The sequence below is a fragment of the Pseudomonas sp. GW822-FHT06B12 genome, assembly GCF_058799675.1.
Genome location: NZ_JBXALR010000018.1, coordinates 54728 through 110026 on the forward strand (window position 1 = coordinate 54728; position 55299 = coordinate 110026).

Annotated in this window: 51 protein-coding genes, 2 pseudogenes and 1 riboswitch (1 of these 54 running past the window's edge); of the genes and pseudogenes, 26 read left to right on the forward strand and 27 right to left on the reverse strand. The window is 58.8% G+C overall.

The window, feature by feature from the left end; translation table 11 throughout:
- The 7 genes from AC1RKH_RS27090 to gshB form a co-directional block, all read right to left on the reverse strand.
- A protein-coding gene (locus AC1RKH_RS27090) for a dihydroorotase (protein ID WP_493064370.1) crosses the window boundary here: on the reverse strand, positions 1-301 show its beginning. 971 nt of this gene lie to the left of the window's left edge; only the first 301 of its 1272 coding nucleotides appear in the window; the start codon lies at positions 299-301; its stop codon lies beyond the left edge, outside the window.
- Positions 298-1302 (reverse strand): aspartate carbamoyltransferase catalytic subunit, encoded by a 1005-nt coding sequence (locus tag AC1RKH_RS27095; RefSeq protein ID WP_071552973.1) that lies wholly within the window; start codon positions 1300-1302, stop codon positions 298-300. Before AC1RKH_RS27095 ends, AC1RKH_RS27090 begins: the two co-directional genes overlap by 4 nt.
- Positions 1303-1328: 26 nt before the next feature.
- The gene (pyrR, locus tag AC1RKH_RS27100; protein WP_493064369.1) at positions 1329-1835 is read right to left on the reverse strand and encodes a bifunctional pyr operon transcriptional regulator/uracil phosphoribosyltransferase PyrR; all 507 of its coding nucleotides are present in this window, start codon (positions 1833-1835) and stop codon (positions 1329-1331) included.
- A gap of 80 nt (positions 1836-1915) precedes the next feature.
- Positions 1916-2353 (reverse strand): Holliday junction resolvase RuvX, encoded by a 438-nt coding sequence (ruvX, locus tag AC1RKH_RS27105; RefSeq protein ID WP_007897947.1) that lies wholly within the window; start codon positions 2351-2353, stop codon positions 1916-1918.
- Positions 2353-2922 (reverse strand): YqgE/AlgH family protein, encoded by a 570-nt coding sequence (locus AC1RKH_RS27110; protein WP_123426442.1) that lies wholly within the window; start codon positions 2920-2922, stop codon positions 2353-2355. Before AC1RKH_RS27110 ends, ruvX begins: the two co-directional genes overlap by 1 nt.
- 179 nt (positions 2923-3101) lie before the next feature.
- The gene (locus AC1RKH_RS27115; protein WP_123426443.1) at positions 3102-4001 is read right to left on the reverse strand and encodes an energy transducer TonB; all 900 of its coding nucleotides are present in this window, start codon (positions 3999-4001) and stop codon (positions 3102-3104) included.
- Between the two features lie 97 nt (positions 4002-4098).
- Positions 4099-5070 carry a glutathione synthase gene (gene gshB / locus AC1RKH_RS27120; protein WP_493064368.1) on the reverse strand — a complete coding sequence of 324 codons (972 nt, stop codon included), beginning with the start codon at positions 5068-5070 and terminating at the stop codon, positions 4099-4101.
- Between the two features lie 235 nt (positions 5071-5305).
- On the opposite strand from gshB, the gene pilG reads away from it, so the two are divergent.
- The 9 genes from pilG (at position 5306) to trhA (ending at position 17167) form a co-directional block, all read left to right on the forward strand.
- The gene (gene pilG / locus AC1RKH_RS27125) at positions 5306-5710 is read left to right on the forward strand and encodes a twitching motility response regulator PilG (protein ID WP_019694068.1); all 405 of its coding nucleotides are present in this window, start codon (positions 5306-5308) and stop codon (positions 5708-5710) included.
- 56 nt (positions 5711-5766) lie between these two features.
- Positions 5767-6132 (forward strand): twitching motility response regulator PilH, encoded by a 366-nt coding sequence (gene pilH, locus AC1RKH_RS27130; protein ID WP_007929961.1) that lies wholly within the window; start codon positions 5767-5769, stop codon positions 6130-6132.
- 10 nt (positions 6133-6142) lie between these two features.
- Complete coding sequence (locus AC1RKH_RS27135) at positions 6143-6682, forward strand: chemotaxis protein CheW (RefSeq protein WP_493064367.1); 540 nt, start codon at positions 6143-6145, stop codon at positions 6680-6682.
- Positions 6683-6838: 156 nt separating this feature from the next.
- The gene (locus AC1RKH_RS27140; RefSeq protein ID WP_493064366.1) at positions 6839-8899 is read left to right on the forward strand and encodes a methyl-accepting chemotaxis protein; all 2061 of its coding nucleotides are present in this window, start codon (positions 6839-6841) and stop codon (positions 8897-8899) included.
- A gap of 38 nt (positions 8900-8937) precedes the next feature.
- Complete coding sequence (locus AC1RKH_RS27145) at positions 8938-14862, forward strand: hybrid sensor histidine kinase/response regulator (RefSeq protein ID WP_493064365.1); 5925 nt, start codon at positions 8938-8940, stop codon at positions 14860-14862.
- The gene (locus tag AC1RKH_RS27150) at positions 14855-15328 is read left to right on the forward strand and encodes a chemotaxis protein CheW (RefSeq protein ID WP_493064364.1); all 474 of its coding nucleotides are present in this window, start codon (positions 14855-14857) and stop codon (positions 15326-15328) included. Before AC1RKH_RS27145 ends, AC1RKH_RS27150 begins: the two co-directional genes overlap by 8 nt.
- Before the next feature lie 54 nt (positions 15329-15382).
- The gene (locus AC1RKH_RS27155; RefSeq protein ID WP_493064363.1) at positions 15383-15997 is read left to right on the forward strand and encodes a nucleotidyltransferase domain-containing protein; all 615 of its coding nucleotides are present in this window, start codon (positions 15383-15385) and stop codon (positions 15995-15997) included.
- Positions 15975-16382, forward strand: a complete 408-nt coding sequence (locus AC1RKH_RS27160; RefSeq protein ID WP_493064362.1) for a hypothetical protein — start codon at positions 15975-15977, stop codon at positions 16380-16382. The genes AC1RKH_RS27155 and AC1RKH_RS27160 overlap by 23 nt, the downstream gene beginning before the upstream one ends.
- Positions 16383-16549: 167 nt before the next feature.
- Complete coding sequence (gene trhA, locus AC1RKH_RS27165) at positions 16550-17167, forward strand: PAQR family membrane homeostasis protein TrhA (protein WP_054594446.1); 618 nt, start codon at positions 16550-16552, stop codon at positions 17165-17167.
- Between the two features lie 70 nt (positions 17168-17237).
- Here the strand turns inward: trhA and AC1RKH_RS27170 are convergent, their stop codons facing one another.
- Positions 17238-18152, reverse strand: a complete 915-nt coding sequence (locus AC1RKH_RS27170; RefSeq protein ID WP_493064361.1) for a LysR family transcriptional regulator — start codon at positions 18150-18152, stop codon at positions 17238-17240.
- A gap of 62 nt (positions 18153-18214) precedes the next feature.
- Here AC1RKH_RS27170 and AC1RKH_RS27175 point away from each other — a divergent pair, with 62 nt between their 5' ends.
- Genes AC1RKH_RS27175 through AC1RKH_RS27185 form a run of 3 tightly spaced genes read left to right on the forward strand, consistent with a single transcriptional unit; the run spans position 18215 to position 20811 of the window.
- Positions 18215-19501, forward strand: coding sequence for a D-amino acid dehydrogenase (locus tag AC1RKH_RS27175; protein ID WP_493064409.1), 1287 nt, complete (start codon positions 18215-18217; stop codon positions 19499-19501).
- 27 nt (positions 19502-19528) lie between these two features.
- Positions 19529-19879 carry a RidA family protein gene (locus AC1RKH_RS27180; protein WP_493064360.1) on the forward strand — a complete coding sequence of 117 codons (351 nt, stop codon included), beginning with the start codon at positions 19529-19531 and terminating at the stop codon, positions 19877-19879.
- 29 nt (positions 19880-19908) lie between these two features.
- Complete coding sequence (locus AC1RKH_RS27185) at positions 19909-20811, forward strand: transporter substrate-binding domain-containing protein (protein WP_401120293.1); 903 nt, start codon at positions 19909-19911, stop codon at positions 20809-20811.
- Between the two features lie 99 nt (positions 20812-20910).
- On the opposite strand, the gene AC1RKH_RS27190 is transcribed toward AC1RKH_RS27185, so the two are convergent.
- Together AC1RKH_RS27190 and AC1RKH_RS27195 are read right to left on the reverse strand one after the other, a co-directional pair.
- Complete coding sequence (locus AC1RKH_RS27190) at positions 20911-21630, reverse strand: 16S rRNA (uracil(1498)-N(3))-methyltransferase (protein WP_493064359.1); 720 nt, start codon at positions 21628-21630, stop codon at positions 20911-20913.
- A gap of 189 nt (positions 21631-21819) precedes the next feature.
- Positions 21820-23226: an adenosylmethionine--8-amino-7-oxononanoate transaminase gene (locus AC1RKH_RS27195; RefSeq protein WP_493064358.1), complete on the reverse strand. Its 1407-nt coding sequence runs from the start codon at positions 23224-23226 to the stop codon at positions 21820-21822.
- A gap of 322 nt (positions 23227-23548) precedes the next feature.
- Here AC1RKH_RS27195 and AC1RKH_RS27200 point away from each other — a divergent pair, with 322 nt between their 5' ends.
- Together AC1RKH_RS27200 and AC1RKH_RS27205 are read left to right on the forward strand one after the other, a co-directional pair.
- Positions 23549-24100 carry a cytochrome b gene (locus AC1RKH_RS27200; RefSeq protein ID WP_493064357.1) on the forward strand — a complete coding sequence of 184 codons (552 nt, stop codon included), beginning with the start codon at positions 23549-23551 and terminating at the stop codon, positions 24098-24100.
- A 31-nt stretch (positions 24101-24131) separates the two neighbouring features.
- Positions 24132-24710, forward strand: a complete 579-nt coding sequence (locus AC1RKH_RS27205; protein WP_493064356.1) for a YceI family protein — start codon at positions 24132-24134, stop codon at positions 24708-24710.
- Positions 24711-24919: 209 nt separating this feature from the next.
- On the opposite strand, the gene rhlE2 is transcribed toward AC1RKH_RS27205, so the two are convergent.
- The 4 genes from rhlE2 to ahcY form a co-directional block, all read right to left on the reverse strand.
- A complete protein-coding gene (rhlE2, locus tag AC1RKH_RS27210) occupies positions 24920-26782 on the reverse strand; it encodes an RNA helicase RhlE2 (protein WP_493064355.1) in 1863 nt (620 codons plus the stop codon).
- A gap of 224 nt (positions 26783-27006) precedes the next feature.
- Entirely contained in the window at positions 27007-27822 is an 816-nt protein-coding gene (locus AC1RKH_RS27215) for a substrate-binding periplasmic protein (RefSeq protein WP_493064354.1), read from the reverse strand.
- Between the two features lie 184 nt (positions 27823-28006).
- Entirely contained in the window at positions 28007-28852 is an 846-nt protein-coding gene (metF, locus tag AC1RKH_RS27220; protein WP_493064353.1) for a methylenetetrahydrofolate reductase [NAD(P)H], read from the reverse strand.
- A 131-nt stretch (positions 28853-28983) separates the two neighbouring features.
- Positions 28984-30393: an adenosylhomocysteinase gene (ahcY, locus tag AC1RKH_RS27225; protein ID WP_123426458.1), complete on the reverse strand. Its 1410-nt coding sequence runs from the start codon at positions 30391-30393 to the stop codon at positions 28984-28986.
- 22 nt (positions 30394-30415) lie between these two features.
- Positions 30416-30518: riboswitch (S-adenosyl-L-homocysteine riboswitch) on the reverse strand.
- Positions 30519-30723: 205 nt separating this feature from the next.
- On the opposite strand from ahcY, the gene AC1RKH_RS27230 reads away from it, so the two are divergent.
- Together AC1RKH_RS27230 and AC1RKH_RS27235 are read left to right on the forward strand one after the other, a co-directional pair.
- Positions 30724-31128 carry an acyl-CoA thioesterase gene (locus AC1RKH_RS27230; protein WP_493064352.1) on the forward strand — a complete coding sequence of 135 codons (405 nt, stop codon included), beginning with the start codon at positions 30724-30726 and terminating at the stop codon, positions 31126-31128.
- A gap of 93 nt (positions 31129-31221) precedes the next feature.
- Positions 31222-31581, forward strand: a pseudogene (locus tag AC1RKH_RS27235) (formate/nitrite transporter family protein); the annotation flags it as partial.
- 29 nt (positions 31582-31610) lie between these two features.
- Here the strand turns inward: AC1RKH_RS27235 and AC1RKH_RS27240 are convergent.
- From AC1RKH_RS27240 to AC1RKH_RS27260, 5 genes are all read right to left on the reverse strand, one after another.
- Positions 31611-32522, reverse strand: a complete 912-nt coding sequence (locus tag AC1RKH_RS27240; RefSeq protein ID WP_493064351.1) for a DMT family transporter — start codon at positions 32520-32522, stop codon at positions 31611-31613.
- Positions 32519-32962, reverse strand: a complete 444-nt coding sequence (locus AC1RKH_RS27245; protein ID WP_493064350.1) for a fatty acid desaturase — start codon at positions 32960-32962, stop codon at positions 32519-32521. The genes AC1RKH_RS27240 and AC1RKH_RS27245 overlap by 4 nt, the downstream gene beginning before the upstream one ends.
- 316 nt (positions 32963-33278) lie before the next feature.
- Positions 33279-34466, reverse strand: coding sequence for an ATP-grasp domain-containing protein (locus AC1RKH_RS27250; protein WP_493064349.1), 1188 nt, complete (start codon positions 34464-34466; stop codon positions 33279-33281).
- 46 nt (positions 34467-34512) lie between these two features.
- On the reverse strand, positions 34513-35736 hold the full coding sequence (locus AC1RKH_RS27255; protein ID WP_493064348.1) for an ATP-grasp domain-containing protein: 1224 nt from the start codon (positions 35734-35736) through the stop codon (positions 34513-34515).
- A 21-nt stretch (positions 35737-35757) separates the two neighbouring features.
- A complete protein-coding gene (locus AC1RKH_RS27260; RefSeq protein ID WP_493064347.1) occupies positions 35758-36441 on the reverse strand; it encodes a hypothetical protein in 684 nt (227 codons plus the stop codon).
- Between the two features lie 394 nt (positions 36442-36835).
- Here AC1RKH_RS27260 and AC1RKH_RS27265 point away from each other — a divergent pair, with 394 nt between their 5' ends.
- Entirely contained in the window at positions 36836-37843 is a 1008-nt protein-coding gene (locus AC1RKH_RS27265) for a LysR family transcriptional regulator (RefSeq protein WP_493064346.1), read from the forward strand.
- A 30-nt stretch (positions 37844-37873) separates the two neighbouring features.
- Here the strand turns inward: AC1RKH_RS27265 and AC1RKH_RS27270 are convergent, their stop codons facing one another.
- On the reverse strand, positions 37874-39043 hold the full coding sequence (locus AC1RKH_RS27270; protein ID WP_493064345.1) for an MFS transporter: 1170 nt from the start codon (positions 39041-39043) through the stop codon (positions 37874-37876).
- A 298-nt stretch (positions 39044-39341) separates the two neighbouring features.
- Between AC1RKH_RS27270 and AC1RKH_RS27275 the strand changes: the two genes are divergently transcribed.
- Together AC1RKH_RS27275 and AC1RKH_RS27280 are read left to right on the forward strand one after the other, a co-directional pair.
- Positions 39342-40175, forward strand: a complete 834-nt coding sequence (locus AC1RKH_RS27275; RefSeq protein WP_493064344.1) for an EamA family transporter — start codon at positions 39342-39344, stop codon at positions 40173-40175.
- Between the two features lie 35 nt (positions 40176-40210).
- Positions 40211-40594, forward strand: coding sequence for an MAPEG family protein (locus AC1RKH_RS27280; RefSeq protein WP_123426462.1), 384 nt, complete (start codon positions 40211-40213; stop codon positions 40592-40594).
- 124 nt (positions 40595-40718) lie between these two features.
- Here AC1RKH_RS27280 and mltA read toward each other — a convergent pair whose 3' ends face one another.
- Complete coding sequence (gene mltA / locus AC1RKH_RS27285; protein ID WP_493064343.1) at positions 40719-41903, reverse strand: murein transglycosylase A; 1185 nt, start codon at positions 41901-41903, stop codon at positions 40719-40721.
- Positions 41904-42031: 128 nt separating this feature from the next.
- On the opposite strand from mltA, the gene AC1RKH_RS27290 reads away from it, so the two are divergent.
- Entirely contained in the window at positions 42032-42481 is a 450-nt protein-coding gene (locus tag AC1RKH_RS27290) for a c-type cytochrome (protein ID WP_123426464.1), read from the forward strand.
- 58 nt (positions 42482-42539) lie between these two features.
- Here the strand turns inward: AC1RKH_RS27290 and AC1RKH_RS27295 are convergent, their stop codons facing one another.
- From AC1RKH_RS27295 to AC1RKH_RS27310, 4 genes are all read right to left on the reverse strand, one after another.
- Positions 42540-42935, reverse strand: a complete 396-nt coding sequence (locus AC1RKH_RS27295; RefSeq protein ID WP_493064342.1) for a DUF1090 domain-containing protein — start codon at positions 42933-42935, stop codon at positions 42540-42542.
- Between the two features lie 97 nt (positions 42936-43032).
- Entirely contained in the window at positions 43033-44715 is a 1683-nt protein-coding gene (ligB, locus tag AC1RKH_RS27300; protein ID WP_493064341.1) for an NAD-dependent DNA ligase LigB, read from the reverse strand.
- Between the two features lie 206 nt (positions 44716-44921).
- Positions 44922-46112 (reverse strand): methionine adenosyltransferase, encoded by a 1191-nt coding sequence (gene metK / locus AC1RKH_RS27305; RefSeq protein ID WP_493064340.1) that lies wholly within the window; start codon positions 46110-46112, stop codon positions 44922-44924.
- Between the two features lie 18 nt (positions 46113-46130).
- Entirely contained in the window at positions 46131-47126 is a 996-nt protein-coding gene (locus AC1RKH_RS27310; RefSeq protein WP_493064339.1) for an ArsR/SmtB family transcription factor, read from the reverse strand.
- 273 nt (positions 47127-47399) lie between these two features.
- On the opposite strand from AC1RKH_RS27310, the gene tkt reads away from it, so the two are divergent.
- From tkt to fba, 6 genes are all read left to right on the forward strand, one after another.
- The gene (gene tkt, locus AC1RKH_RS27315) at positions 47400-49397 is read left to right on the forward strand and encodes a transketolase (RefSeq protein WP_123426468.1); all 1998 of its coding nucleotides are present in this window, start codon (positions 47400-47402) and stop codon (positions 49395-49397) included.
- 151 nt (positions 49398-49548) lie between these two features.
- Positions 49549-50634 (forward strand): erythrose-4-phosphate dehydrogenase, encoded by a 1086-nt coding sequence (epd, locus tag AC1RKH_RS27320; RefSeq protein ID WP_493064338.1) that lies wholly within the window; start codon positions 49549-49551, stop codon positions 50632-50634.
- Between the two features lie 25 nt (positions 50635-50659).
- Positions 50660-51823 carry a phosphoglycerate kinase gene (locus AC1RKH_RS27325; RefSeq protein WP_123426470.1) on the forward strand — a complete coding sequence of 388 codons (1164 nt, stop codon included), beginning with the start codon at positions 50660-50662 and terminating at the stop codon, positions 51821-51823.
- 34 nt (positions 51824-51857) lie between these two features.
- Complete coding sequence (locus AC1RKH_RS27330) at positions 51858-52079, forward strand: hypothetical protein (protein WP_493064337.1); 222 nt, start codon at positions 51858-51860, stop codon at positions 52077-52079.
- A 59-nt stretch (positions 52080-52138) separates the two neighbouring features.
- Positions 52139-52471, forward strand: a complete 333-nt coding sequence (locus AC1RKH_RS27335; protein WP_493064336.1) for an MliC family protein — start codon at positions 52139-52141, stop codon at positions 52469-52471.
- Positions 52472-52751: 280 nt separating this feature from the next.
- Positions 52752-53816, forward strand: coding sequence for a class II fructose-bisphosphate aldolase (gene fba, locus AC1RKH_RS27340; protein ID WP_123426473.1), 1065 nt, complete (start codon positions 52752-52754; stop codon positions 53814-53816).
- A gap of 98 nt (positions 53817-53914) precedes the next feature.
- Here the strand turns inward: fba and AC1RKH_RS27345 are convergent, their stop codons facing one another.
- Both AC1RKH_RS27345 and AC1RKH_RS27350 read right to left on the reverse strand, forming a co-directional pair.
- On the reverse strand, positions 53915-54739 hold the full coding sequence (locus AC1RKH_RS27345; protein ID WP_493064335.1) for an aspartyl/asparaginyl beta-hydroxylase domain-containing protein: 825 nt from the start codon (positions 54737-54739) through the stop codon (positions 53915-53917).
- A gap of 179 nt (positions 54740-54918) precedes the next feature.
- A pseudogene (locus AC1RKH_RS27350) lies at positions 54919-55128 on the reverse strand (fructose-bisphosphate aldolase); the annotation flags it as partial.
- Positions 55129-55299 lie beyond the last annotated feature (171 nt).

Below are 55299 nucleotides of genomic sequence, written 5' to 3' on the forward strand. Positions count from 1 at the left end.
CCAGCACCGGTTTGGTCCGTGGCGGGCAGCACAGGCTGGTGACGCCACCCGCCGCAGCGGCGCGGGTTTCGCTGGCAATTGTGCCTTTGCGGCTGTAACCCGGTTCGCGCAGAGCGACGTTCAGGTCGACGAGGCCGGGAGCGACCACCAGGCCTTTGGCTTCGATGGTCTCAACGGCGACGAAACCGGCTGGAGCGGCGCCAATGGCGACGATCTTGCAGGCTTCAATGTGAATATCGGTGACTTGATCCAGGCCGCTGCTTGGATCGATGACGCGGGCGCCGAGAATGCTGAGCTTCACTGGGCGTTCTCCTGCTCGAATTGGCGCTGGGCAGTCTGCCCGCTCATGGCCATCGACAACACGGCCATACGAATGGCGATCCCGTAGGTCACCTGATTGAGAATCACCGAGTGCGGACCGTCGGCCACCGCCGATTCGATCTCCACGCCACGGTTGATCGGGCCGGGGTGCATGACGATGGCATCCGGCTTGGCGCCGGCCAGGCGTGCGGTGGTCAGGCCGAACAGGCGATAGAACTCGCCTTCGCTCGGCAGCAGGCCGCCGGTCATGCGCTCACGCTGCAAGCGCAGCATAATCACCACGTCGACGTCTTTCAGACCTTCGGTCATGTCGGTGTAGACCTTCACGCCGTACTGCTCGATGCCGATCGGCAGCAGGGTTTTCGGCGCGATCACGCGGATGTCCGGGCAACCGAGGGTTTTCAGCGCGAGCATGTTCGAGCGTGCAACCCGCGAGTGCAGGATATCGCCGACGATGGCCACTGAAAGGTTTTCAAAGCTGCCTTTGTGCCGACGGATGGTGAGCATGTCGAGCATGCCTTGCGTCGGGTGGGCGTGACGGCCGTCACCGCCGTTGATGATCGCCACTTGTGGGCAAACATGCTCGGCGATGAAGTGCGCGGCGCCGGAGTCACCGTGGCGCACGACGAACATGTCGGCGGCCATGGCTTCAAGGTTGCGCAGGGTATCGAGCAGGGTTTCGCCCTTGCTCGCCGAGGACGTCGACACGTTCAGGGTGATGACGTCCGCCGATAGCCGTTGGGCCGCGAGTTCGAAAGTGGTGCGAGTACGGGTGGAGTTCTCGAAGAACACGTTGCACACGGTCTTGCCGCGCAGCAGCGGGACTTTCTTTACCGCCCGCGCGCCGACTTCAAGGAAGGAGTCGGCGGTGTCGAGGATTTCCGTCAACAGCTCGCGGCGCAAACCGTCGAGCGAGAGGAAGTGGCGCAGCTGGCCCTGATCATTGAGCTGCAGCGGGCGCTTGGTGTCTAAAGGCGTCATCGCAATGGACTCTTTAAAAGGGCGAATTAAAGGGCGAGGTCTTGAAGTTCGAGTTGCAGCGGGTCGGGGCCGGTCAACTTGACCCGTTCGTGGGCCGCCAGCGACAGAGTGGCGCCGACCACGTTCGGACGGATCGGCAGCTCGCCGGCGTCCAGATCGAGCAGGCACACCAGAGTGACGCTGGCCGGGCGGCCGTAATCAAAAAGTTCGTTCATGGCGGCGCGGATGGTCCGACCGCTCATCAGTACGTCGTCGATCAGCACCAGGTGCTGACCTTCGATTTCGAACGGCAACGCTGAAGGGCGCACCTGGGGGTGCAGGCCGCTCTGGCTGAAGTCGTCGCGGTAGAAGGAAACATCCAGCGTACCCAGTGGCGAGTCGCTGCCAAGCTCTTCGAGCAAGGCTTGAGCGACCCACACGCCACCGGTGCGAATGCCGATGTAGCGCGGTTCGCTGATGGCACGGTGTTCAAGATGGGCCTTGAGACGGGTCGCCATCTGGCTGATCAGTTCGGCGGGATTGGGCAGGCTCATGGTTGCTCCTTCATGGGCCCGAGCACGATGCGTGCACAGTGCGGCTCGGGTTGTAGCTAAGAGAGACGCCGGGCGCCTCTTCAGGATTCGAACAATGCAGTGTTTTCATCAAGCCAGCCTTGCAGCAGCAGGGCGGCGGCGATGGCGTCGACCGGGTTGTCGCGGTAACTGCCTTTCTGCCCGCCACGGACCAGGCGCTCGCCTTTGGCTTCGAAGGTGGTCAGGCGTTCATCGTGGGTATAGAAGGGCAGGTTGTAGCGGCCATTCAGGCGCCGGGCGAACTTCTCGGCCCGCAAGCACATGTCACTGGGCGTGCCGTCCATGTTCAGCGGCAGGCCGACCACCACGGCGTCGGGTTTCCATTCCTTGATCAGGGCTTCGACCTGATTCCAGTCAGGAATACCGTTTTGCGCCTTCAAGGTGCAGAGTTCGCGGGCCTGGCCGGTAATCACCTGGCCGACCGCAACGCCGATCTGTTTGGTGCCGTAGTCGAAACCCAAAATCAGACGCAAGGCCATCAGGCGTGTCCCGCCTGGCTGGTCAGCAGGCTGAGGTTGATGCCCAGGCGCTTGGCGGCCGCTTCCAGGCGCAGTTCGCTACTGGTGTTGAACAGGATGTCGGCATCGAACGGGCAGGTCAGCCAGGCATTGTCGGCCAGCTCGGCCTCCAGTTGCCCGGCTTCCCAGCCAGCGTAACCCAAGGCGATCAGGCTTTTGGCCGGGCCAACGCCATCGGCGATGGCAAACAGCACGTCCTGGGAAGTGGACAGCGCCAGGCCATCCAGTTCAACCGTTGCCTGATACGTCGAGCCGGTGGGGTGCAGGACAAAACCGCGATCGGTCTGTACTGGGCCGCCAGTGAAGATCGGCACGTGCTGGCACAGTGGTGGCGGCTCTATATCGGGGCGTAGCTGTTCGAGAATGTCCGCCAGGCTCAGGTCCTGTGGGCGGTTGATGATCAACCCCATGGCACCATTGGCCGTGTGCTCGACGATGTAGGTCAAGGTGTGCGCAAAGTTCGGGTCGGCCATGTGAGGCATGGCGATCAGGAAGTGATGCTTGAGGTAGCTGGGGCTGACGTTCTTCATAGGCGCTAGTGTGGCGTTGGAGGGGCAAACTGACAAGCTGGGGATACTGCAATTTGGCAGGCGACAGCGATCAAATGTGGGAGCGAGCCTGCTCGCGATGACGGCGGTAGATTCAAAGTTGAAGTGTCAGACAGACCGCTATCGCGAGCAGGCTCGCTCCCACAGGGGATTTGTGGCGGTCAATTGCTTGAGAGCTTGTCTCCGCGTGCAAACTTCCACGTACGAATGATTTCCAGCCGGTCGATATCCGACAGGTCGCCGGTAAACGGTGCAAACGGTGCCGCCAGTCGAACGATGCGCTGCGCGGCCTGATCCAGCAGCGGCTGGCCGGAGGATTCCAGCACCAGCACTTCATACAGCGAACCGTCGCGGTTGATCGAGACCATCAGTCGCAAGTTGCCGTAGATCTGCTTGCGCCGGGCTTCTTCGGGGTAGTTCAAATTGCCGATACGCTCGACCTTCTTGCGCCATTCGTCCTTATACCAGGCGCCCTTGTCGCGCATGGTCGAGGCGGCGCTCAGGCGGTGGATACGCGGGCGCTTGGCGTACAGCTGTTGTTCGTTGGCCAGTTCCGCTTCCAGGCTGGCGATGTCGCTGGACAGCTGCGAGCTGTCGAACGTCGGTGTCGCGGCCTTGGGTGTCGGCTCGGCCTTGACCTCTTGTTTCTTGGTCGCGGCTTTTTTTGGCGCTGGCGCGATGGTGGTCACGGCGGCTTTCGGCGCTGCTTCCTCTACCTGAGGTTTGACCGAAGGAGGGGGCGAGACTTTTTGCACCTTGTTGTCCTGGAACGGCGCGATCTCGGTGGTCTTGGGGATCGCCTTTTTATCCAGGGTGCCGCTGCCTTGCTGGTTTTCCTGAGCGAGGAAATCGGCTTTTGCAGGCTTCTTTTCGCTTTTGAAGGTGGCGAGGGTGATTTCCAGGGTTCTGCTGATCTGCTTGGGTTCGACAAAGGCGAACCCTACGCCCAGCAACAGGGCCAGGTGAATCAGCGCCGCGAGAAACAGGGTAAAACCGAGGCGATCGGCCGGGCGCACGCCACGGTGGGCGAGTTCGGGAGGCAGATCGGACGGAAGTGTCATAACAAGAAAACCAACATCGCGTTTTTCACAGGCCGCGCATGATAACGCAATGTTGGTTTTTTGAGCTTCAAGCTTCAAGCTTCAAGCGACAAGCGCTTCAAACTTGCAGCTTGTGGCTTGCAGCTTGCAACTGCCGTTCTATGGCAGCCATCAACATTTCGCCGATGTTCGTGCCAAAAGCGTTATCAATCTCGCGGATGCAGGTCGGGCTGGTGACGTTGATTTCGGTCAGGTGCTCGCCGATCACGTCGAGGCCGACGAACAGCAAACCCTTTTCACGCAGGGTCGGGCCGACCTGTGCGGCGATCCAGCGATCCTTGTCGGTCAGCGGGCGTGCTTCGCCACGGCCACCGGCGGCCAGGTTGCCACGGGTTTCGCCAGCCGCCGGAATCCGCGCCAGGCAGTAATCCACGGGCTCGCCGTCGATCATCAGGATGCGCTTGTCGCCGTCCTTGATCGCCGGCAGGTAACCCTGCGCCATGATCTGCTGCTTGCCGTGCTGGGTCAGGGTTTCGAGGATCACCGAAAGGTTCGGATGGCCTTTGGTGTGACGGAAGATCGAAGCGCCGCCCATGCCGTCCAGCGGCTTGAGAATGACATCGCCGTGATGATCGGCGAACTCGCGCAGCACATCGGGACGACGGCTGACCACGGTCGGCGGCGTGCACTGCGGGAACAGCGTGGCGAACAGTTTTTCATTGCAGTCGCGCAGGCTCTGCGGTTTGTTGACTACCAGTACGCCAGCGCGCTCGGCTTGCTCCAGCAGGTAGGTGGAGTAGACGAATTCCATGTCGAACGGCGGATCCTTGCGCATCAGGATCACGTCCAGATCGCTCAGCAGCGCGTCGGTTTCGGCTTCCAGTTCGAACCATTTTTCCGGGTTGGCGAAAACTTTCAAAGGACGCATGCGCGCCCGGGCTTCACCTTCGGCCTGGTAAAGATCGCGCTGTTCCATATAGAACAGCGTCCAGCCGCGAGCCTGGGCGGCCAGCAGCATGGCCAGCGAGCTATCCTTTTTATAGGAAATGCTGGCGATAGGGTCCATGACAATCCCGACGCGAACGCTCATGGGTTTTTCCTCGAAATTTGGGTGGTCAAAGCGACATGAAAAAGTGGCGTCAGAGTGGCGCCCAGTGTGTTCCCGGTCAAGGAAAAACCACCTCGTCGGTCGTCCGATAGATTGGATTTGGAGACTGTGCTAAAAAGGCTTCCATGTCGTGCTGGCCCTTGAGCATCAAGGGTTTCGAGCCCTCGGTATGCCGGAAACGGACAAATTGATTCGCAAAGGCGACGGTAGAGCAACTATGGAACAGCATTCCAGCGCCTTGAAGGTCATGGTGATCGACGATTCGAAGACAATTCGTCGTACCGCCGAAACACTGTTGAAGAACGTGGGCTGTGAGGTGATCACCGCCATCGATGGTTTCGATGCCCTGGCCAAGATTGCCGACAACCACCCCGGCATCATCTTTGTCGACATCATGATGCCGCGTCTGGATGGCTATCAGACCTGCGCGCTGATCAAGAACAACAGTGCGTTCAAGTCCACGCCAGTGATTATGCTGTCGTCCAAGGACGGGCTGTTCGACAAGGCCAAGGGGCGCATCGTCGGCTCTGACCAGTTTTTGACCAAACCTTTCAGCAAGGAAGAACTGCTGAACGCGATCCAGGCCCATGTACCGGGCTTTGCCGTTGTTTCGCCGCAGTAGGACACGCACAGTGACGCTCGGCCAACGGGCCCGGCGTCTATAAAATGGGGAAGACCATGGCACGTATTCTGATCGTCGATGATTCGCCGACTGAAATGTACAAACTGACCGGCATGCTGGAAAAGCACGGTCACGAAGTGTTGAAAGCCGAAAACGGCGCAGACGGTGTGGCGCTGGCCCGTCAGGAAAAACCCGATGCGGTGCTGATGGACATCGTCATGCCCGGCCTCAACGGTTTCCAGGCTACCCGCCAGCTGACCAAAGACGCTGAAACCAGCCACATTCCGGTGATCATCATCACCACCAAGGATCAGGAAACCGACAAGGTCTGGGGCACCCGCCAGGGCGCCAAGGATTACCTCACCAAGCCGGTGGACGAAGACACCCTGATCAAGACCCTGAACTCCGTTCTGGCTGGTTGACGGCCGACCCATGGCCGAGTCGCTGACTGCCTTCGAACTGCTGCTGCAGATCGATCAACGCTGCCGTTTGCTGGCGGCGGATCTGCCTTCGCAGCAAACCCGCAATCACGGCTGGAGCGGGATCGGCTTTCGTCTCGGCGAGCACTGGTACGTGGCGCCGATGGGCGAGGTCAGCGAAGTCCTGCACGAGCCGCGTTGTACTCAGCTGCCGGGGGTCAAGTCGTGGGTCAAGGGCGTGGCCAACCTGCGCGGGCGGTTGCTGCCGATCATGGACCTGTGCGGTTTCTTTGGCACCGAGCTGTCTGCGCTACGCAAGCAGCGGCGCGTACTGGTGGTTGAGTATAAAGAGCTGTTTGTCGGGTTGATGGTCGATGAGGTGTTCGGCATGCAGCACTTTGACCAGGCCAGTTTCGAGCCGGCGTCACTGGGCGCGCAGGACGGCCCGGCGGGTGCTTTCATCAAGGGACAGTTCGAGCGCGAGCAGCGTTGGCAGGTCTTCAGCCCGTTTGCTCTGGCGCAGTCACCACGGTTTATGGATGTGGCCCTTTGACGAAAGGCGACGCGGACCCTTGTGGGAGCGAGCTTGCTCGCGATGAACGATAACGCGGTAAGCCTGCAACACCGCAGCGCCTGAATCGCGAGCAAGCTCGCTCCCACAGGTTCTTCGGCCAGTCCTGGCAGAGCATTGGTTAACAGGCGAGGATCGATGATAAAAGCAAAAACAGGCAAGGCTACGGAAGGGTCGCGCAGTCGCTCGCAGATCATTGTGCTGTTCATGGCGCTGATCGTGTTCATCGTGTTGCTGTTTGCCAACTTCGCTTACCTCAACACCCAGGCCTCCTACGACAAGCAGTACATCGGCCACGCTGGCGAGCTGCGCGTGTTGTCCCAACGTATCGCCAAAAACGCCACTGAAGCGGCGGCTGGCAAAGCGGCGGCGTTCAAGCTGCTGAGTGACGCCCGTAACGACTTCGCCCAGCGCTGGGGCTACTTGAAAAAGGGTGATCCGACCACCGGCCTGCCGCCAGCACCGGCGGCGGTACGCCCGGAAATGCACGCGGTGCAACTGGACTGGGAGCGCTTGCTGAAGAATACCGACGCGATCCTGTCCAGCGAACAGACCGTGCTGTCGCTGCATCAGGTCGCCGCGACCCTGGCCGAGACCGTGCCGCAGTTGCAGGTCGAGTACGAAAAAGTCGTCGAAATCCTGCTCCAGCGCGGCGCACCGGCCACTCAGGTGGCGATGGCTCAGCGCCAGTCGTTGCTGGCCGAGCGAATCCTTGGCGCGGTCAACACCGTGCTTGCCGGCGACGAAAACGCCCAGCAGGCTGCCGACGCCTTTGGCCGTGATGCAGCGCGTTTTGGCCAGGTGCTCAACGGCATGCTGCAGGGCAATCCGTTGATGAAAATCAGCGAGGTCGAAGACCACGACGCCCGCGCCCGTCTGACCGAGATTGCCGAGCTGTTCCAATTTGTTTCGGGTTCGGTCGACGAAATCCTCGAAACCTCACCTGAACTGTTCAAGGTCCGCGAGTCGGCGGGCAACATTTTCAACCTGTCGCAGACCTTGCTCGATGAGGCTTCTCATCTGGCCAATGGTTTTGAAAATATGGTGGGCGGGCGCTCTACCGATACCATCGGTGGCTACGTACTGGGTTTGCTGGCACTGACCTCGATTATCCTGATCGGCCTGGTGATGGTCCGCGAAACCAATCGCCAATTGCGCGAAACCGCCGAGAAGAACGAGCGTAACCAGAACGCGATCATGCGCTTGCTCGACGAGATCGAAGACCTCGCCGACGGTGACCTGACAGTCACGGCGTCAGTGACCGAAGACTTCACCGGGACCATCGCCGACTCGATCAATTACTCGGTCGATCAACTGCGCGATCTGGTCGCGACCATCAACCTGACGGCCGGTCAGGTGGCCGCTGCCGTACAGGAAACCCAGGCGACCGCGATGCACCTGGCCCAGGCCTCGGAGCATCAGGCACAGCAGATTTCCGAAGCCTCGACCGCGATCAACGAAATGGCTCAGTCCATCGATCAGGTGTCGGCAAATGCCGCCGAGTCCTCGGCGGTTGCCGAGCGCTCGGTGGAAATCGCCAACAAGGGCAACGAGGTGGTGCACAACACCATTCACGGTATGGACAATATCCGTGAACAGATTCAGGACACGGCCAAGCGGATCAAGCGTTTGGGCGAGTCTTCCCAGGAAATTGGCGACATCGTGAGCCTGATCGACGACATTGCCGACCAGACCAACATCCTCGCGCTGAACGCGGCGATCCAGGCCTCCATGGCCGGTGACGCCGGGCGCGGTTTTGCGGTGGTTGCCGATGAAGTCCAGCGGCTGGCGGAGCGCTCGTCGGCGGCCACCCGGCAGATTGAAACCCTGGTCCGGGCGATTCAGACCGACACCAATGAAGCCGTGATTTCCATGGAGCAAACCACCACGGAAGTGGTGCGCGGCGCGCGACTGGCGCAGGATGCCGGTGTGGCCCTGGAAGAAATCGAAGGCGTATCGAAAACCCTCGCGGCGTTGATCCAGAGTATCTCCAACGCGGCGCAGCAACAGACGTCTTCGGCGGGTCAGATTTCCTTGACGATGAACGTGATCCAGCAGATCACCACGCAGACCTCGTCGGGCTCTACGGCCACCGCCGAGAGCATCGGCAACCTGGCGAAGATGGCCAGTCAGCTGCGGCGTTCGGTGTCTGGCTTCACCTTGCCGGCCGTCGCTGAGCGCAGCGTCGACAAGGCCTGAACGATGCCTGCCGGGAAAGCATTTTGATTGGAGTGGTTATGGGTGATCGGCACGACTATGTGGCCCTCGAATGGGTCAAGGGCGAAATTGCCGAAACGCTGAAGCAGGCGTTTATTGCCCTTGAAAGCATGGCCCTCGACAACCGGGTCGAAGAGCCGCAGACGGCGCACGCGATCGACGAGTGCCTGGCGGGGATTCATCAGGTCCACGGCAGTTTGCAGATGGTCGAATTCTACGGCGCGGCGTTGCTCGCCGAAGAGATGGAGCAGCTCGCGGCGGCGTTGCAGCAAAACCGCGTCAGCCATCTCGATGAAGCCATTCGCCTGTTGCAACAATCCCTCGGCCAGTTACCGATTTACCTCGACCGCGTGCACAGCGCCCGCCGCGACTTGCCGCTGGTGGTGTTGCCGCTGATCAACGACCTGCGCAGTGCTCGCGGCGAAAGCCTGTTGTCGGAAACCAGTCTGTTCAGCCCGCAGTGGCAGGATCTGTCGCCGCTGGACGAAGACACCCTGGCAATGCTTGAACCGGCCGAACTGCCGAATGTACTGCGCAAATTGCGGCTAATGTTGCAGATGGGGCTGGTGGGTTTGCTTCGCGAACAGGATGACAACACCAATCTCGGCTATTTGGCCAAGGTCTTCGCCCGCCTCGAAGCGCTGTGCGGTGACGCGCCATTGGGGGCGTTGTGGCAAGTCGCTTCGGCACTGGTCGAAGGCATGCTCAGTGCCAGCATCGCCAACAGCCCGGCGCTGCGCAGCCTGTTCAAGGACACCGACAAGGAACTCAAGCGTTTGCTTGAGCAAGGCATGACTGGAGTCAATCAGCCGGCACCACCAGAGCTGCTCAAAAGCCTGTTGTTCTACATCGCCAAGGCACAACATCTCACTGCGCGGATGCAAATCATGAAAGATCGCTACGCGCTGGACGACGCATTGCCCGACAGCGCGATGGTCGATGAAGAACGCGCCCGTCTGGCCGGCCCGGACCGTGACGCCATGCGCTCGGTGCTGGCCGCGCTCTGCGAAGAACTGGTACGGGTCAAGGAGCGCCTCGACCTGTTCGTACGCAGCGACCGTCAACATGTCTCGGATCTCGACAGCCTGCTGGCGCCGCTGCGGCAAATCGCCGACACCCTGGCGGTGCTCGGTTTCGGTCAACCGCGCAAGGTGATCATCGATCAACTGGCGGTGGTCCTGAGCCTGGCCCAAGGTCAGCGAGAACCGAACGATGCAATCCTGATGGATGTCGCCGGTGCCTTGCTTTACGTCGAGGCGACACTGGCCGGAATGGTCGGCACCGTTGAGGAAAGCCGCGAAGAGAGCCGGTTGCCGACCACCGACCTGACCCAGATCCACCAGATCGTCATCAAGGAAGCGCGAATCTGCCTGCAACAGGCCAAGGACATGATCGTCGACTACATCGACAGCGATTGGGATCGTCAGGCCTTGCAGCCTCTACCGGCCGTGTTGACCCAAGTGCGTGGCGCATTGGCGATGATCCCGTTGAGCCGTGCGGCGAGCCTGCTGGAAGCCTGCAACAACTTCATTCGCGAGCATCTGCTGGTGGATCAGACGCGGCCCGACTGGCAGCAACTCGACAACCTGGCCGACGCCATTACCAGCATCGAGTATTACCTGGAGCGCTTGAGCGAAGACCCTGAGGCGCTTGGCGAACAGCTTCTGGATGTCGCCGAGCAAAGCCTGGCGGCACTGGGTTATTTACCCAGTGAAGTGCATGTGCCGCTGCTCGAAGAAGTGCTGAGCGCCGGTGCAGCATTAGTGATGCAGGAATCGCAGGCGCGGGATAATTCGCTGATCGCCCAGTCGCTGGCAGAGGTATTGGCCAGCCCGACCTCCGCCGTTAACCCGCCCGCGCTAACCACCCCGGACAGTCTGCTGCCGCCGCCGGCCGATGAAGAACCGGTGGATGATGAGCTGCGCGAGGTCTTTCTCGAGGAGACCGACGAGGTCCTTGAAATCCTCCGCGAATACTTGCCGCGCTGGTCGGCCAGCCCCGACAGCGCATCCGTTCTGAGTGAATTGCGCCGCGCTTTCCACACCTTGAAAGGCAGTGGGCGAATGGTTCGCGCATTGGTGCTGGGCGAGTTGGCCTGGGCGCTGGAAAACCTGCTCAACCGGGTGCTTGAGCGCAGCGTCGAGCCGGGGCCGCAGGTCTATCAACTGCTGGATGAAGTGCTGCAACTGCTGCCTGAACTGATCGCCGAGTTCGCCGCCAACCGCCAGCGCCAGCGCGAAGATGTCGACCGCCTGGCCGCTCGCGCCCATGCGTTGGCCAAGGGCGCTGAAAGCCTGTCGGATGCGGCGCCGCAGGATGGTGCGGCGCTTGATCCGCAGTTGCTGGAGATTTTCCGCAACGAAGCCGAAACCCATCTCAACAGCCTCGACCGTTTCCTCGATCAGGCCGCTGAACACGTGCCGTTGCAGGCCAGTGATGAACTGCAGCGGGCGCTGCACACGCTCAAGGGCAGCGCCTCGATGGCGGGTGTGTTGCCGATTGCCGAGCTGGCGGCGCCGCTTGATCATCTGGCCCGCGAGTACAAGGCGCACCAGATTGCACTGGACCTCGATGAAGTCGAACTGCTGCTCGAAGCCTGTGGTTTGCTGCGTCGCGGCTTGAAGCAATTGAACCGTGATCCGCTGACACCCATCAGCGGTGCCGAAAGCCTGATCGAACGGACTCAGTCGCTGCTCGCCGAACGTCTGGAGGCCATCCTCAACGCCCCAAACACCGGACTGCGGATCAAGCGTGATCCGCAATTAATCAACAACTTCCTCGCCCAGGGCATGGACATCCTGCTGGACGCCGAAAGCCTGTTGCAGCGCTGGCAGCAGCATCCCGGCGAGCGGCAGGAACTCAGCGCGCTGCTGGATGAATTGACCACCCTGGGTGAAAACGCGCACCTGGCCGATCTGCACCCGGTGGATGAGCTGTGTGAAGCGTTGCTCGACCTCTATGGCGCGGTGGAAGAAAGCAGCCTGGCGGTCAGCGAAAGGTTCTTCCACGAGGCAAAAAATGCCCACGAAGCGCTGATCAACATGCTCGACGAACTGGCCGCCGGTCAGGAAGTCGGCTCGCAGCCGGCGCGGGTGCGAGCCTTGCGTGATCTGCTTCATGAGGGCCTTGATCCATCGGCCACGGGGCTGATCCGCAGCGATGGCAGCCGCACGCTGAGCATTACCGAACTGGGCAGCGCCACCAGCGAATTAGCGCAGACGCAGGCGCTGGCGATTGACGATGAAATCGTCTCGATCTTTCTCGAGGAGGCGGTGGATATCCTTGAAAGCGCCGGGCAGGCCTTGCAGCGCTGGCTCAATGATCCGGAGAACGCTGCACCGCTGTCGTCGTTGCAACGCGATTTACACACCCTCAAGGGCGGAGCGCGGATGGCCGAGATCGGGCCGGTCGGTGATCTGGCCCATGAGCTGGAAAGCCTTTATGAAGGTCTGGTGGACCGGCGTTTCAGCCACTCGCAAGCGTTGGGGACGCTACTGCAACAGAGCCACGACCGCCTTGCGGTGTTGCTCGAACAGCTGCAAAACCATCAGCCACTGGGCGATCCGGGTGCGCTGATCGAGGCGATCCAGCAGTTCCGGCAAAGTACTGGCAGCACGGCCGATGTGGTCGAAGCGGCGGCCGCGAATGACTCGGCGAGCAACGATCCAGAACTGCTGGAGATTTTCCTTGAGGAAGGTTTCGACATCATCGACAGCTCTGGTGCGGCATTATTGCGCTGGCAGGCGGATCCGCAAAACCGTCAGGAAATGGAAACCCTGCTGCGCGACTTGCACACCCTCAAGGGCGGCGCACGGATGGTCGAAATCGCCCCGATTGGCGACCTGGCCCATGAGCTGGAATTTCTTTATGAAGGGCTGTCGACTGGCTTGCTGCATGCCACGCCGGCGCTGTTCGAATTGTTGCAACGCAGCCATGACCGGCTGGCGCAGATGCTCGATGCAACTCGCGCCGGCCAGCCCGTGCTGCCGGCCGACGGGCTGATCGACGCGATCAAGGCCTTCACTCACCCCATCGCTGACAAGACCCCGGCTCCAGTGATCGAAGTCGCACCGGTGGGCAAGCCTGAGACACCAGCGCTGCAACCTGATATCGGCGCCGATATGGTCAAGGTGTCGGCCGAGTTGCTCGACGATCTGGTCAATCTGGCCGGGGAAACCTCGATCTTTCGTGGTCGCATCGAGCAGCAAGTCAACGATGCGCGGGTCGCCCTGAGCGAGATGGAAACCACCATCGAGCGCATACGCGATCAACTGCGCAGGCTCGACACCGAAACCCAGGGACGGATTCTCAGTCGTCAGCAGGTTGAGGCCGAACGTCTGGGCTATGAAGAGTTCGATCCGCTGGAGATGGACCGTCACTCGCAGTTGCAACAGTTGTCGCGGGCGTTGTTCGAGTCGGCGTCCGACTTGCTCGACCTCAAGGAAACCCTCGATCAACGCAACCACGACGCAGAGAACCTGCTGCAACAACAAGGCCGGATCAACACCGAGCTGCAAGAAGGCCTGATGCGCACACGCATGGTGCCATTCGAGCGGATGCTGCCGCGCTTGAAACGCATCGTCCGTCAGGTTTCCAGCGAGTTGGGCAAGGACGTCGAGTTCATTGTCGGGAACGCCGAAGGCGAGATGGACCGTAATGTCCTGGAGCGCATGGCGGCGCCGCTCGAACACATGCTGCGCAATGCCGTCGACCATGGTCTGGAGTCTGCCGAAGCACGCCGTGCGGCCGGTAAACCCGAGCAGGGCCGAATCACTCTGGACCTGTCCCGAGAGGGCGGCGACATCATTTTCGACATTCGCGACGACGGCGCCGGCGTGCCGCTGGACGCGGTGCGGCGTAAGGCGATCAAGCGCGGTTTGCTCGACCCCAACAGCGACATGAGCGACCGCGAGGTGTTGCAGTTCATTCTGCAGCCGGGGTTTTCCACTGCCGAGAAAATCACCCAGATTTCCGGTCGTGGCGTCGGCATGGACGTGGTCCACGAAGAAGTGCGGCAACTCGGTGGCTCGATGGTCATCGACTCTGTACCTGGGCAGGGCGTGCACTTCCGCATTCGACTGCCGTTCACCGTGTCGGTCAACCGGGCGTTGATGGTGCAGTGTGCCGAGGATCAGTACGCGATTCCGCTGAACACCATCGAAGGCATCGTGCGCGTGCTGCCCTTTGAACTGGAGGGTTACTACCAGCTCGATCCGCCGTCATACCAGTACGCCGGGCAACGCTACGAATTGTGCTACCTCGGTGAGCTGCTGAAGACCAGCGTGCGCCCGAAACTGTCGGGCCAGAGCCTGCCATTGCCGGTGTTGCTGGTGCAGTGCCACGAAAGGCGCATCGCGGTGCAGGTCGACGCGATGGCCGGCACTCGGGAAATCGTGGTGAAAAGTCTCGGTCCGCAGTTCGCCGCGGTGCAGGGGCTGTCCGGCGCGACCATTCTTGGCGATGGCCGGGTGGTGCTGATCCTCGACCTGCTGGCGCATATCCGCGCGATGCAAATCCATTTGCCGCCGCAGCGGGTCATACAAGAGCCCGCCGCAGAGACCGAGCCGCAGCGTTCGATGCTGGTATTGGTGGTCGACGATTCGGTCACCGTGCGCAAGGTCACCAGTCGCCTGCTCGAGCGCCACGGCATGAACGTGCTGACGGCCAAGGACGGTGTCGACGCCATGCTGTTGCTCGAAGAGCACATGCCCGATCTGATGCTGCTGGACATCGAAATGCCGCGCATGGACGGTTTCGAAGTGGCCATGCAGGTACGCAACGATCCACGTTTGCAGCACCTGCCGATCATCATGATCACCTCGCGCACCGGCCAGAAACACCGCGACCGGGCGATGGCCATCGGCGTCAACGACTACCTCGGCAAACCGTACCAGGAGTCGGTATTGCTCGAAAGCATCGCTTTATGGAGCAAAACCCATGCTTGAGCACCGCACCAGCAACCTCACCGGGCTGCTGCTGCCCTTGGCCGATCGCAACCTGATTCTGCCCAACGTCGCCGTCGCCGAGCTGATCGACTACCAGCCCGGAGCCTTCGACCTCGATTCGCCGCCCTGGTACCTGGGCCTGGTGACCTGGCGTGACCGGCAAATCCCGCTGCTGAGCTTCGAATCGGCCTGCGGCAACAAAACCGTGATCGGCGACCGCGCGCGTATCGTCGTCCTCAACGCCCTCGGCGGGCGCCCGCACCTGAAATTCATCGCCTTGCTGGTACAAGGGATTCCACGCTCCTACAAACTCGACAGCCAGTTGAGCTACGTCGACGTGCCGCTGTGCTCGCTGGAGCACGCGGCGGTACAGGTCGCCGAACAGGTGGCGAAAGTCCCGGATTTGCTGGCGCTGGAAGAGTTACTGGTGGGGGCGGGGTTGGTTCTGGAGGGTGGGTTGTCTTGATAAGTCCCAAAAAGGGACCTATCGTTCCCTTTTTGGGACTTATCGGTCGTTGCCGTGCAAACACTGTCATTAAGTAATGCCTTGTTTACCGTGACTCAGCAAAAAGTGCTGGGTTTGCTCTTTGGCAAACCGGATCAAAGCTTTTACGCCAATGAAATCGCTCGTTGGGCTCGGGTTGGCAAAGGAAGCTTGATGCGCGAGCTGGAGCGTTTGCAATTGGCGGGGGTACTGAGCATGACCTATCAAGGTAATCAGACCCACTATCAAGCCAATCCCGATTGCCCGATCTATCAAGAGCTGCTGGGTATTGTTCGTAAAACCTTCGGAATTGCCGAACCTTTGCGTCTCGCCTTGGCGCCGTTTGCCGATCAATTGACCTGGGCATTCGTCTATGGATCCGTTGCCAAGGATCAGGCGAACGCATCCAGTGACATAGATCTCATGCTGATAGGCGAGGGCCTGCACTACAGTGAAGTGATGGAACGGCTGATGCCAATGGAAGAGCAACTTGGCCGTCCTCTCAATCCGACGCTCTACACCCCTGAAGACTGGGCCGGGAAACTGGCTGCCGGTAACAGCTTCGTGCAACGGGTAGCGCAGCAGGAGAAGATCAACTTGATAGGTGAAAACCCTTTGGAGTCCAAGGATGGGCAGCAACGAGAGTCTTGAGAACCTTCTACGTAGTGGTGGACTGAAAAGCGAACCGCCTGATCGCAAGGAATGTGAAGGGTTAATGCGTTCAGCGACAGATCGCTTGAAGGATGCGGGAAGCGCGCAACTCTCGTTCGCCAGCCGGTTTGACTTGGCCTACAACGCCGCCCATGCCATTGCGCTGACCGCGTTGCGTTTGCACGGCTATCGATCTGACAAACGCTATCTGGTCTTTCAATGCCTGATTCACACAGCCGGGTTGAGCAAACTTCAGGTTCGATTGTTTGCCTTGTGTCACGAACGCCGGAATCTGGCGGAATACGAGGGGTACATGGATGAAGACGAGTCGCTGCTCACGCAATTGCTGACCAGCACTCAAGAGATGTTGGTCAGCGTCGAGTGAGCCATGGCGGGCTGACGTCGACGTAATTGACTGGTTGATCTTCTGCACCGCTTCAAGGGGCTATGCCCTTGTTTGCGACGCACATCATCTTTTAGAAACATTGCGCTTTCAGGCTACAAGCCTGAGCCTTGCGCGATGTTGCAGTGATTTTTTGAGGTTGGAGAAACATGTATCACGGAGAAAAATTCAACGCCTGGAGCCATTTGTTCGGGGCGGTTGCGGCGTGTGTCGGGGCGGTCTGGTTGCTGGTGATTGCCAGTCTGGACGGCAGCCCCTGGAAGATTGTCAGCGTAGCGATTTACGGGTTTACCTTGCTGGTGCTGTACAGCGTTTCGACGGTTTACCACAGCGTGCGCGGGCGGGCGAAGGTGATCATGCAGAAGGTCGATCACCTGTCGATCTACCTGCTGATCGCTGGCAGTTACACGCCGTTTTGTCTGGTCACCCTGCGCGGACCGTGGGGCTGGACGTTGTTCGGGATTGTCTGGGGACTCGCGGTGATCGGCATGCTGCAAGAGATCAAACCGCGCTCCGAGGCGCGGATCCTGTCGATCGTGATCTATGCGGTGATGGGCTGGATCGTGCTGGTGGCGGTCAAGCCGCTGTTGGCGGCATTGGGCACCGTTGGTTTTGCCTGGCTGGCGGCGGGTGGGGTGTTTTATACCGTCGGCATCATCTTCTTCGCCCTCGACAGCCGACTGCGTCACGCCCACGGCATCTGGCACCTGTTCGTCATCGCCGGCAGTTTGCTGCACTTCGTGGCGATTCTGTTTTATGTCTTGTGAAGCAAAAGATCGCAGCCTGCGGCAGCTCCTACAAATCCCGTAGGCTGCGATCTTTTGGCTGGCGCTGCAATCAACCCCGATCCACCAACCGATCCAGCTGCTCCTGCGCACGCGTGCTGAAGATCATCAGCAAATCGCTCAAGGTGTGCGGCGGCGGTTCGTCAGCGCGGGTCACGGCGTACAAAGTGATTGGCAACGGCGGCGCCAATGGCCGAATGGCCGTAGCACTCGGTGAGGCACCAAGGGCCGTGAACGGGTCGACTACCGCCAGCCCGGCGCCGGATTCGACCATGGCCCGCGCCAATGAATAGGTCTGCACAGCGATGCTGACCCGTGGCGGCGGCTCGACGGCTTTCAGGTAGCTGTCGAGCCTGGCGGACAACGGGTCGGCGCTGGATAGACCAATCAATGGCGCATCGGCCAAGGCCATCAGTGGCAGCGGCTTGCCTTGGTCTGCCTCAGGCCAGTAACCGCTCGGCGCCAACGCTACCAACACTCCGCAGGCCAACGCCTGGGTCTTGAGCCCTGGGTGATCGGGTTGTTGCAGGGTCAGCGCGACATCGATTTCGCGCATCAGCAGGTTTTGCACCAGCTCACGGCTATGGGCGCTGGATAGCTCGCAGACAATGTCCGGGTAACGCCGGGTCCACTCGTTGATCGCCGGCGGCAGCAGCGACAGCGCCAGCGCTGGCGTCGCGCCGATCCGCAGGCTGTGGCCCGGCTCGCGGCGCAGGCTTTGGGCCAAACGTCGCACCCCTTGCAGGCTTTCCGTGACCTTGTCGACCTCGCGTTCCAGTTCCAGCGCTTCCGGCGTGGCCTGCAATTTACCGCGCACCCGCAAAAACAGCGGGAAGCCCAATTGTTGCTCGGCGTGCTGCAACACCTTGGTCACGGCGGGCTGCGAAACGTGCAGCAACTGCGCGGCACCGCTGACCGAACCGGTCTGGCGAATGGCCTGGAAAATCTCGATGTGTCGAAGGCGCATGGCAAGTCCATAACCTTTGTTTATGGGTCAGGCATCTTTATTCATTGTTCGGCGCCTGTCACCTGGCTCTAACCTCGGTCTCGTCTCAACAACGGCTAAGGACTGACATGGCTCAGCGAGTTTGCATCATCGGTGGTGGGGTCATTGGCCTGGCAACGGCTTACGCGCTGGTCCGTGATGGCGTTGAGGTGACGGTGGTCGAGGCCCGTGACTCGCTCGGCAGCGAAACCAGTTTTGCCAATGGCGGCCAGCTGTCCTATCGCTACGTCGCACCGCTGGCCGATGCCGGCGTGCCGTTACAGGCCATCGGCTGGATGCTGCGCGGGGATTCGCCGTTGAAGCTGCGCATGCGTTTCGACCCGGCGCAATGGCGCTGGATGGCATCCTTTCTGGGGGCTTGCCGGACTTCCGTAAACCGCCAGAACGCCGCTCATTTGCTGCGCTTGGCGCTATTGAGTCAGACCACCCTGCAAGCCTGGTGCGAAGAGGATTCGCTGGAAGGCTTCAACTGGCGGCGCAACGGAAAACTGGTGACCTTTCGCCAGGCTGCGAGCTTCGAACATGCCCGCGATAGCCTGGCCGATGCACAGCAACAACAGGTGTTGTCGCAGGCTGAATGCGCACGTCTTGAACCGGCGCTGGCTGATGCAGCCTTTGTTGGGGCGATTTATACCCCGGACGAAGAAGTCGGCGACTGCCACGCCTTCTGTCAGCAACTAATGAAGCGGCTGAAGGCTTCAGGCCGCTGCGAGTTTCGGCTGGGGCGGGCGGTGACCGGGATTCGTCATGCCAACAGCGCAGTGAGCGCTATCGAGTTGGGGGGCGAGGTGCTGCCGGTCGAACAGTTGGTCATCGCTGCCGGTCATCGCAGCCCGTTGCTGGCGCTGCCCGGTGTGCACCTGCCGCTGTATCCGCTCAAAGGTTATAGCCTGACTGTGCCGATTGGTACGGAGCATCGCGCCCCGGACCTGAGCATCACCGACTACGACCGCAAGATCGTCTATGCGCGGATCGGCGAGCAATTGCGGGTGGCGGCGATGGTCGACATCGTCGGCTTCGATCCGGCGCTGGACCCCAAACGCCTGGCACTGATCAAGCGCCAGGCTCGCGACACGTTTCCGAATGCCGGTGCTTACGACGCGGCTGTCGAATGGGCCGGCATGCGCCCGGCCACTCCCAGCGGCGTGCCGCTGTTGGGGGCAACGGCTTACCGCAACCTGTGGCTCAACCTTGGCCATGGCGCGCTAGGTTTCACCCTGGCATGCGGCAGTGCTCGGGTGCTCAGCGAACTGATCGGCCAACGCAGTCCATCCATCGACCTGCAGGGTTTCACGCCCCGTGCTGCCTGACTTCTCATCCATGCAAAGGAACGTCTCATGACCATCACTCGTATCAACAGCAACAGTCGTTTGTCCGGTGCCGTGACTTTTGGCGACCTGGTGTTTCTCTCTGGCCAGGTGCCGGGCGACAGCACCGATATCTCAGGGCAGACCCGAGAGGTGCTGGAAAAGATCGACGCGTTGCTGGCCGAGGCGGGCAGCGACAAGGACCATCTGCTGAGTGCGACCATTTACCTGAAGGACATCGGGCAGGATTTTGCGGCGATGAATGACGTCTGGTCGGCCTGGTTATCGCCGGGGCACGCAGCGAGTCGCACCACCTTGCAGGCCGAACTGGCACGTCCGCAGGTGCTGGTGGAAATCACCGTTATCGCTGCTCGCCGCTAAATAAACACCATCCACAACGGAGAATAACAATGCAAAAAATCACGTTGATCGGCTGCACCCTGGGCCTGCTGCTCGGGACTCAAGTTCAGGCGACCGAGGCACCGCTGACCGGCACGCTGAGCAAAATCGCCAATGCCAACAGCATCACGCTGGGCTATCGCGATGCGTCGGTGCCGTTCTCTTATGTGGGTGATCAGTCGGGCCAGCCCATGGGCTACTCGGTGGACCTGGCGAGCAAGATCGTCGAGCGTATCCAGCAGAAACTTGCGCTGCCGCAGCTCAAGGTGAAGTACAACCTGGTGACCTCGCAGACCCGTATCCCGCTGGTACAGAACGGCACCGTAGACCTTGAATGCGGTTCTACCGGGGTGACCGCCGAGCGGCAGAAGCAGGTGGCGTTTTCCTACGGGTTTATTTACGTCAAAGGCCAGTTACTGACGGCCAGCGACAGCGGCATCAAGAGCTTCGCCGACTTGCGCGGCAAGAACGTGGTGACCACCGCCGGCACTACAAACGAGCGCTTTCTCAAAAGCTATAACGCCGACCACAAGATCGACATGTTCGTGATCAGCGCCAAGGATCACGGCGAAGCCTTCCAGATGTTGCAATCAGGTCGGGCGGTGGCGTTTTACATGGACGATGCGCTGCTCTACGGCGAGCGTGCCAAGGCCCGTGATCCGCACAAGTGGGTGGTGGTCGGGGAAGAGCAGTCGCGGGAGATCTACAGCTGCATGGTGCGCAAGGATGATCCACAGTTCCTTGCGCTAGTGAACGGAGCCTTGGCTGATCTGTACAGCTCGGGCGAGATCAATGGTATCTACCAGCGCTGGTTCGAACAGCCGATCCCGCCTAAAGGGCTGAACCTGGAATTCCCGATGACCAGCGAACTGAAAGCCATCATCGCCAAACCGGTGAGCGACCCGGTGCAATAAACAGCAAAAAGATCGCAGCCTGCGGCAGCTCCTACAGGGAATCGCGTTCGGCGCAGGAGCTGCCGCAGGCTGCGATCTTTTAGCAGGCGACATACCCGCTTAGAAATCGCCCCAAAGTTGCTGGGCCACGGCCAACGCCACTACTGGCGCGGTTTCGGTGCGCAGCACTCGCGGGCCGAGGCGGGCGGAATGGAAGCCGGCGCTTTGCGCCTGTTCGACTTCCACGTCCGACAACCCGCCTTCCGGGCCGATCAGGAACGCCAGTGTCGAAGGTTTGGCATGGCTGACCAGCGGCTCGGCCACCGGGTGCAGCACCAGCTTCAGTTCGGCCTCGGATTGTTTAAGCCAGTCGGCCAACAACAGGGGCGGGTGGATCACCGGCACTTGCGAACGACCGCATTGTTCGCACGCGCTGATAGTGACCTGACGCCAGTGTTGCAGACGTTTGTCGGCGCGTTCGTCCTTGAGCCGGACTTCGCAGCGGTCACTGAAAATCGGGGTGATTTCAGTCACACCCAGTTCAGTGGCTTTCTGAATCGCCCAGTCCATCCGCTCGCCCCGGGACAAGCCCTGGCCCAGATGAATCTGCAACGGCGACTCGATTTGCCCGGCGAAGCTTTCGGTCAACGCCACGCGCACGCGTTTCTTGCCGACTTCCGCCAGGGTGCCGCGAAATTCCTGACCTGAACCGTCGAACACTTGCAGCGCATCACCCTCGGCCATGCGCAGCACACGGCTGATGTAATGCGCCTGGGCCTCCGGCAATTCATGCTCGCCGAGGCTCAAGGGGGCGTCGATAAAGAAGCGGGACAGTCTCATTCGGGTTCTCTGAAAAGGGGGCTGGTTATCTGAGTCGGTGTCGACATCCTTGCGGGCGGCCTGCCTCTGTGGGAGCGAGCCTGCTCGCGATAGCATCACCGAGGTCTAGCAGATCGACTTCGGTGTCCGCATCGCGAGCAGACGGAACGCCGCCCGGCTGCTCCCACATTGACCGTATAGTGCGATCCATCAACCTGGATCACGGAAGCCTGGGTGGAAGTCCTTCGGCACCGCCACGCTGACCTTGTTGCTGGTGGCGATATCGATCCCTTCGCTGGCGACCTCGGCAAGGAAGTCGATCTGCTCGGGGGTGATCACGTACGGCGGCAGGAAATACACCACGCTGCCCAACGGCCGCAGCAGGGCGCCGCGTTCCAGTGCGTGCTGGAACACTTTCAACCCACGGCGTTCCTGCCAGGGGTAGGCGGTTTTATTGGCCTTGTCCTGAACCATCTCGATGGCCAGCACCATGCCGGTCTGGCGGACTTCCGAAACATGCGGATGGTCAACCAGATGCGCAGTCGAGCTGGCCATGCGCTGGGCAAGGGCCTTGTTGTTCTCGATCACGTTGTCTTCTTCGAAGATATCCAGCGTCGCCAACGCCGCTGCACAGGCCAGCGGGTTGCCAGTGTAGCTGTGGGAATGCAGGAAGGCGCGCAGAGTCGGATAGTCGTCGTAGAAAGCGCTGTAGACCTCGTCCGTGGTGATGCACGCGGCCAGCGGCAGGTAACCGCCGGTCAAGGCTTTGGACAGGCACAGGAAGTCCGGGCGGATGCCGGCCTGTTCGCAGGCGAACATCGTCCCGGTGCGGCCGAAGCCGACGGCGATTTCGTCGTGGATCAGGTGTACGCCATAACGGTCACAGGCTTCGCGCAGCAGTTTCAGGTACACCGGGTGATACATGCGCATCCCGCCAGCGCCCTGAATCAGCGGCTCGACGATGACCGCGGCAACGGTTTCGTGATTTTCGGCGAGGGTCTGTTCCATCGCGGCGAACAGGTTGCGCGAGTGTTCTTCCCAGCTCATGCCTTCGGGACGCAGGTAGCAGTCCGGGCTTGGCACCTTGATGGTGTCCAGCAGCAGCGCTTTATAGGTTTCGGTGAACAGCGGCACGTCGCCGACCGACATCGCCGCCATGGTTTCGCCGTGGTAGCTGTTGGTCAGGGTGACGAAGCGCTTCTTGTTCGACTGACCGCGGTTGAGCCAGTAGTGAAAGCTCATTTTCAGCGCGACTTCGATGCAGGACGAGCCGTTATCGGCGTAGAAGCACCGCGTCAGGCCTTCCGGCGTCATTTTCACCAGGCGTTCGGACAATTCGATAACTGGCTGATGACTGAAACCGGCGAGGATCACGTGTTCCAGTTGATCGACCTGGTCCTTGATCCGCTGGTTGATCCGCGGGTTGGCGTGGCCAAACACGTTGACCCACCAGGAGCTGACCGCATCGAGGTAGCGTTTGCCTTCGAAGTCTTCGAGCCATACGCCTTCGCCGCGCTTGATCGGGATCAGCGGCAGTTTTTCGTGGTCTTTCATCTGGGTGCAGGGATGCCACAAAACCGCGAGATCTCGCTGCATCCACTGATTATTCAAGCCCATTCTTACTCTCCTCGAGGCGGCACGCGACACGCGCGGGCAAACAATCGCGCAAGCCTATGCAATGCCAGGCGAGCGGACAACCTATTGTGGCGATTGCACATGGAAATACAGGTGCGCTACGTGGTTGTATTGACGTGCGCATACTCTGACAGGGCACGGTAAAGCTACTTCCGATTGCGTCGCTCGCAGGGGGTTAATCTTTCCTTAACCCACCTATTTCAGACTCTTGATCGTATTTCTCGATATTTCAAAGCGAAATTTTCGGCTTTAAATCGATAGATAACTCGATAGTCTTGGTCACAGTTCTTACAGGATTTGGGCAATGCAGCTACGTAACTCTTCCTCCCGCTACGGCTGGGTCAGCATCTTTCTGCACTGGAGTGTGGCGCTGGCAGTCTTCGGCCTGTTTGCTCTGGGCCTGTGGATGGTCGGTCTCGACTACTACAGCAGCTGGCGCAAAGAGGCGCCGGACTTGCACAAAAGCATCGGCCTGACACTGTTCGCGATCATGCTGCTGCGGGCGTTGTGGCGCTTTATCAGCCCACCGCCGCCGACACTGCAAAGCTATAGCCGCATGACGCGCCTCGGCGCCAGGCTCGGTCATTCTTTCCTCTATCTCAGCCTGTTCGCTGTGATGATTGCCGGTTACCTGATTTCCACCGCAGACGGTGTCGGGATTCCGGTGTTTGGTCTGTTTGAAATCCCTGCGCTGATTTCCGGTCTACCGGACCAGGCAGACATAGCCGGTGCGATTCATCTGTATCTGGCCTGGGCACTGGTAATTTTTTCCGGTCTCCATGCGTTGGCAGCACTGAAGCACCACTTTATCGACCGTGATGCGACCCTGACACGAATGCTGGGACGCAAAGCCTGATGTTCAACCTCGACTCCAAGGAATAGAAAGCATGTTGAAAAAGACTCTCGCCGCTCTGGCAATCGGTACTGCTCTGTTGTCGGCAGGGCAAGCGATGGCCGCAGAATACAAAATCGACAAGGAAGGCAATCACGCCTTCGTCGACTTCAAGATCAGCCACCTGGGCTTCAGCTTCATCCAAGGTACTTTCAAGGACTGGGACGGTAAGTTCAGCTTCGACGCCAAGGCTCCAGAAGCCAGCAAAATCGACGTTGTCCTGAAAACCGCCAGCGTTGATACCAACCACGCTGAACGTGACAAGCACATCCGTACCCCGGACTTCCTGGACGCCGCGAAATTCCCTGAAGCCAAGTTCGTGTCCACCAGTGTTAAATCCACTGGTGAAAAAACCGCTGACGTGACCGGCGACCTGACTCTGCACGGCGTGACCAAGCCAGTCGTGATCAAGGCAACCTTCAACGGCGAAGGCAAGGATCCATGGGGCGGCTACCGTGCCGGCTTCAACGGTACTACTACCCTGCAACTGAGCGAGTTCGGCATCAAAGGCCCAGGTCCTGCTTCCCAGACCCTGGACCTGGACATCTCGTTTGAAGGTGTTCAAGCGAAATAACTTTCGCTGCTGACACAAAAACGCCCCCGATCTCGCGATCGGGGGCGTTTTTTTTGTGCCGGACAAAACCTTCCCTTGCGACGAAAATCGGGTGTGGGAGCGGGCTTGCTCGCGAAAGCGGTGTGTCAGCCAACATCAATGTTGAATGATTAACCGCATTCGCGAGCAAGCTCGCTCCCACAAAGGGGCGTTTTTGTTAGCGGGAGAAATCAGCGGTTGCGAGTCAGCAACGCTGGTTTCTCGCCGCGTGGGCGGCTTGGCAGTTGATCGAGCTGCTCAGGTGTCGGGAAGCGATCCGCTTTGGACTCCTTGTGCATGATCTTCGGCTGGGTACCACGCGGGTTTTGTACTGCGGGTTCCTGACGCGGCTGGTCGTCACGGGCCGGGCGACGGTTGCGCGACTCTTCGCGACGGGCCTGGCCGTCACGTGGAGCGCCGCTGCGTGGACCGCTACGTTTGGCGGGTGGGGTGCCGGTGGTGGCGCCGCTGCTGTTGCGCGGACCGTTTTGACGACCCTGTGGCTGGCCGGTGCGTGGAGCGCCAGTACCAGCGCCAGCGCCCTGTGCCGGAGCACCTGGACGGCGGCCACGACCCTGAGGGGCTTTTTGCTGCGGAACGTAGTCGACGCGGTTACCGAAGTTATCGACATCGTCGTCGAGGAACTCGTCCGGTGCACGGTCAGCGGCGGCGCGGGGTGCCGGGCGCTGCTGTTCGCGGGCCGGAGTGCCTTCGCGCGGTTTTTGAGCCGGGCGTTCGCCACGGCTGGCAGCCGGCTTTTCCTTGCCGCCTTTGTCCTTGCCTTTGTCTTTACGACCGCCGCCACCGCCGCTGCCGTTTGGACCATCGCCGCGCGGGCCACGTGGGTTGCGCGGGTTACGCACATCCGGACGCTCGCGAACTTCTGGCTTCTCGGCTTCGACGCTGCTGGAATCAAAACCCATCAGGTCGCCATCGGCGATTTTCTGCTTGGTCATGCGTTCGATGCTTTTCAGCAGTTTTTCTTCGTCCGGGGCAACCAGCGAGATCGCCTCGCCCGAACGACCGGCACGGCCAGTACGGCCGATACGGTGCACGTAGTCTTCGTCGACGTTTGGCAGTTCGAAGTTGACCACGTGTGGCAATTGGTCGATATCCAGGCCGCGAGCGGCAATATCGGTGGCCACCAGGATACGCACTTCACCGGCCTTGAAGTCGGCCAGGGCTTTGGTGCGGGCGTTCTGGCTCTTGTTGCCGTGGATCGCGACGGCGCTCAGGCCGTGTTTGTCCAGGTACTCGGCCAGGCGGTTGGCGCCGTGCTTGGTGCGGGTGAAGACCAGAACCTGTTCCCAGGCGCCAGCGGTAATCAGGTGCGCCAGCAGCGAGCGCTTGTGGCTGGCGGCCAGACGGAACACGCGTTGTTCGATGCGCTCGACCGTGGTGTTCGGCGGCGTGACTTCGATGCGTTCCGGGTTGTGCAGCAATTTGCCGGCAAGGTCAGTGATGTCCTTGGAGAAAGTTGCCGAGAACAGCAGGTTCTGACGTTTGGCCGGCAGGCGGGCGAGGACCTTCTTCACGTCATGGACGAAGCCCATGTCGAGCATCCGGTCAGCTTCGTCGAGTACCAGGATTTCCACGTGGGACAGGTCGACGCTGCCTTGGCCGGCCAGGTCGAGCAGACGACCCGGGCAGGCCACCAGCACGTCAACACCACGGGACATGGCCTGAACCTGTGGGTTCATGCCAACGCCGCCGAAGATGCAGGCACTGACGAACTTCAGGTCTCGGGCGTAGACCTTGAAGCTCTCGTGCACCTGAGCTGCGAGTTCGCGAGTCGGGGTCAGGACCAGGACGCGCGGTTGGCGCGGGCCGTGACGTTGGGATTTGTCCGGGTGACCGTTGGGGAACAAACGCTCCAGAATCGGCAGGGCGAAGCCGCCGGTTTTGCCAGTGCCTGTCTGCGCCGCAACCATCAAGTCGCGACCTTGCAACACGGCGGGAATGGCCCGCTGTTGCACCGGAGTAGGCTGGGTGTAGCCCGCTGCCTCGATGGCGCGGACTAAAGCCTCGGAGAGACCGAGGGAAGCAAAGGACATGAGTAATCCTGTTTTAGTTAGGGCTTGGCCCAATGGGATAGTCTTGCCTGGCGCGAATGGCATTTAAGAGAAGCGCAATCGCGTCCGGTCCTGCTGGGCTTGAAGGCTTATCTTCGAGTGCTCGCGCGGGCTGAAAGCTGCGCTGTAACGGTGTCGAGATGCCTTAAACAAGACCGAGCGTCCGGGCGTAAGCCTGGCGGGAAGGCCGGAGTATAACAGAGCAATCACGGAGCGCTGCTTTCCTGCTGCTCAACGGTTTTCCCGTTGCTGGCTTGCGGGGTGATCTGTGGTGCATCAGGTACCGGGCCGGCGCCATAACGCGCACTGAGTTCAGCGTAGGCCGGTTCGCGTTTGAAACGCTTTAGCTCGGCGCCGAAACGCTGCACCAGCAGGTCCATGCCGGCATTGCGACGCACCGCCAGATACTGGCTCTGATGGCTGATGACCGTGGGGCTTTCGCTGATCTGATCGCGCAAATTCAAGGTGTCGAGCAGGGTTTGGCCCACCCGGCGGTCGGTAATCAGCAGGTCGATGCGCCCACGTGCAAGCTTGCCGAAGTTGGCTTCATGGGTCGGCGCAGGCTCACGGGTGAACAGGGTCGAGTCCCTGAAGTCCTGACTGTACAGGTAGCCGGGCGAGGTGCCGATGGTCAGGCCGCGCAGGTCTTCAAGGGTGCGGAAGGGATGAGGGCGCTCATTGGCATAGAACATCACGAACTCGACTTCCGACAGCGGTTCGCCGGGATAGAGCAGGGTGGCGTCGCGTTCGTTGCTGTGGAAGATATCCAGCGCGCCGTCGGCCAACCCTTGATCAAGCATGGCCAGGCAGCGTTTCCAGGGCAGGAACTGCCACTGCACCTCAATCCCCAGACGCTGGAAGACGATCGCCGTGGTTTCGTAATCCAGTCCAAGGGCCTGGCCGTTTTCCTCGTACACGTAAGGCGCCCAGGGCTCGGTGACAATGCGCAGCTTCTCGCCCCGAGCGGCAAAGCTCAGGCAAGCAAAAAGCACGGCTGTCAGCAATTGGGCAATGACGGGCATCGCTGGAGATTACGACGAGATTTGGGCAATAGCCAGAAGCGGGTGTTGGAAGTGGGTGCTCTAGCACAAGGGATTTGGGAGTGTGACCCAAGAATGGAAAGATCGCAGCCTGCGGCAGCTCCTATGGACTATCCGTGTAGGAGCTGCCGCAGGCTGCGATCTTTTGATCTTGCCCGTACGACGTTTAACGCGGCAGTTTCAGGTTGCTCCATACCGCCAGGCTAGGTTCAGCCTGGTTCAGGGTATAGAAATGCAGCCCTGGTGCACCGCCTTGCAACAAGCGTTCACACATTTGCGTGATCACTTGCTCGCCGAAACCCTGAATGCTCTGGGTGTCGTCGCCGTAGGCTTCCAGCTGCTTGCGAATCCAGCGCGGGATTTCCGCACCGCAGGCGTCGGAAAAGCGTGCCAGCTTGCTGTAGTTGGTGATCGGCATGATGCCCGGAACAATCGGGATATCCACGCCCATCGCCCGTACACGCTCGACGAAGTAGAAGTAGCTGTCGGCGTTGAAGAAGTACTGGGTGATCGCACTGTTGGCACCGGCGTTGGCCTTGCGCACGAAGTTGGTGAGATCGTCTTCGAAGTTGCGCGCTTGCGGGTGCATTTCCGGGTAAGCGGCGACTTCGATATGGAAGTGGTCGCCAGTCTCTTCACGTATGAAGCTCACCAGGTCATTGGCGTGACGCAGTTCGCCACTGGCCATGCCCATGCCCGAAGGCAGGTCACCACGCAAAGCAACGATCCGCTTGATGCCGGCTGCCTTGTATTGAGTCAGCAGGCCGCGCAAGTCGTCCTTGCTGTCGCCAACGCACGACAGATGCGGTGCGGCAGGGACTTTGACTTCGCTTTCGAGCTGCAACACGGTGTTGAGGGTGCGATCACGGGTCGAACCACCAGCGCCATAGGTGCAGGAGAAGAAATCGGGGTTGTACGTGGCCAGCTGACGGGCAGTGGCGATGAGTTTTTCATGCCCAGCGTCGGTCTTGGTCGGGAAGAACTCGAAGCTGTAGCGGCGGTCTTGGGACATTGGAATACCCTTTAGAACTCGTAAGCCGGACGCTGGCCCCCCCGTAGGAGCTGCCACAGGCTGCGATCTTTCAAGGATCAAAAGATCGCAGCCTGCGGCAGCTCCTACGGGGAGCGGTCAGTCAGCGCTGATCAGTAGCGGTAAGCGTGCGGCTTGAACGGGCCTTCGACGGTCACGCCGATGTATTCAGCCTGTTGCTTGGTCAGTTGAGTGACCACGCCACCGAAACCGCGAACCATTTCCAGGGCCACTTCTTCGTCGAGTTTCTTCGGCAGTACTTCAACCGTCAAACGCTCGGCTTTCTGGGCTGGCGACAGGTCGGCGTACTTCTGGCCGAACAGGAAGATCTGCGCCAGAACCTGGTTGGCGAACGAACCGTCCATGATACGGCTTGGGTGGCCAGTGGCGTTGCCCAGGTTAACCAGACGACCTTCGGCCAGCAGGATCAGGTAGTCGTCGTTCTGTGCGTCGAAATCGCCAGGGCCGGTACGGTGAACCTTGTGAACCTGTGGCTTCACTTCTTCCCATGCCCAGTTCTTGCGCATGAAAGCAGTGTCGATTTCGTTGTCGAAGTGACCGATGTTGCAGACCACGGCACGCTTCTTCAGGGCTTTGAGCATGTTTGCATCGCAAACATTGACGTTACCGGTTGTAGTCACGATCAGGTCGATCTTGCCCAGCAGGGCCTTGTCGATGCTTGCTTCAGTGCCGTTGTTGATACCGTCGATGAACGGCGAAACCAGTTCAAAGCCGTCCATGCAGGCTTGCATGGCGCAGATCGGGTCAACTTCGGAGACTTTAACGATCATGCCTTCCTGACGCAGGGACTGGGCCGAACCCTTGCCCACGTCACCGTAACCGATGACCAGCGCTTGCTTGCCGGACAGCAGGTGGTCGGTACCGCGCTTGATCGCGTCGTTCAGGCTGTGACGGCAGCCGTACTTGTTGTCGTTCTTGCTCTTGGTTACCGAGTCGTTGACGTTGATGGCCGGGATTTTCAGCTCGCCCTTGGCCAGCATGTCCAGCAGGCGGTGTACGCCAGTGGTGGTTTCTTCGGTCACACCGTGGACGCGGTCGAGGATCGCCGGGTATTTCTTGTGCAGCAGCTCGGTCAGGTCGCCGCCGTCGTCGAGGATCATGTTGGCATCCCAAGGCGCGCCATCCTTGAGGATGGTTTGCTCAAGGCACCACTCGTACTCTTCTTCGGTTTCGCCTTTCCAGGCGAAAACCGGGATACCGGCAGCGGCGATAGCGGCAGCGGCCTGGTCCTGAGTCGAGAAAATGTTGCAGGACGACCAGCGTACTTCGGCACCCAGGGCAACCAGGGTTTCGATCAGCACGGCAGTCTGAATGGTCATGTGGATGCAGCCGAGGATCTTCGCGCCCTTGAGCGGTTGCTCAGCGGAGTACTTGCGACGCAGACCCATCAGGGCCGGCATTTCCGATTCGGCGATGATGGTTTCGCGACGGCCCCAGGCAGCCAGGGACATGTCGGCAACTTTGTAGTCGTTAAAACCTGCAGGCGTGTTTACAGCGCTCATGAAGAGCCTCCATTCGTAAGTATGCGAATGGGCGCCGTTGTGCGTTTAGTGTCCGGCCGATCATGGCCAGGCAACGCCCCATCCGAGCCTGACAGGTCGAACCTGCTGCAGCGCCCCTCGGACAGGTGGCGGGAAAACGGTACCCATCGAAGATGACCGTTTTGAAACGGGGGCGATTATAGCTTTCTTTGAGCGGCAAGTTGCAAGCCACAAGCGACAAGTTGCGAGTTGCAGCGACAAGTTGCAAGCGGCAAGCTACAAGAACGAGCCGATCGGCTTTTACTTGCAGCTTGCCGCTTGCCCGCTCAAAACTGCTTCTCTGGAGTAAACATGAATTTCCACACCCGCAAATGGGTAAAACCCGAAGACCTCAACCCCAACGGCACGCTGTTCGGTGGCAGCCTGCTGCGCTGGATCGACGAAGAAGCGGCGATCTATGCGATCGTCCAGCTGGGCAACCAGCGCGTGGTCACCAAGTACATTTCCGAAATCAACTTCGTCAGCGCCTCGCGCCAGGGCGACATCATCGAGCTGGGCATCACCGCTACCGAGTTCGGTCGCACCTCGATCACCCTGACTTGTGAGGTGCGCAACAAGATCACCCGTAAAAGCATCCTCACGGTCGAGAAGATGGTCTTCGTCAACCTCGGTGAAGACGGCTTGCCGGCACCCCACGGCCGGACCGAAATCCTGTACGTCAAAGACCAGTTCAAGGATGACGTCGCCAGCGAATAACGCGAGCCCTGTAGGAGCGAAGCTTGCTCGCGAAGGCGTCATTCGTGTCACCCCAAAAACCGAGGTGAACCCTTCGCGGGCAAGCCTCGCTCCTACAGAGCCGGTTTCCTCGCGGTCATCCTGGCGCGCCAGCAACTGTCCACCGAAAACACCCTGACGGCCGTGCTGCCGGTCATGACCAAACCCACGTTGAACAATTTCGGTCGGCTGCTGCGCCTGCCGATTTTCGACACCAAGACCGACCTGGCTTTCCTCGACATCGGCCGCAAGATCATGGAAAACAGCACGAGCCAGATGTTTGCCAAAGGCATCATTTCCGGCTGGATGATCGCCACCATAGTCTGGATGATTCCGTCTATGGAAAGCGCCAAGATGTGGATCATCATCCTGATCACTTACCTGATGGCGCTGGGGGATTTCACCCACATCGTCGTCGGATCGGCGCAGGTTGCATCCGGGACGTTAACGGTTGTCAGCCTCAACTAAACAACGGGAACTCTGGACCGGTCGCGTACCGGGAGGCGGAGCAAACCGTTGGCAATCGATATGCCCGTAATGATGATGGCGCCGCCAAGGCAAGTGGAAAGACCTGGCAGTTCACGTAAAAAGACCAGTGCCATCAGCGCTGCGAAAATGGGCTCACTCAACTCGATAATCTGAACTTTGGAGGGCGTCAGGTACTGAATGGCTTTGGTCGTGCAATAAAACCCCAGGATCGTCGGAAGAACCGCGAGCCCCAGTAAGCAACCGATCACGGTGTAGCTCAAGTCAAGGGAAACAGGCTGTTCGATGGCAACGGGAATGAATAAGAAGACGCTGCCGTAGATCAGCATTTGCCGAGTCAGAATCAACCCGCCCTCCAGTCCGGTTTTCTTCATGATGATAGAGAACAAACCATAGCCCGCACCGGCGCCGATCCCCAAGAGTGTACCGGTGGCGTTGAATCCCAAACTGAACTTGGTACCCAAAATAACCGACAACCCCGAGATGGCGAGCAGAGCCCCGATAACGGTGGCGACACGAATTTCTTCGCCCAGAAAAATCCTGCCCAGGACAATGGTGGTAATGCAGGCGGATGCCATCAATGCGACGACCACGTTAGCGGCTGAGTCGAAACCATAAGCCTTGGTTTCAAACATATACATGACGAATATTCCGAAGAACGCACAGATTGCAACTTGATACCACTTCGAGCCTGTCGATTTCTTGTTAAGCAAGGGCATAAGTACAATTAGAATCAGCGCCCCGATCAGGGTTTTGCAAAATGCGATGGTGCTCGGCGACAGCCCGTGGTACATCAGCACTTTACTAAAAGTGCCTATCGTGGCGTTTAGTGCGGCGGCACTTAAGGCAAAGAGCGTACCATACAAAGGAGTTCTGAGTTTGGGGTTCATATTGTTACATCCTCTATAAATTCGTAATTCGGCTTTCGCAGCAGTGTAGACCACATCGAGTGTGCGTAATTTGATGACGAGAATATACCGCCAAACGTGGAGTTTATGCTGGCGTATTCCGTGTCCTGTAGCAGTATTCGATGTGCACGTTTCAGCTTCCAGAATGGAACGCTTGGAAACAGATGATGAATCAAGTGAAAGTTTTCGCCGTGCATCCCGGTCAAAAAGTGTTCAACCGGGTGGCTGAATCGATTACGGGTGGCATAAAGATTGGATTTCGCATCGGCAACAATGGGGAAGTGCTCTGCCAACTCTATGAACCAGGTAATGGCCTGGAAAACAGTCACGTATGGCAACAACCAGTAAATTAAATAAAATTTTGCCCTGACGAAGTAGGTTCCGATAGACGCCAAAATAATATGCGAAACCACCAACGTCATGACCTCGCTCACATTGGCACCCCGAAAGAGGCGGTGAGTCAGCAAGTATTTCAAGCTGGAAAAACTGCTGAAAAAGAGAACAGGGCGTATGAAGTGTTGAAAAAGAACGCCTTCCTTGTTTTGTTTTTATAAACGCCAGATTTTAAATAAAGCGGGAAGTCGGAACGCATGGCTGTGCAATTTACTCTTCCCTGCCCTAAACTTTCCATATGAGTAAATATTAACTTACACCGCGCGGGCGCGCTGTGCAGAGCGTTATCTGCACAGGGCACCTGCGACCGGTAGTTGCTACCGTTGTTGCTTGCCTGATCGCGGTCTAGGCCACTTCGTAAGTAAAGTTATCAATGGTGGCCCTCACGGCCTCTTCAACGAGTTCGGCACTCTGCGCCCGGAACCTGAATCGAGCCAGAATGGTGTCATAGCCACCCTGGCCGTCAAAAAAGTGCCCTTCGTCAGGAAAGATCGCGGCATAGACAGTTGGGGATTTCAGTTCGCGGTCCACTTTAATGAGTTTCTTTCCCACGGGCTCAGGGAACAAAACGAATCCGGAACTGTAATGTTCACTTTCTCTGTCTCGCAGGCTTGAACGGCCACTATTGAGCAGCAGGCCGATCCACTCTTGGTAAAGGTCGATCTTGTAGACTTCGGCCATGGTGAAGGGGATTTCACCGCCACCCGCCCGGGCACCTACTTCAAGAAAATAAAGCTCGCCTTCATTGCAGATGATTTCAAGATGGAAGGCACTGTTGAATATGCCCAGCGCGGACAAACAATCTTCAGTGAATTGCTCTATTTGCCGGGAAAACAAATTGTCAGGCAAGACGTATGAACCCAGCGCCTTGCCTTGAGAAAACTCGAAGCACGTATTGACGTATTGAGACACTTTGGAGAAAGCCACGCCCGCATTGTCGGCGATGCCGTCGACATGGTAAATGACGCCCTCTAGGTATTGCTCAATCTGGGAGTCTTCCAGGCTGATCGACGCGCGAGCCTCTTCCAGCGCCTGGAGGGAGTCAATTTTCATGACGCCGATACTCGCGGCCCCATTGCGCGGTTTGATAATGAGGGGGAAACCGTACTGTCGAGCGAAGGCAAGGGCATCTTCGTAAGCGTTCAGTTCGTTATAAACCGGGGCTTTCAGCCCCGCCGCGAGAATGGTCTGCTTCATGACGACTTTATCGCGAAATTTGGCGACTTGTTCCGGGAAGTTGCCTTGGATCTTGAAGTGTTCCCGCAATTTGGCAGCGCTGATCAGATCAAACTCTGACAATGCAATCAGTCGATCGATGGTGCCCAAGGTGCTGACGGAATCATGGACGGCTTCGACCAGGCCTGCGAAATCGGTAATGTCATTAACCAGTACGATTTTTTTTGCCGCCGAAGTTTCAAGGTTCACCAGGTTGTCACGAGTGCTGATATAGACAATGTTATGAACAGAGTGATCAATATAGTTGCTGTAGCAAGAAAACTGGTCGTTCCATCTGTTGATAATTACTATGTTCATGATTTTACTCTGGGTATTTATATTAGGCGAGGCTATTGGCTGGTGATCAATGGATAGCCTGGGCTATCAGGCTTAGCGCTTCACTCATGTTTGCGTCTAGCTCTTCTCGCGTCGGGGCACTCAGCAAGATATGACCCAGTCGACCCCGGAAGTCTGTCAGTGGGGGCAGTAGTGCGCCCGGTTGATAATAGACTTCAAAATCCTGGAACCCCATGAAGGAGCGGACTATGTTAATTATTGAATGGTCAATGCCGGAATAGTGTTGAGCGTCAGACGCAAAAAAGCCAACCGAACTTACCCGTGCCTTGGGCTTTTTATAATGTTTTGGAGGTTGCCCTTGGTAGCAACGAATCATGACTTGCGGCAAAGAAACGTCGTGTGTGATTTCAACCAGCCTGTGAATTTTATCGCCACCCAATCGTGCGGCAATTTCCATCAGCACGGGGCCCGCTTCTGACAATCGCAGTTCGGCGTGAAAGACGCCAATATTCATATCGATTGCCTTCACCACGGAGCAAATATAGCTTTCTATATCCAGACGTTGTTGCGACGTGATAGCGGCATCTACCACATGTCCCATTTCGACAAAATAAGGTTCTGCACCTAAAATTTTCTCGGTGATGGCTACGATGATGGGTCCGTCATCACCGATATAACCTTCAATACTGAATTCGTTGCCCTCGACATACTCTTCCAGCAGGCACTCGGCTCCTACACTCAGGCCCATATCAACGAATGGGTTGCCCAAGAGGAACGCGAGTTCCTTCTGCAATTCCTGCAGGTCATGGATCTTTTTCACAAACAGGCTGCCGCATCCATTGATCGGCTTGAGCACTGAAGGGAAGCCCACATGCAGGGCCGCTTTGTGCGCGTCGTCAACGGAGTTGATGCTGTAAAAGCGAGGAACACGAATATCGTGTAACGCCAGTGTTTTGCGGCAGGCATATTTATTTCGGGTTTGCAGTGCGGCGTGGGCGCCCAAGTGAGGCAAACCGATTGCCGCGTTCGCAATGGATACGCTATCCACTACGTACTCGAACCCTGGAATCACCGCGGTGATTTTATCGTTGATGGCATTGACTGCCGCAACGATACTCGCCGGGTCGTTGGTTTCGACTGGTAGGGTTTTGTCAGCCATGTCCGCATAAGACGCTGGCAGTTTTCTATCATCTTTGTTTGCGGACAGAACATATACCGTTTCACCCAGGCTTTTCGCTGCACTCAGCAGCGAAAGGCCAGAGGAAGACGGCTCAACTATGACAATAGCCAAGCGGATTCTCCCGAGAGTTTATCAGTGGCGTTCGGTGACGGTGGTGTCGTACAGCTCCCGGAAGTAATCGCCGATCAGCGAGATAAAGTTCTTCAGGTACTGCTGAGCCAGTTCATAAGAACCCCAACCTTCGATTGCACGGCTGACGGCGCCCCACATCAGGTCGTCATGGTCATGGGATTCATCGAATTGAATGTGCCCGAATGAGCCTTTTACATAGTCTTTGCCGAAGTGCTTGGCGGCATTTTCGGTAATGGTTTTGTTATAACGATCAGAGTACCACTCGACGAACCAGTTCCAGATCATGGTCGGCAGCGGACCGTCTCGGTCGATACTCAGGTACATGTAACCAATTAGTTTATCTGTAGCAAAAGTCGGCTTCAGACCATTCACATCCTGAAGGGTCAGACCAAACTTTTGTACGTCGCGCATAAACATGCCTTCATGGCCATATTCTTCAGCCAGGTACTGGGCCAGCAATGCGCTAAGTTTGTTATCCTTGTCGGCGATTTTGTAGAGACCGTACGCGTCAACTTCGTTATTCAAACGGATACGCAGAATGGTTTCGACCAAATGGCGCAAGTAATAATTCTGATCGATCCACTCTCCTCGATGAAACTCTGCCGCCTTGGGAACCGAATTCAGCATTTTCTCAGTTTCTTCCAGTGCGAAAGCTTCAAGGCGTTGGCGATAATCGATGTTCATGGTCTTCCCTGTTTTGAATTTTCATTGATATATTTATTGCTCGACCCGGTCCTCGGAATCGCTGTTGCGCATACTCTCTATAAGAGTATGCGATCAACCCTCTGCGATTACTAAGGGCCAAGAGGTGAGCTAATCACAGTAGAGCGCGCATTCAGGTCAGTGCTCGGTAAGTCGGTCCAGTCCAGCACCGGGCCTTCAGTCCTTTGCTCTTGCTGAAGCGGTATAAACAATACTCGCGTCTCTAGTGATAATTCGATCAAGTAATTCTTATTAAAGTATTAACAATATTTATAAGGCGAGTCGGGGCGCACGCCGGGCGCTCGGCCGGCGGCCCGACGGGCTCGTGATTCGTGTATGCTTGCGAGCAGGAGCAATGCAATCCAGGGGCGGAAGTATGAAGCTTGATGTGAGTAATGATCTTCTTCGTACGTTTGTGACGATTCTAGAAGCGGGCAATTTCAGTAAGGCGGCGGTCAGTCTCCACCGGACCCAGGCGGCTTTGAGTCTGCAACTCAAACGGCTCGAAGACGATATGGGTGTGAAGCTGCTGGAACGATCATCAAAAGGCATTGTGACCACGGCGGCGGGCAGTGCGCTTTTGCCTTATGCCATCAAGATGCTGAGTCTCAGCGAAGAAGTTAAGCGTTTGATGGAGTCCATGAGCCAAGTGGAAACCATCCGCATCGGGATGTTGGAGGACATAGCGGTTGGGGCTTTACCCAAAGTCCTGGAACGCTTCACCAAGTCCCATCCAAGCGTTCGGCTGGAAATCATTGTCAACGACAGCAGAACCCTGTCCAAACTGCTCAACGAGTCAAAACTCGAAATCGTCATTGCCGATCCCAACTCTATCGATGCCCTCCCGAAGTTTTTATGGGATGAGGACCTGGTTTGGGTCGCGGCCAATGGATTTGAACTGCCCATCGGGCAGGAAATACCGATTATCGCTTTTGGCAGTCGTTGTCCCTGGCAAGATCAGGCCCTCAAGAAACTCGATGATCATGGCATCGCCTGGCGCGTGGTATTGAGCAGCGTTAACCTGAATGCCATTAGTTCTGCGGTTTCAGCAGGTATCGGAATATCGTTCATGCTGAAGTACAGCGTGAATATGACATCGGTTCGCATTCTGGGTGCGCAAGATGGCTTGCCGTCTGCCGAGTCCGTCAAAATCGGTATTTATCTGCGCGGTGGTTACTCCCACTCAGAGCGATTGACCGCTTTATTCAAGATCATTTCTTCGGAGCTGGCGGCAGACCGAGGTTCTCAATATATCGTTGAACGTATCAGGTCATCGTCGCATCTGGACTGGCCGGAAATACCCATAAAAGCCTCCCAATCCTGTAACGGATTCTATGACCGATGCTACTCGGACGAGAGACTCGGGTTTGATCTCGATAGCTGAAAATCTTTCCGTTGGCGGTGAACCCGTTATTTAGTTGGAAACATTGGCCGTCACTGCACTTCGGCGTTGCAGGTAGATGTAAAAAAGCGCCGTCAGTACGGTCAAGCCACTGACCAACGCGCCAGTCCACGGCAAGTCCGCCAAGTCCGCGCCACTGGCGACAACCAGCCCGCCAATCCATGCGCCGGCGGCGTTGCCCAGGTTGAACGCGCTCTGATTCAACGTCGAACCCAGGTTCGGCGCTTCATGGGCCTGATCGATGATCAACAGTTGCAGGATCGGGCACAGTGCAAAGGCGAACACCCCCCACAGCACAAGGGTGATGGCTGCCGGGATCACCGAGTGGCTGGTCTGGCTGAACGCGGCCAGTATCAGCATGACCGCGAGGGCCATGCCCACCAATGACGGCAGCAGGCGGCTGTCGGCCAGGCGCCCGCCGAGCATGCTGCCGGCGGTCAAACCCACGCCGAACAACAGCAGCATGATGGTCACGCCGTGCGGGCTGACGCCGGTGATGTCCTGCAGGATCGGTGCGATGTAGGTGAAAACGCTAAACAGGCTGGTGGACGCCAGCACACTCATGCCCAGCGCCAGCAGCACATTGGGTTTGCCCAGGACCTTGAATTCGCTCGCCAGGTTGGCCTTGTCCATGGCGATTTCTTTCGGCAGCCAGACCCACTGGGCGATGGCCGCAATCACACCAATCACCGACACCGCCCAGAAGGTCGAACGCCAGCCGGCGTATTGCCCGAGCGCAGTGCCCAGTGGTACGCCGAGCACGTTGGCCAGGGTCAGGCCGGTGAACATCATTGCAATTGCCTGGGCACGTTTGTTCGGCGCCACCAGTCCTGCGGCGACCACCGAGCCGATGCCGAAGAACGCGCCATGGCACAACGCAGTAATCACCCGCGCGGCCATCAACGTGGCGTAGTTCGGGGCCAGCGCGCAGAGGATGTTGCCGAGGATGAACATCAGCGTCATGCCCAGCAGTGTGGCTTTGCGCGGCATGTTGGCGGTGCCGACCGCGAGGATCGGGGCGCCGAACACCACGCCCAGGGCATAGCCGGTAATCAGCAGGCCGGCCTCGGGAATGCTCACGGCGAGGTCGCGGGCGACATCGGGCAGCAAGCCCATGATGACGAATTCAGTGGTGCCGATGCCGAAAGCGGCAACAGCCAGTGCAAGCAAGGCGAGTGGCATGCGCAAGGTCTCTGTCGATAGTCTTGACGCTCTGATCAGGCATACGCATGCGAACTCCCGATTCCGTGAGGATCGGGTAGCAGCAGAAATTTATTGGAATAAGTATGTGCGCAACTGAGTGCGGCGTGGTCGGTTGCAGTATAAACAGCTGCTGACATATGGCGAATCAATTCTCTGTCCCGGTCAATCTCGGTCAATGCAGGAGTTGCCGCAGGCTGCGATCTTTTGATTTTCAAGATCAAAGGATCGCAGCCTGCGGCAGCTCCGGAGGAGGTGGGGACAACATAAGGAGTGTGTCGTGCTTGCGACCGCGTTGGTGTTGGTGGCGGCGTTGTTGCACGCAGCCTGGAATACCCTGATCAAATTCAGTGCTGAACGGTTGTTGGTCGTGGCCTGCATGGACAGCGTGGCGATGCTGTTTGTCGCGCTGATGCTGGGTTTCGTAGCGCTGCCACCGATGGACATCTGGCCGTGGATTCTCGCTTCGGCGGCCTTCGAGTTGCTCTATCGCTATCTGCTGATCCAGGCCTATCGGGTCGGCGATCTCGGGTTGGTCTATCCGCTGATGCGCGGTTTGTCGCCATTGGTGGTGTTGGCGCTGACGCTGATCTTTGCCGGCGAAGTGCTGACGACCCAGCAGATTCTTGGCATTTTGCTGATCCCGTTCGGCATGCTGTGCCTGCTCTGGCAGGGCGGTGGCGGGGAGCGTTTGCCGTGGTCGATGTTGCCGGTGGTGGTGCTGATCGGCTTGTGCATCGGCTGCTACACCTTCATCGATGGGCAGGCATTACGGCGCTGGTCGCACCCGCTCGATTATCTGGTTTGGGTCACGCTGTTCAGTGCCTGGCCGTTCCCGCTGTTGGCGCTGGTGCGCAAGCGTCCGGCCTTTATGCTGTTCTGGCGTGAACAGTGGCGACTGGGTTTGAGCATCGGGTTCTGCGTGTTGTTCAGCTACGCTTTGGTGCTCTGGGCCATGCAGTTGGGGTCGATTGCCGAAGCGGCGGCGCTGCGCGAAATCAGCGTGATTCTGGTGGTGCTGTTCGGCATGCGTTACCTCAAAGAACCTTTCGGCAGGCCCAGGCTCTTAGCCTGTGGACTGGTACTGGCCGGCATGCTCGTGATGAAGTTCTGAGCGAACGTTCACAAAACTCTAAAAAGGAATCTGCAATGACTGTTGCTCTGTGGTGTGTATTGATCGCGATTTTCCTGCCGTACGTTTGCACCTCCATCGCCAAGATCGGGGGTAAGTTCGGGCTTCGGGATAATCATGATCCACGAGATTTTCTCGAGTCCCTCGACGGGTTTGCCAGGCGTGCCCACTGGGCCCAACTGAACAGCTTTGAAGTGACCCCGGCATTTGCCGCTGCGGTCATCGTTGCGCATTTGGCCGGCAATGCCGAGCTGGTGACGATCAACGTGCTATCGGTGCTGTTCATCACCAGCCGTCTGCTTTACATCATCTGTTACCTGGCGGATTGGGCGATCCTGCGTTCGCTGGTGTGGTTCGTCGGTATGGGGCTGATCGCCAGTTTCTTTTTTGTGTCGATTTGAATCTGGCCTGGGTTTTTGGTGTTGCTACAGGCCTCATCGCGAGCAGGCTCGCTCCCACAGGAGAATGCATTCCAATGTGGGAGCGAGCCTGCTCGCGATAGCAACAGTCCAGTCGACACAATGCTTAAGGGGTGGTTTTTACCGTGTCGGTCACCTGCGGGAGTTGCGGCAGCGGCGCGCCTTTTGGCCAGAGCATCCAGATTTGCCCTTGCTGTTTCATGTCGCCGGCCAGTTGCCCGGCGGCATCGCCCGTGCCCCAGAACAGGTCGGCACGAACTTCGCCGGTGATCGCGCCACCAGTGTCCTGCGCTGCGACGGGGCGTACCAGTGCGCTGCCATCAGGGCGAGTGGTGGATAACCACAACAGGCTGCCCAGCGGAATCACCTTGCGATCCACCGCTACGCTGTAACCCGAGGTCAGCGGCACGTTTAGCGAGCCGCGCGGGCCTTCGTTGCTGTCAGGATTGCGGTTGAAGAACACATAACTCGGGTTGCTGCCGAGCAGTTCAGGGATGCGCGTCGGATGGGCCTTGGCCCAGGCGCTGATAGCGCTCATGGTCACTTCTTCTTTTTTCAGCTCACCCTGATCCACCAGCCAGCGGCCGATAGGGCGGTACGGGTGACCGTTCTGGTCGGCATAACCAATGCGCAGTTGGCGGCCGTCTTCCAGTTGAATGCGGCCCGAGCCCTGGATCTGCAAAAACTGCAGGTCCATCGGGTCGGTCAGCCACGCCAGCACAGGTGCCTTGACCCCTTTGGTTTCAATGGCGGCGGCATCGTCATAAGGCTTGAGTACTCGACCTTCAAGGCGGCCGCGCAGGCGCTTGCCTTTGAGTTCCGGGTAAATGCTCTCCAGGGAGACGATGATCATGTCATCCGGCACGCCATACACCGGCACGTTGGCCACCGGGTTCTGTGTCAGGCTGCCTGGATAGACTGGCTCGTAATAACCGGTGATCAAACCATTGGCGTTGCCGCCGGAAGACCGCAGGCCGTAGACCTCCAGGTGTTCCTTGAGAAAACCGCGGATGGCGTCGGCGGCTTGCGGTACGTTGGTGGCCGCCGCGCAAGTCGCGCCCCAGACCGGGTCGGACTTCAGGCGGGTACAGGCACTACGCCAGGAGCCGAAACCTGCCAGCAAGTCGTTATCGGACACCGTCGGCAAGGCTTCCCAGGTCGCGCTGGAATAGGTAGCGATGGCGTGGGTTTGTGGTTTTGCGGTGTCGCCACTGTTGCAACCGGCAAGCAGGGCGACCATCGGAAGGGTCCAGACCAGACTGTTGCGCCAGACCTTGAAACGGCTGTTCATGCGGTACTTCCTTTACAGGTTGTCCGAGCGCTTCCAGCGTTCAAACAACCCTTATTGTTAATAGGGCTATTGGTCTTTGTCGGCGACGCGAGGATACTGGCCGCCGTTTCCCGTGACGTGAAGCCACCATGACTCTTAAAAGACTTTCTGTTGTATTGCTGGCCTGTCTGACGCTGTCCGCCTGTGGCGGTGTCGATCCGAACTCGCCGCTGGGTCAGCGCAAGGCAATCTTCAAGCAAATGCTCAAAACCGGCGAAGACCTGGGCGGCATGTTGCGTGGACGCATTCCGTTCGACGGCCCGCGTTTCACCGAAGGTGCGGTCAAACTCGACGCCTTGTCCCATGAACCGTGGAAGCATTTCCCGCAGGTTCGCGAGGACGGCAAAACCAGCGCCAAAGACGATGTATGGCAACAGCAGGCGCGTTTCCAGGACATGGCCCGCACACTTGAGGCCGCCACCGGTGAGTTGGTGATTACCAGCAAGGTTCAGCCGTACAAGGTCAGCAACCTGGGGCCGGCCGTGCAGAAAGTCGAAGACGCCTGTAGTGCGTGCCATAAACAGTTTCGTGATCACTGATTTATAAAAGATCGTAGCCTGCGGTGCTCCTACGTGAGGGCGTGTGATTCTCTGGCCGTTACTTGTCCAGCTCATCCAGCGCTTGCTGCAATTGCTTACGGGATTCGGCGAGTTTGTCTTTGCGTTTGTTGATCTTCTCGGCATCGCCCTTTTTCATGGCCTTGTCGAGGTCGGCCTGACGGAGGCTGACTTCGTGCTTGGCGTCGAGCACCTTGTTCTCGCGCTCTTTCTTCAAGGCAGCGTCGGTGCAGTGGTCGGTGACTTCGTTCAGGGCTTTTTCCAGGCCCGCCTGTTGATCGGCGTTGCCATGGGCCTTGGCCTGTTCGATCTGGGTGCTGATGGACTGGCGCTTGGCGGCGCATCCCGTGAGCTCAGGGGGTTCTTCGGCAGCCATCAGCGGTGCTGCCATGACGCCGCAAAGGGTCAGAACGGCGAGCGGTGAAAGAAATTTCATAAAGGCTCCGTTTAAAAAAACATCAGATCGGCGAGCCGATGGGCTGTTGGAGCGCATCGATACCTATTGGGTTCAAAACTGCCGGATCTCTGAACATCTAGAAACCGTCTATTCCGGCAGCGTGTAATTGTTCGCTCAAGGCCAGCACCTGCGGGTCGCGGAAAAAAGCGCTCAATTGCGCAGCGCGCCCCGGGCCGATTCCGGCTTCGGTCTGCCATTGCCCAGTGTCTCGTTGCGCTAGCTGCTGCCATGAGTCTGCAAGTCTGGCCTCACCCGTAGGCGGCAAGCCCAAGGCCTTCAGCCAGCGTGAAAAGGGTTGTTGCCGGGCGCTTTGCAGGCTATTCAGCAAACGGACACTGCTGCGCTCGCCGAAGCCGTCAATGTTAGCAAGCTCTTGGGCATCGAGGGTCAACCAATCGAGCAGCCCCTTGAGACGCCCGGCACTGATGAGTTTTTCCCAGGTGCCGGGGCCTAGATGGTGCAGCGCCAGGCCTTGCTTGCCACTGAGCCAGGTCAGCCGTGCGAGAAACTGGCTTTCGCAGCCCGGTGTCGGTTGCCAACAGCTGAGGTAATGGAAGTCTTCTGCACGGGGTGCGATCACCTCTGGTCGTTCAGTGCTGCGCAACACCACGCTGTCGAGCCGTGGGATGGTCAACCCGGCAAGACTGATGGCGACCTGATCACCAGGGCGAATATCCATATCCTGCCAACGCTGCAGCGAGCTGACGCTCACACGTTTGATCTGCCGGTCATCCAGCATGACTGGAGCAAGCTCCAGGACCGGAGTAATGCGCCCGGTACGACCGATCTTGAAATTGACCTTGCGCACGTCAGCCAGTGCCTGGGCGAAAGGGTACTTCCAGGCCACGCTCCAGAACGGCGCTTTCGCCTGCCAGCGCTCTGCCGCCGGGCGCTGGCTCTGACGCAAGACAATGCCGTCGCTGGCAAACGGCAGGGGCGTGCGATACCAGTGATCACGCCAGCGCTCGGCGTCGGCAAACGTGCTGACGGGTTGGCTATAGCGCTCACTGTCGGCGAAGCCTGAGGTTTTCAGAAAGGCCAGACGCGCCGGCAAGCTGGTCGGACCTTGCGGCCAGTCCCAGACGAACAGCCCGATCCCGTTGGCGTCCTCCGTGCTCAGCTCTTTACGGGCCATCAATCCGGCCACGGCGCTACGGGCGTTCAGGCTGCCACTTTTCGCTTGTACATGATCTGTCAGACGCCAATAGAGCTCGCCTTGTAGCAGCAGGTCCAGCGGCTGCGGCAGTTGCTGGGGGATTGCGGCGATCTTGCGCGCCGAGGCTGTCCAGTCCTGCCCATTGATCCCGTCACCACGGCTTATCGCCTGCTGCAGTTGACCCTCACGGTAAATCAGCGTGACCGCCACACCATCGACTTTGGGCTGAACCCAGATATCGTCGCGTGACTTGAGCCAGGCTTCGACGGCCCGACCGTCGATAAGTTTTTCGAGGCCTGTGTGGGGGATTGGGTGGGTAACCGTGCCGCGGGCGGTACGTAGCGGATTTTCAGCTGTTGAGGTCGGCTCGAAGCACGCCCGCCAGGCTTTGAGGCGGGCGCGGGATTGGTCGTAGAGTTCATCGGCGACCAGCGAGTGTCCCTGTCGGTGATAGCTGTCGTCCCAGCGTTCGATTTGCTGTTGCAGCACCGTGATTTCGGCTTGAGCCCGGATGGGGAGCCAGTCGGGGCAGGTAGTGGCGTGAGCGTTCAGGCCAGCAACTATCAGCCAAAAACCGATCAACAGACGAAGCGTGGGCAGCATCATGAGCATCCTTGCTCGAGTTGGATGCCTGAAGGTTAGATCAGCTGTGAAGCCTGCGAGCGCAGGTGTTTTGCAGTGTGTTTCGAGAGAGGAAGGCGTACATCTGTAGGAGCTGCCGCAGGCTGCGATCTTTTGATCTTTCCAATACCCATGAAAAAGCCCCGCACGGCGAACCGTGCGGGGCTTTTTGTGCCGCCAGGAAAGTCTTACAGACCGGCAGCGGCGCGCAGGGATTCGGCGCGGTCGGTTTTTTCCCAGGTGAAGGTGGTGAAAGTATCGTCACCCACAGTCTTGGTTTGCGGAGTACGACCAAAGTGGCCGTAGGCTGCAGTTTCCTGGTACATCGGGTGCAGCAGGTCGAGCATGGTGGTGATCGCGTATGGACGCAGGTCGAACACTTCGCGGACCAGTTTGACGATTTTGTCGTCGCTGATCTTGCCGGTGCCGAAGGTGTTCAACGAGATCGAAGTCGGCTGAGCGACGCCGATGGCGTAGGAAACCTGAATCTCGCAACGCTCGGCCAGGCCGGCAGCAACGATGTTCTTGGCGACATAACGACCGGCGTAAGCAGCGGAACGGTCAACCTTCGATGGATCCTTACCGGAGAATGCGCCACCACCGTGACGGGCCATGCCGCCGTAGCTGTCAACGATGATCTTGCGACCGGTCAGGCCGCAGTCGCCCACCGGGCCACCGATGATGAACTGGCCAGTCGGGTTGATGTGGAACTGGGTGTCCTTGGTCAGCAGTTCGGCAGGCAGCACGTGCTTGACGATCAGCTCCATCACGCCTTCACGCAGGTCTTTGTAGGAGACCTCAGGGTTGTGCTGGGTCGACAGAACAACCGCGTCGATACCGACAACCTTGCCGTTTTCGTAACGGCAAGTCACTTGCGACTTGGCGTCCGGGCGCAGCCAAGGCAGCAGGCCGGATTTACGGGCTTCGGCCTGACGCTGCACCAGTTGGTGCGAGAAAGTGATCGGTGCTGGCATCAGCACGTCGGTTTCGTTGCTGGCATAGCCGAACATCAGGCCCTGGTCGCCGGCGCCCTGATCTTCAGGCTTGGCACGGTCAACACCCTGGTTAATGTCAGGGGACTGCTTGCCGATGATGTTCATCACGCCGCAGGTCGCGCCGTCGAAGCCGACATTCGAGCTGTTGTAGCCGATGTCGAGGATCACGTTCCGAACGATGTCTTCCAGATCGACCCAGGCCGAGGTGGTGACTTCGCCGGCGATGATCGCCACGCCCGTTTTCACCAGAGTCTCGCACGCCACACGGGCGAACTTGTCTTCAGCAATGATGGCGTCCAGCACCGCATCAGAAATCTGGTCGGCGATTTTGTCCGGATGCCCTTCAGACACGGACTCGGAGGTGAAGAGGGAGTATTCGCTCATCTCGATGTTTTCCTGAATTTACCGATGGTGAGTGTCGCCAGCCGGTCGCTGAAAATGGCGGACCTGGATCTGGAAACCATTACGTAAGCCTACATAGAGGCTTTCCCCGGGAACGAGTCCCGCAGCGGTGGCCCAACGGGCCAAATCGTCCTGTTCAAACCCCAACCAAAGATCACCGCAGGCCTCCCTGGCCCAACTTTGGTTGTGGCTACATAACTCTGTCACTAACAGGCTACCGCCTGGTTGCAGCAAGCCGGCCATGTGCTTGAGCGCATCGGCTGGCGCGGCGAAATGGTGCAAGACCATGTTCAGTACAACGCAATCGGCTACCAGGCTTACGCCATTCAATGCATCGGCCAATTGCAGGCTGACGTTAGCCAGCTTTTCACGTTCGCAGACCTGACGCGCCAGTTCGAGCATCGCCGGGCTGTTGTCGAGCGCCGTAACCTGACTGAAACGGCGCGCCAGTTCCGGCAGGAAGCTGCCATCGCCGGGGCCGACTTCAATCGCTGTGGCGCCTTCGTTGAAACTCAACTTGTCGAGCAGCGCCAGCACGCTTTCGCGGTACTGCGCCAAGCCGGCGATCAAGTCTTGCTGGGCACGAAACTTTTCCGCAACCCGTGAGAAAAAATCCTGGCTGGCAGCGGCTCGTTGCCCGTGGACCTGGCTGATCCGCGCCTGCACATCGCTGGGCAGGGTCAGGTTGTCCACTTCTTCGAGCAGTGCCGCGTGCAGCTTGCCGCCCAACAGTTCGGTGTGGGGCAGGGCGCGACGATAAAAAATAGCGTTGCCTTCGCGGCGGGTCGCTACCAGGTCAGCCTGGGCCAGCACCTTCAAGTGGTGGCTCATGCCCGATTGACCGGTGGCGAAGATTTGCGCCAGCTCCAGCACGCCGAACGAATCGTTGGCCAATGCGCGCAAAACATTCAGCCGCAACGGATCGCCGCCGGCCTTGCACAGGGCCGCCAGCTCATCGCAATCGTCATGGCGAATGGAAGGCACGCGTAAGTTCATAAGGCCAGCAGTCTAGTGATGCGCTGAAATCCCCGCAAGGCCAATATCAAAAAGTTTTGATATTGCTCGATAGATGGCACTTCCTGGGCTGCGCTTCACTCTACAAACGAAGCGCGGAAAGGTTTCACCAGGCGAATCCGCATTTATCCACAGGAAAAACACCCCGGATCGACTATCTGTCATTGCCCCGAGGCGTCCGGGTGAGGGAAAATGCTCGCCTTTTTTCCGTTCCGTTTTATTCACTCTCGATTCAGAATCCGCAGGAGAACAGCGATGCCCAGCCGTCGTGAGCGTGCCAACGCCATTCGTGCCCTCAGCATGGATGCCGTGCAAAAAGCCAACAGCGGCCATCCCGGTGCCCCTATGGGCATGGCGGATATCGCCGAGGTGCTTTGGCGTGACTACCTCAAGCACAACCCGAGCAATCCATCGTTTGCCGACCGCGACCGGTTCATCCTGTCCAACGGTCACGGCTCGATGTTGATCTACTCGCTGCTGCACCTGACCGGCTACGACCTGTCGATCGATGACCTGAAAAGCTTCCGCCAACTGCACAGCCGCACCCCGGGTCACCCGGAACTCGGCTACACCCCGGGCGTTGAAACCACCACTGGCCCGTTGGGTCAGGGCCTGGCCAACGCCGTGGGTTTTGCCCTGGCAGAAAAAGTCTTGGCCGCGCAGTTCAACCGTCCTGGCCACAACGTTGTCGACCACCACACCTACGTGTTCCTGGGTGATGGCTGCATGATGGAAGGCATTTCCCACGAAGTCAGCTCCCTGGCCGGTACGCTGGGCCTGGGCAAGCTGATCGCCTTCTACGATGACAACGGCATCTCCATCGATGGCGAAGTCGAAGGCTGGTTCACCGACGACACCCCGAAGCGCTTCGAAGCCTACAACTGGCAAGTGATCCGCAACGTTGACGGTCACGACCCGGAAGAGATCAAGACCGCCATCGACACCGCGCGCAAAAGCGCGCAACCGACGCTGATCTGCTGCAAGACCACCATCGGTTTCGGTTCGCCGAACAAGCAAGGCAAGGAAGACTGCCACGGCGCCCCATTGGGTGACGCGGAAATCGCCCTGACCCGCGCCGCGCTGAAGTGGAATCACGGCCCGTTCGAAATCCCGGCCGACATCTACGCCGAGTGGGACGCCAAGGAAGCCGGTCGCGCTGTCGAAGCCGAGTGGGATCAGCGTTTCGCTGCCTACTCCGCCGAATTCCCTGAGCTGGCCAATGAGCTGGTTCGTCGTCTGAGCGGTGATCTGCCGGCTGACTTCTCCGAGAAGGCTGCGGCTTACATCGCTGAAGTGGCGGCCAAAGGCGAAACCATCGCCAGCCGTAAAGCCAGCCAGAACGCCCTGAACGCGTTCGGCCCGCTGTTGCCGGAAATGCTCGGCGGCTCGGCTGACCTGGCCGGCTCCAACCTGACCCTGTGGAAAGGCTGCAAAGGCGTCAGCGCTGAAGACGCCAGCGGCAACTACATGTACTACGGCGTTCGCGAGTTCGGCATGACCGCCATCATGAACGGTGTTGCCCTGCACGGCGGCCTGGTGCCTTACGGCGCAACCTTCCTGATGTTCATGGAATACGCCCGCAACGCCGTGCGTATGTCGGCCCTGATGAAGCAGCGCGTGATCCACGTCTACACCCACGACTCCATCGGTCTGGGCGAAGACGGTCCGACTCACCAGCCAATCGAGCAACTGGCCAGCCTGCGTTGCACGCCGAACCTCGACACCTGGCGTCCAGCCGATGCCGTTGAATCGGCCGTGGCCTGGAAGTGCGCCCTGGAGCGTAAAGACGGTCCTAGCGCACTGATCTTCTCGCGTCAGAACCTGCAGCACCAAACCCGTGACGCGGTGCAGATCGAGCTGATCAACCGTGGTGGTTACGTGCTCAAGGATTGCGCGGGCGAGCCTGAGCTGATCCTGATTTCGACCGGTTCGGAAGTCGGTCTGGCCGTTCAGGCCTATGACAAACTGACTGAACAGGGCCGCAAGGTGCGCGTGGTTTCGATGCCTTGCACCAGCGTGTTCGATGCTCAGGATGCCGGCTACAAGCAAGCGGTTCTGCCGTTGCAGGTCAGCGCGCGTATCGCCATCGAGGCTGCTCACGCGGACTACTGGTACAAGTACGTGGGCCTGGAAGGTCGCGTCATCGGCATGACCACCTACGGCGAGTCGGCGCCTGCGCCTGCCTTGTTCGAAGAGTTCGGCTTCACCCTGGAAAACATCCTGGGTCAGGCTGAAGAGTTGCTGGAAGACTGATCCAGAAGTTGTTTTGTCTGCTTTGACGCTATCGCGAGCAAGCTCGCTCCCACAGGGATGTACGCCGTCCATGTGGGAGCGAGCTTGCTCGCGATGACAATCGAACATTCAACGCTGAACTGACGGATTCACCCAGGTAATCGAGAACCCCATGCCTCAACCGCGTCCTTACAAAGTTGCACTCAACGGCTACGGCCGGATTGGTCGTTGCGTCTTGCGTGCTTTGTTCGAGCGAGGGGCGGCGGCCGGTTTTGAAATTGTTGCGATCAACGATCTGGCCGACATGGCCAGCATCGAATACCTGACACGCTTCGACTCCACCCACGGGCGTTTTCCCGGTGAGGTGAAGGTTGACGGCGATTGTCTGCATATTAAGGGCAACTGCGTGAAGGTCCTGCGCAGTGCCACCCCCGAAGGCATCGATTGGGCGTCGCTGGGCGTCGATCTGGTGCTGGAGTGCTCCGGCGCTTACCACACTCGCGCAGACGGCCAGCGTTTCCTCGACGCCGGCGCACCGCGAGTGCTGTTTTCCCAGCCGATGGCCAGCGAAGCGGATGTCGACGCCACCATCGTCTACGGTGTCAATCAGGATTGCCTGACCGGCGATGAACTGCTGGTGTCCAACGCGTCCTGTACCACCAACTGCGGCGTGCCGCTGTTACGTCTGCTGGATCAGGCCTTTGGTCTGGATTACGTGTCGATCACCACGATTCACTCGGCGATGAACGATCAGCCGGTGATCGACGCCTACCACCACGAAGACCTGCGCCGCACCCGTTCGGCGTTCCAGTCGGTGATCCCGGTGTCCACCGGTCTGGCGCGCGGTATCGAACGCTTGCTGCCGGAACTTGCCGGGCGAATTCAGGCCAAAGCCGTACGCGTACCGACGGTCAACGTGTCTTGCCTCGACATAACGATGCAAACCGTCACCGACACCGACGCCACCGAGGTCAACCGGATCCTGCGCGAGGCTGCCACCAGCGGCCCGCTCAAGGGGCTGTTGGCGTACACCGAATTGCCTCACGCCAGTTGTGATTTCAACCATGACCCGCATTCGGCGATCGTCGATGCCAGTCAGACCCGTGTTTCCGGCCCAAGGCTGGTGAACGTGCTGGCCTGGTTCGACAACGAATGGGGTTTTGCCAACCGAATGCTGGATGTTGCAGAACACTATCTGCAAACAGCTATCAAGCTCTCTGTCTCTCAGCTTTCTACTTCTCAAAAACCTGCTCTCTAAAACAGCTATCCAGGAAATGCGACCCATGACCGTGTTGAAGATGACCGACCTCGATCTGCAAGGTAAGCGCGTATTGATCCGCGAAGACCTCAACGTCCCAGTCAAGGACGGTGTTGTCACCAGCGATGCGCGAATCCTGGCCTCGCTGCCGACCATCAAGCTGGCCCTGGAAAAAGGCGCTGCCGTGATGGTCTGCTCGCACTTGGGCCGTCCGACCGAAGGTGAATTCTCGGCCGAGAACAGCCTCAAGCCAGTGGCCGACTACCTGAGCAAGGCCCTGGGCCGTGAAGTGCCGCTGGTGTCCGACTACCTGGGCGGTGTTGACGTGAAAGCGGGCGACATCGTGCTGTTCGAGAACGTGCGCTTTAACAAGGGCGAGAAAAACAACGCTGACGAACTGGCCCGGCAATACGCCGCCCTGTGCGACGTGTTCGTGATGGACGCCTTCGGCACCGCTCACCGTGCCGAGGGTTCGACCCACGGCGTGGCCAAGTTCGCCAAAGTCGCCGCCGCTGGCCCGTTGCTGGCTGCCGAACTGGACGCACTGGGCAAAGCCCTTGGCGCCCCGGCCCAGCCAATGGCGGCCATTGTTGCCGGCTCCAAGGTCTCGACCAAACTCGACGTGCTGAACAGCCTGAGCCAGATTTGCGATCAACTGATCGTCGGTGGTGGCATCGCCAACACCTTCCTGGCCGCTGCCGGTCACCCGGTCGGCAAGTCGCTGTACGAGCCAGACCTGCTGGACACCGCCCGCGCCATCGCCGCCAAAGTCAGCGTGCCATTGCCGGTCGACGTGGTGGTTGCCAAGGAATTCGCTGAAAGCGCTACCGCGACCGTCAAGCTGATCGCCGACGTGGCTGCCGACGACATGATCCTCGACATCGGCCCACAGACTGCCGCGCACTTCGCTGAACTGCTGAAGTCGTCGAAAACCATTCTGTGGAACGGCCCGGTCGGCGTGTTCGAATTCGACCAGTTCGGTAATGGCACCAAAGTCCTGGCTCAGGCCATCGCAGACAGCTCGGCGTTCTCCATCGCGGGCGGCGGCGACACCCTGGCAGCTATCGATAAATATGGCGTTGCCGGGCAAATCTCCTACATTTCTACCGGCGGTGGCGCGTTCCTCGAGTTCGTCGAAGGCAAAGTGCTGCCAGCCGTTGAAGTCCTGGAAAGCCGGGCAAAGGCCTAAGGGTCATCCATTGGCCAGGCAAAGGAGTGTTTACATGGTCAAGACGTTAGCGACATTGATCGCGACGGGTGTGCTGGCAGGCTGCGGGAGTACTCCGAAAGCCGCGCCGGAACACGAAACCGGCGCGCCAGACAAGGGCTGTTACCAGGCCGACTGGCAAGCGGAAACCAACCCTGTGCTCAACAAGCGTTCCGGGCCGGATGGCCTGGATAAATACGAGACACAGACCCCGGCCAAGGAACATGGTTGCCCCTGACCGGTCTGACTCACTAACGCCCAGTGCTGGTGGCGTGTGCCGCCAGCCGAGGAACATTGATGAAAGGCTTGATAGCCGTGGCGTCGCTGGCAGTGCTTGCCGGTTGCGCCAATATGAACCCGTTTGCCTCGTCGCCCGCGCCTGACGCCTGGACGACCTGGGTTTGCGACAGCCAGGCGCAAGTGCTCTGGCGTTACACTGACACCAGCCGCAACGCGGTTGACGTGCGCCTGGCTGGCAACGATCAGGTGTACCGCTTGAAGCTGGAGCCCACAGGCAGTGGCTCGCTGTACAGCGATGACAAACTGGCGTTTCACGTAAAAGGTGAGGAAGGCCTGGTGTACTGGGTCGCCACCAACGATTTGATCGGCCGCGGCTGTAAAGCGCAGTAAGCACACGAAATTGATACACCACAGATCCATTGTGGAAGCAGAGCCAAATGTGGGAGCGAGCTTGCTCGCGATAGCGGTCTGACAGTCACGGCACTGTTGGCGGCCAGGCCCTCATCGCGAGCAAGCTCGCTCCCACAGTGGTTCTGTGTCAGTACACGAGATTTTGGCACCACCGAATTCGCAGACCGGCCTTACCCCCGATCTGCAATAACTTGAATAGCAGTCGCCGCTACGGCAGGCTTGCACGATTAACGACCCTCAACCGGGAGAGACACACACCATGGCACTTATCAGCATGCGCCAGATGCTGGACCACGCAGCCGAGTACGGCTACGGCGTTCCAGCCTTCAACGTCAACAACCTTGAGCAGATGCGCGCCATCATGGAAGCCGCTGACAAGACTGACTCCCCGGTGATCGTCCAGGCTTCGGCCGGCGCCCGTAAATACGCTGGCGCGCCATTCCTGCGTCACCTGATTTTGGCGGCGATCGAAGAATTCCCGCACATCCCGGTGTGCATGCACCAGGACCACGGCACCAGCCCTGACGTCTGCCAGCGCTCCATCCAACTGGGCTTCAGCTCGGTGATGATGGACGGTTCCCTGGGCGAAGACGGCAAGACCCCGACCGACTACGACTACAACGTCCGTGTTACCCAACAAACCGTAGCCATGGCTCACGCCTGCGGCGTATCGGTAGAAGGCGAGCTGGGCTGCCTGGGTTCGCTGGAAACCGGCATGGCCGGTGAAGAAGACGGTATCGGCGCAGAAGGCGTGCTCGATCACAGCCAAATGCTCACCGACCCGGAAGAAGCCGCTGACTTCGTCAAACGCACTCAGGTCGACGCCCTGGCCATCGCCATCGGCACCAGCCACGGCGCCTACAAGTTCACCAAGCCACCGACTGGCGACGTGCTGGCCATCGACCGCATCAAAGAAATCCACAAACGCATCCCGAATACCCACCTGGTGATGCACGGTTCTTCTTCGGTACCGCAAGAGTGGCTGGCGATCATCAACCAGTACGGCGGCGACATCAAAGAAACCTACGGCGTACCGGTTGAAGAAATCGTCGAAGGCATCAAGCACGGCGTGCGCAAGGTCAACATCGACACCGACCTGCGCCTGGCCTCCACCGGTGCGATGCGTCGCCTGATGGCCACCAACCCGAGCGAATTCGACCCACGTAAATTCTTCGGCGCCACCGTCACCGCCATGCGCGACGTGTGCATCGCACGTTATGAAGCGTTCGGTACCGCCGGTAATGCTTCGAAGATCAAACCTGTTTCGTTGGAAGCGATGTTCCAGCGTTATCTGAAGGGTGAGTTGAACGCCAAGGTTAACTAAACCTGAGCGTTAAACAGCACTAACGAAAAACCCGCCGAGAGGCGGGTTTTTTGTAGGCTGAGAGTGACGAGGTAACTAAGTTTTTTCCGTTTTTACGCTTACTGAATAAGTTTCCAGTTTTTGTAAAAGAACCGGCGCAAGGCGAAGGCTGCTCCCGCAAACGAAGCGACGATACCGTTCAGGATAAAAGAGGCCCAGGACGGGCGCAGTATGTCGAGAAACAGGCAGTAGCGCTTGGCGTCGTTCTTGTTAAAGGAGGCGTGCAACAGGGTGTCGTCAAAGATGAACAGCGGATCGTCGTGCCAGTAGTGCTTTTGCTTCCTGACTTGAATGTACACACCGTCATGATGGGCGGCCGGCATGATGTTGTAGAGCACGCGGTACATCATGCGCAATGGCCCAAAGTGAAAGGACGTTGACTGGTTTTCATTGAAAACCGATACGCCGATGGTCTTTATATAAGGCAATTTTTTCTGAAGTGCGGGGATGTTGAGTTCGGTATCGATCGTGCGGCCATACCATTGGAAGAACAACATGCCACGCTTTTTCTGGGCCATGCGCGCGTCGAGGAATTCAATGATCTCTTCCTTGTGAGCCATGGCGGTTTCAATCACATAGTTGATATCGCGCTGATGGCTTTCGGGAAGGTCGCGCAACTTGTAAACATAGCGGCTTGGTTTGCACAGCAGATCGAAAAAAGTATTCAGCGGCGCGAGCAGCCATGTATTACGGCCGCCACCTATAAAATACTTTTTGACGATGTCGATATCGAATATGCCATTGCGCAGAAAGTCATATATACCGCAAATACAAAGCACAACAAGAAACCAAAGGGTTGCCACCGGAAAACAATAAATAATGGCTGCAATACCGAGAATGGTGATCGCCGAGACTGCTTTCTTGCGGATGACTCGAGTGTTCATGGAACTCAGTTCCCCTGAGGTGGCGCGGGTATTCGGATTGGAAAAATGCCGATAGGTTCGGCATTATATTCGCCGTCACAAGGGCTCATTCTGTAATAAATGTTTCTTATTTGTAAAGAATTCTTAAAAATGAGGTGGGCAGATTTATTGGGTCTGCCCCCCGTTTTTTGGCCAGGCTTTCAGCCATTCGCGGGCTCGTCAAACCCTCGCTGCTCAATTACCTCAAACACATCGGTAATGTCCTGAACCATCAACCGTGCCACATTGGTGACCGTGTTGATGTCGCGTTCGGCGTAGTCGGGCAGGCTGGTGCAGGCCATGAGGGTGAGGTAACTGAGGACGGCGTGCAAGCGTTCGCTGACGCAGGCATGGAGTTCGCGCAGCGGGGCGAGCCTCCTCTCCACACTGGGAGAATTCCTACGGGGTTTGCGGACGTCAAGATCAAAAGATCGCAGCCTTCGGCAGCTCCTACGTCGAGCGGGGCCCCGTAGATACTCTGTTTCCGGTCAAGCTTTCGCGAAGTGCTTTTCGCTGAAAAGCTTGGCCGTATCAAAATCCTC

Coding starts and splice junctions, on each gene's coding strand:
- AC1RKH_RS27095 (WP_071552973.1), bottom strand. CDS start 1,302: ATGACGCCTTTAGACACCAAGCGCCCGCTGCAGCTCAATGATCAGGGC.
- pyrR (WP_493064369.1), bottom strand. CDS start 1,835: ATGAGCCTGCCCAATCCCGCCGAACTGATCAGCCAGATGGCGACCCGT.
- ruvX (WP_007897947.1), bottom strand. CDS start 2,353: ATGGCCTTGCGTCTGATTTTGGGTTTCGACTACGGCACCAAACAGATC.
- AC1RKH_RS27110 (WP_123426442.1), bottom strand. CDS start 2,922: ATGAAGAACGTCAGCCCCAGCTACCTCAAGCATCACTTCCTGATCGCC.
- AC1RKH_RS27115 (WP_123426443.1), bottom strand. CDS start 4,001: ATGACACTTCCGTCCGATCTGCCTCCCGAACTCGCCCACCGTGGCGTG.
- gshB (WP_493064368.1), bottom strand. CDS start 5,070: ATGAGCGTTCGCGTCGGGATTGTCATGGACCCTATCGCCAGCATTTCC.
- pilG (WP_019694068.1), top strand. CDS start 5,306: ATGGAACAGCATTCCAGCGCCTTGAAGGTCATGGTGATCGACGATTCG.
- pilH (WP_007929961.1), top strand. CDS start 5,767: ATGGCACGTATTCTGATCGTCGATGATTCGCCGACTGAAATGTACAAA.
- AC1RKH_RS27135 (WP_493064367.1), top strand. CDS start 6,143: ATGGCCGAGTCGCTGACTGCCTTCGAACTGCTGCTGCAGATCGATCAA.
- AC1RKH_RS27140 (WP_493064366.1), top strand. CDS start 6,839: ATGATAAAAGCAAAAACAGGCAAGGCTACGGAAGGGTCGCGCAGTCGC.
- AC1RKH_RS27145 (WP_493064365.1), top strand. CDS start 8,938: ATGGGTGATCGGCACGACTATGTGGCCCTCGAATGGGTCAAGGGCGAA.
- AC1RKH_RS27150 (WP_493064364.1), top strand. CDS start 14,855: ATGCTTGAGCACCGCACCAGCAACCTCACCGGGCTGCTGCTGCCCTTG.
- AC1RKH_RS27160 (WP_493064362.1), top strand. CDS start 15,975: ATGGGCAGCAACGAGAGTCTTGAGAACCTTCTACGTAGTGGTGGACTG.
- trhA (WP_054594446.1), top strand. CDS start 16,550: ATGTATCACGGAGAAAAATTCAACGCCTGGAGCCATTTGTTCGGGGCG.
- AC1RKH_RS27170 (WP_493064361.1), bottom strand. CDS start 18,152: ATGCGCCTTCGACACATCGAGATTTTCCAGGCCATTCGCCAGACCGGT.
- AC1RKH_RS27180 (WP_493064360.1), top strand. CDS start 19,529: ATGACCATCACTCGTATCAACAGCAACAGTCGTTTGTCCGGTGCCGTG.
- AC1RKH_RS27185 (WP_401120293.1), top strand. CDS start 19,909: ATGCAAAAAATCACGTTGATCGGCTGCACCCTGGGCCTGCTGCTCGGG.
- AC1RKH_RS27190 (WP_493064359.1), bottom strand. CDS start 21,630: ATGAGACTGTCCCGCTTCTTTATCGACGCCCCCTTGAGCCTCGGCGAG.
- AC1RKH_RS27195 (WP_493064358.1), bottom strand. CDS start 23,226: ATGGGCTTGAATAATCAGTGGATGCAGCGAGATCTCGCGGTTTTGTGG.
- AC1RKH_RS27200 (WP_493064357.1), top strand. CDS start 23,549: ATGCAGCTACGTAACTCTTCCTCCCGCTACGGCTGGGTCAGCATCTTT.
- AC1RKH_RS27205 (WP_493064356.1), top strand. CDS start 24,132: ATGTTGAAAAAGACTCTCGCCGCTCTGGCAATCGGTACTGCTCTGTTG.
- rhlE2 (WP_493064355.1), bottom strand. CDS start 26,782: ATGTCCTTTGCTTCCCTCGGTCTCTCCGAGGCTTTAGTCCGCGCCATC.
- AC1RKH_RS27215 (WP_493064354.1), bottom strand. CDS start 27,822: ATGCCCGTCATTGCCCAATTGCTGACAGCCGTGCTTTTTGCTTGCCTG.
- metF (WP_493064353.1), bottom strand. CDS start 28,852: ATGTCCCAAGACCGCCGCTACAGCTTCGAGTTCTTCCCGACCAAGACC.
- ahcY (WP_123426458.1), bottom strand. CDS start 30,393: ATGAGCGCTGTAAACACGCCTGCAGGTTTTAACGACTACAAAGTTGCC.
- AC1RKH_RS27230 (WP_493064352.1), top strand. CDS start 30,724: ATGAATTTCCACACCCGCAAATGGGTAAAACCCGAAGACCTCAACCCC.
- AC1RKH_RS27240 (WP_493064351.1), bottom strand. CDS start 32,522: ATGAACCCCAAACTCAGAACTCCTTTGTATGGTACGCTCTTTGCCTTA.
- AC1RKH_RS27245 (WP_493064350.1), bottom strand. CDS start 32,962: ATGACGTTGGTGGTTTCGCATATTATTTTGGCGTCTATCGGAACCTAC.
- AC1RKH_RS27250 (WP_493064349.1), bottom strand. CDS start 34,466: ATGAACATAGTAATTATCAACAGATGGAACGACCAGTTTTCTTGCTAC.
- AC1RKH_RS27260 (WP_493064347.1), bottom strand. CDS start 36,441: ATGAACATCGATTATCGCCAACGCCTTGAAGCTTTCGCACTGGAAGAA.
- AC1RKH_RS27265 (WP_493064346.1), top strand. CDS start 36,836: ATGAAGCTTGATGTGAGTAATGATCTTCTTCGTACGTTTGTGACGATT.
- AC1RKH_RS27270 (WP_493064345.1), bottom strand. CDS start 39,043: ATGCCACTCGCCTTGCTTGCACTGGCTGTTGCCGCTTTCGGCATCGGC.
- AC1RKH_RS27280 (WP_123426462.1), top strand. CDS start 40,211: ATGACTGTTGCTCTGTGGTGTGTATTGATCGCGATTTTCCTGCCGTAC.
- mltA (WP_493064343.1), bottom strand. CDS start 41,903: ATGAACAGCCGTTTCAAGGTCTGGCGCAACAGTCTGGTCTGGACCCTT.
- AC1RKH_RS27290 (WP_123426464.1), top strand. CDS start 42,032: ATGACTCTTAAAAGACTTTCTGTTGTATTGCTGGCCTGTCTGACGCTG.
- AC1RKH_RS27295 (WP_493064342.1), bottom strand. CDS start 42,935: ATGAAATTTCTTTCACCGCTCGCCGTTCTGACCCTTTGCGGCGTCATG.
- ligB (WP_493064341.1), bottom strand. CDS start 44,715: ATGCTGCCCACGCTTCGTCTGTTGATCGGTTTTTGGCTGATAGTTGCT.
- metK (WP_493064340.1), bottom strand. CDS start 46,112: ATGAGCGAATACTCCCTCTTCACCTCCGAGTCCGTGTCTGAAGGGCAT.
- AC1RKH_RS27310 (WP_493064339.1), bottom strand. CDS start 47,126: ATGAACTTACGCGTGCCTTCCATTCGCCATGACGATTGCGATGAGCTG.
- tkt (WP_123426468.1), top strand. CDS start 47,400: ATGCCCAGCCGTCGTGAGCGTGCCAACGCCATTCGTGCCCTCAGCATG.
- epd (WP_493064338.1), top strand. CDS start 49,549: ATGCCTCAACCGCGTCCTTACAAAGTTGCACTCAACGGCTACGGCCGG.
- AC1RKH_RS27325 (WP_123426470.1), top strand. CDS start 50,660: ATGACCGTGTTGAAGATGACCGACCTCGATCTGCAAGGTAAGCGCGTA.
- AC1RKH_RS27330 (WP_493064337.1), top strand. CDS start 51,858: ATGGTCAAGACGTTAGCGACATTGATCGCGACGGGTGTGCTGGCAGGC.
- AC1RKH_RS27335 (WP_493064336.1), top strand. CDS start 52,139: ATGAAAGGCTTGATAGCCGTGGCGTCGCTGGCAGTGCTTGCCGGTTGC.
- fba (WP_123426473.1), top strand. CDS start 52,752: ATGGCACTTATCAGCATGCGCCAGATGCTGGACCACGCAGCCGAGTAC.
- AC1RKH_RS27345 (WP_493064335.1), bottom strand. CDS start 54,739: ATGAACACTCGAGTCATCCGCAAGAAAGCAGTCTCGGCGATCACCATT.